This window comes from Mesorhizobium sp. USDA 4413, from assembly GCF_056280365.1.
The window spans coordinates 1799293-1854732 of the sequence record NZ_JBVPRP010000001.1; the positions used below are offsets into that span (position 1 = coordinate 1799293).

At 62.2% G+C, this 55440-nt stretch carries 57 protein-coding genes and 2 pseudogenes (2 of these 59 cut by a window edge); 22 read left to right on the plus strand and 37 right to left on the minus strand.

All coding sequences use genetic code 11. The features are described 5' to 3' along the window. The 16 genes and pseudogenes from ACVMIM_RS08745 to ACVMIM_RS08820 all read right to left on the minus strand — a co-directional run. Positions 1-6 carry the start of a thiamine pyrophosphate-dependent enzyme gene (locus ACVMIM_RS08745; protein ID WP_476111608.1) on the minus strand. It extends 1665 nt beyond the left edge of the window, so 6 of the gene's 1671 nt are visible here — the first part of the coding sequence; it begins with the start codon at positions 4-6; the stop codon falls past the left edge of the window. A gap of 117 nt (positions 7-123) precedes the next feature. Then, positions 124-1527 (minus strand): FAD-binding oxidoreductase, encoded by a 1404-nt coding sequence (locus ACVMIM_RS08750; RefSeq protein ID WP_476111609.1) that lies wholly within the window; start codon positions 1525-1527, stop codon positions 124-126. A gap of 53 nt (positions 1528-1580) precedes the next feature. After that, positions 1581-2336: an amino acid ABC transporter ATP-binding protein gene (locus ACVMIM_RS08755; RefSeq protein ID WP_476111610.1), complete on the minus strand. Its 756-nt coding sequence runs from the start codon at positions 2334-2336 to the stop codon at positions 1581-1583. 9 nt (positions 2337-2345) lie between these two features. Further along, a complete protein-coding gene (locus ACVMIM_RS08760; RefSeq protein ID WP_476111611.1) occupies positions 2346-3425 on the minus strand; it encodes an amino acid ABC transporter permease in 1080 nt (359 codons plus the stop codon). 5 nt (positions 3426-3430) lie between these two features. Beyond that, a complete protein-coding gene (locus ACVMIM_RS08765; protein WP_476111612.1) occupies positions 3431-4594 on the minus strand; it encodes an ABC transporter permease subunit in 1164 nt (387 codons plus the stop codon). A gap of 96 nt (positions 4595-4690) precedes the next feature. Continuing rightward, positions 4691-5725, minus strand: coding sequence for an amino acid ABC transporter substrate-binding protein (locus ACVMIM_RS08770; RefSeq protein ID WP_476111613.1), 1035 nt, complete (start codon positions 5723-5725; stop codon positions 4691-4693). 83 nt (positions 5726-5808) lie between these two features. Then, positions 5809-6753 (minus strand): LysR substrate-binding domain-containing protein, encoded by a 945-nt coding sequence (locus tag ACVMIM_RS08775; protein WP_476111614.1) that lies wholly within the window; start codon positions 6751-6753, stop codon positions 5809-5811. Between the two features lie 80 nt (positions 6754-6833). After that, positions 6834-7583, minus strand: coding sequence for an SDR family NAD(P)-dependent oxidoreductase (locus ACVMIM_RS08780; protein ID WP_476111615.1), 750 nt, complete (start codon positions 7581-7583; stop codon positions 6834-6836). 11 nt (positions 7584-7594) lie between these two features. Beyond that, positions 7595-7732, minus strand: a complete 138-nt coding sequence (locus tag ACVMIM_RS08785; RefSeq protein ID WP_476111616.1) for a hypothetical protein — start codon at positions 7730-7732, stop codon at positions 7595-7597. A 9-nt stretch (positions 7733-7741) separates the two neighbouring features. Next, positions 7742-7891: pseudogene (locus ACVMIM_RS08790) on the minus strand (SDR family NAD(P)-dependent oxidoreductase); the annotation flags it as partial. A gap of 67 nt (positions 7892-7958) precedes the next feature. Next, positions 7959-8258: pseudogene (locus ACVMIM_RS08795) on the minus strand (SDR family oxidoreductase); the annotation flags it as partial. A gap of 296 nt (positions 8259-8554) precedes the next feature. Continuing rightward, positions 8555-9355 carry a FadR/GntR family transcriptional regulator gene (locus ACVMIM_RS08800; RefSeq protein WP_476111617.1) on the minus strand — a complete coding sequence of 267 codons (801 nt, stop codon included), beginning with the start codon at positions 9353-9355 and terminating at the stop codon, positions 8555-8557. Between the two features lie 56 nt (positions 9356-9411). Next, positions 9412-9759: a RidA family protein gene (locus ACVMIM_RS08805; protein ID WP_476111618.1), complete on the minus strand. Its 348-nt coding sequence runs from the start codon at positions 9757-9759 to the stop codon at positions 9412-9414. A gap of 10 nt (positions 9760-9769) precedes the next feature. Further along, on the minus strand, positions 9770-10576 hold the full coding sequence (locus ACVMIM_RS08810) for an SDR family NAD(P)-dependent oxidoreductase (RefSeq protein ID WP_476111619.1): 807 nt from the start codon (positions 10574-10576) through the stop codon (positions 9770-9772). Continuing rightward, a complete protein-coding gene (locus tag ACVMIM_RS08815; RefSeq protein WP_476111620.1) occupies positions 10569-11381 on the minus strand; it encodes a shikimate dehydrogenase family protein in 813 nt (270 codons plus the stop codon). The genes ACVMIM_RS08810 and ACVMIM_RS08815 overlap by 8 nt, the downstream gene beginning before the upstream one ends. Positions 11382-11384: 3 nt before the next feature. Beyond that, complete coding sequence (locus tag ACVMIM_RS08820; protein ID WP_476111621.1) at positions 11385-12275, minus strand: 2-hydroxy-3-oxopropionate reductase; 891 nt, start codon at positions 12273-12275, stop codon at positions 11385-11387. A 108-nt stretch (positions 12276-12383) separates the two neighbouring features. Here ACVMIM_RS08820 and ACVMIM_RS08825 point away from each other — a divergent pair, with 108 nt between their 5' ends. Next, positions 12384-13148: an HpcH/HpaI aldolase family protein gene (locus ACVMIM_RS08825; protein ID WP_476111622.1), complete on the plus strand. Its 765-nt coding sequence runs from the start codon at positions 12384-12386 to the stop codon at positions 13146-13148. A 15-nt stretch (positions 13149-13163) separates the two neighbouring features. Next, a complete protein-coding gene (locus ACVMIM_RS08830; RefSeq protein ID WP_476111623.1) occupies positions 13164-14381 on the plus strand; it encodes an NAD(P)/FAD-dependent oxidoreductase in 1218 nt (405 codons plus the stop codon). A gap of 228 nt (positions 14382-14609) precedes the next feature. Here the strand turns inward: ACVMIM_RS08830 and ACVMIM_RS08835 are convergent, their stop codons facing one another. From ACVMIM_RS08835 to ACVMIM_RS08845, 3 genes are all read right to left on the minus strand, one after another. Beyond that, positions 14610-15371: a bestrophin-like domain gene (locus ACVMIM_RS08835; protein ID WP_476111624.1), complete on the minus strand. Its 762-nt coding sequence runs from the start codon at positions 15369-15371 to the stop codon at positions 14610-14612. Between the two features lie 52 nt (positions 15372-15423). Beyond that, positions 15424-16620 carry an alpha/beta fold hydrolase gene (locus tag ACVMIM_RS08840; RefSeq protein ID WP_476111625.1) on the minus strand — a complete coding sequence of 399 codons (1197 nt, stop codon included), beginning with the start codon at positions 16618-16620 and terminating at the stop codon, positions 15424-15426. 110 nt (positions 16621-16730) lie between these two features. Next, complete coding sequence (locus tag ACVMIM_RS08845; RefSeq protein ID WP_476111626.1) at positions 16731-17090, minus strand: lysozyme inhibitor LprI family protein; 360 nt, start codon at positions 17088-17090, stop codon at positions 16731-16733. A 311-nt stretch (positions 17091-17401) separates the two neighbouring features. On the opposite strand from ACVMIM_RS08845, the gene ACVMIM_RS08850 reads away from it, so the two are divergent. The 3 genes from ACVMIM_RS08850 (at position 17402) to ACVMIM_RS08860 (ending at position 20823) form a co-directional block, all read left to right on the plus strand. Continuing rightward, positions 17402-17695 carry a hypothetical protein gene (locus tag ACVMIM_RS08850; protein ID WP_476111627.1) on the plus strand — a complete coding sequence of 98 codons (294 nt, stop codon included), beginning with the start codon at positions 17402-17404 and terminating at the stop codon, positions 17693-17695. A gap of 54 nt (positions 17696-17749) precedes the next feature. After that, on the plus strand, positions 17750-19393 hold the full coding sequence (locus ACVMIM_RS08855) for an alpha-keto acid decarboxylase family protein (RefSeq protein ID WP_476111628.1): 1644 nt from the start codon (positions 17750-17752) through the stop codon (positions 19391-19393). Between the two features lie 194 nt (positions 19394-19587). Beyond that, positions 19588-20823, plus strand: a complete 1236-nt coding sequence (locus tag ACVMIM_RS08860) for an MFS transporter (protein ID WP_476111629.1) — start codon at positions 19588-19590, stop codon at positions 20821-20823. 162 nt (positions 20824-20985) lie between these two features. On the opposite strand, the gene ACVMIM_RS08865 is transcribed toward ACVMIM_RS08860, so the two are convergent. Next, entirely contained in the window at positions 20986-22704 is a 1719-nt protein-coding gene (locus tag ACVMIM_RS08865; protein WP_476111630.1) for a di-heme-cytochrome C peroxidase, read from the minus strand. Positions 22705-22859: 155 nt separating this feature from the next. Between ACVMIM_RS08865 and ACVMIM_RS08870 the strand changes: the two genes are divergently transcribed. The 3 genes from ACVMIM_RS08870 (at position 22860) to ACVMIM_RS08880 (ending at position 27018) form a co-directional block, all read left to right on the plus strand. After that, on the plus strand, positions 22860-24374 hold the full coding sequence (locus ACVMIM_RS08870; protein ID WP_476111631.1) for a DUF4331 family protein: 1515 nt from the start codon (positions 22860-22862) through the stop codon (positions 24372-24374). Positions 24375-24389: 15 nt separating this feature from the next. After that, positions 24390-25454, plus strand: coding sequence for a hypothetical protein (locus ACVMIM_RS08875; RefSeq protein ID WP_476111632.1), 1065 nt, complete (start codon positions 24390-24392; stop codon positions 25452-25454). A gap of 316 nt (positions 25455-25770) precedes the next feature. Next, entirely contained in the window at positions 25771-27018 is a 1248-nt protein-coding gene (locus ACVMIM_RS08880) for an alpha/beta hydrolase family protein (RefSeq protein WP_476111633.1), read from the plus strand. A gap of 179 nt (positions 27019-27197) precedes the next feature. On the opposite strand, the gene ACVMIM_RS08885 is transcribed toward ACVMIM_RS08880, so the two are convergent. Next, positions 27198-27956, minus strand: a complete 759-nt coding sequence (locus tag ACVMIM_RS08885; protein WP_476117150.1) for a bestrophin-like domain — start codon at positions 27954-27956, stop codon at positions 27198-27200. 320 nt (positions 27957-28276) lie between these two features. Then, on the minus strand, positions 28277-28552 hold the full coding sequence (locus ACVMIM_RS08890) for a hypothetical protein (protein ID WP_476111634.1): 276 nt from the start codon (positions 28550-28552) through the stop codon (positions 28277-28279). On the opposite strand from ACVMIM_RS08890, the gene ACVMIM_RS08895 reads away from it, so the two are divergent. Together ACVMIM_RS08895 and ACVMIM_RS08900 are read left to right on the plus strand one after the other, a co-directional pair. After that, positions 28532-29422 (plus strand): ABC transporter ATP-binding protein, encoded by an 891-nt coding sequence (locus tag ACVMIM_RS08895; RefSeq protein WP_476111635.1) that lies wholly within the window; start codon positions 28532-28534, stop codon positions 29420-29422. The genes ACVMIM_RS08890 and ACVMIM_RS08895 overlap by 21 nt on opposite strands. Beyond that, positions 29419-30186, plus strand: a complete 768-nt coding sequence (locus tag ACVMIM_RS08900; protein ID WP_476111636.1) for an ABC transporter ATP-binding protein — start codon at positions 29419-29421, stop codon at positions 30184-30186. Before ACVMIM_RS08895 ends, ACVMIM_RS08900 begins: the two co-directional genes overlap by 4 nt. Positions 30187-30833: 647 nt before the next feature. Here the strand turns inward: ACVMIM_RS08900 and ACVMIM_RS08905 are convergent. The 3 genes from ACVMIM_RS08905 to ACVMIM_RS08915 all read right to left on the minus strand — a co-directional run bounded on the left by ACVMIM_RS08905 (position 30834) and on the right by ACVMIM_RS08915 (position 34058). Beyond that, positions 30834-31205 carry a cytochrome d ubiquinol oxidase subunit II gene (locus ACVMIM_RS08905; protein WP_476111637.1) on the minus strand — a complete coding sequence of 124 codons (372 nt, stop codon included), beginning with the start codon at positions 31203-31205 and terminating at the stop codon, positions 30834-30836. A gap of 691 nt (positions 31206-31896) precedes the next feature. Continuing rightward, positions 31897-32166, minus strand: a complete 270-nt coding sequence (locus tag ACVMIM_RS08910; RefSeq protein ID WP_476111638.1) for a hypothetical protein — start codon at positions 32164-32166, stop codon at positions 31897-31899. Between the two features lie 377 nt (positions 32167-32543). Continuing rightward, entirely contained in the window at positions 32544-34058 is a 1515-nt protein-coding gene (locus ACVMIM_RS08915) for a sensor histidine kinase (protein WP_476111639.1), read from the minus strand. A gap of 815 nt (positions 34059-34873) precedes the next feature. On the opposite strand from ACVMIM_RS08915, the gene ACVMIM_RS08920 reads away from it, so the two are divergent. Next, the gene (locus tag ACVMIM_RS08920) at positions 34874-35419 is read left to right on the plus strand and encodes a hypothetical protein (RefSeq protein WP_476111640.1); all 546 of its coding nucleotides are present in this window, start codon (positions 34874-34876) and stop codon (positions 35417-35419) included. 539 nt (positions 35420-35958) lie between these two features. After that, positions 35959-36864 carry a LysR family transcriptional regulator gene (locus ACVMIM_RS08925; RefSeq protein ID WP_476111641.1) on the plus strand — a complete coding sequence of 302 codons (906 nt, stop codon included), beginning with the start codon at positions 35959-35961 and terminating at the stop codon, positions 36862-36864. Here the strand turns inward: ACVMIM_RS08925 and ACVMIM_RS08930 are convergent. From ACVMIM_RS08930 to ACVMIM_RS08955, 6 genes are all read right to left on the minus strand, one after another. Then, positions 36848-37552 (minus strand): peroxiredoxin-like family protein, encoded by a 705-nt coding sequence (locus tag ACVMIM_RS08930; RefSeq protein WP_476111642.1) that lies wholly within the window; start codon positions 37550-37552, stop codon positions 36848-36850. The genes ACVMIM_RS08925 and ACVMIM_RS08930 overlap by 17 nt on opposite strands. 192 nt (positions 37553-37744) lie before the next feature. After that, positions 37745-38239 (minus strand): FAD-dependent oxidoreductase, encoded by a 495-nt coding sequence (locus tag ACVMIM_RS08935; protein ID WP_476111643.1) that lies wholly within the window; start codon positions 38237-38239, stop codon positions 37745-37747. Between the two features lie 34 nt (positions 38240-38273). Next, complete coding sequence (locus ACVMIM_RS08940) at positions 38274-39029, minus strand: FAD-dependent oxidoreductase (RefSeq protein ID WP_476111644.1); 756 nt, start codon at positions 39027-39029, stop codon at positions 38274-38276. A gap of 19 nt (positions 39030-39048) precedes the next feature. Then, positions 39049-40443: an NAD(P)/FAD-dependent oxidoreductase gene (locus tag ACVMIM_RS08945; protein ID WP_476111645.1), complete on the minus strand. Its 1395-nt coding sequence runs from the start codon at positions 40441-40443 to the stop codon at positions 39049-39051. Positions 40444-40475: 32 nt separating this feature from the next. After that, positions 40476-41627: a patatin-like phospholipase family protein gene (locus tag ACVMIM_RS08950; RefSeq protein WP_476111646.1), complete on the minus strand. Its 1152-nt coding sequence runs from the start codon at positions 41625-41627 to the stop codon at positions 40476-40478. Between the two features lie 22 nt (positions 41628-41649). Continuing rightward, entirely contained in the window at positions 41650-42432 is a 783-nt protein-coding gene (locus ACVMIM_RS08955) for a 3-hydroxybutyrate dehydrogenase (RefSeq protein WP_041002662.1), read from the minus strand. A 252-nt stretch (positions 42433-42684) separates the two neighbouring features. Here ACVMIM_RS08955 and ACVMIM_RS08960 point away from each other — a divergent pair, with 252 nt between their 5' ends. After that, positions 42685-43596: a LysR family transcriptional regulator gene (locus ACVMIM_RS08960; protein ID WP_041002664.1), complete on the plus strand. Its 912-nt coding sequence runs from the start codon at positions 42685-42687 to the stop codon at positions 43594-43596. Positions 43597-43652: 56 nt separating this feature from the next. Here the strand turns inward: ACVMIM_RS08960 and ACVMIM_RS08965 are convergent, their stop codons facing one another. The 6 genes from ACVMIM_RS08965 to ACVMIM_RS08990 form a co-directional block, all read right to left on the minus strand. Continuing rightward, positions 43653-44117, minus strand: coding sequence for a DUF302 domain-containing protein (locus ACVMIM_RS08965; protein WP_041002666.1), 465 nt, complete (start codon positions 44115-44117; stop codon positions 43653-43655). Between the two features lie 42 nt (positions 44118-44159). Next, complete coding sequence (locus ACVMIM_RS08970) at positions 44160-45362, minus strand: MFS transporter (RefSeq protein WP_476111647.1); 1203 nt, start codon at positions 45360-45362, stop codon at positions 44160-44162. An 89-nt stretch (positions 45363-45451) separates the two neighbouring features. Beyond that, positions 45452-45934, minus strand: a complete 483-nt coding sequence (locus tag ACVMIM_RS08975) for a cupin domain-containing protein (RefSeq protein WP_476111648.1) — start codon at positions 45932-45934, stop codon at positions 45452-45454. Positions 45935-46125: 191 nt separating this feature from the next. Beyond that, positions 46126-47040 (minus strand): LysR family transcriptional regulator, encoded by a 915-nt coding sequence (locus tag ACVMIM_RS08980; protein WP_476111649.1) that lies wholly within the window; start codon positions 47038-47040, stop codon positions 46126-46128. A gap of 216 nt (positions 47041-47256) precedes the next feature. Continuing rightward, on the minus strand, positions 47257-47568 hold the full coding sequence (locus tag ACVMIM_RS08985) for a hypothetical protein (RefSeq protein WP_476111650.1): 312 nt from the start codon (positions 47566-47568) through the stop codon (positions 47257-47259). Positions 47569-47806: 238 nt separating this feature from the next. Further along, positions 47807-47998, minus strand: a complete 192-nt coding sequence (locus ACVMIM_RS08990) for a hypothetical protein (RefSeq protein WP_476111651.1) — start codon at positions 47996-47998, stop codon at positions 47807-47809. Positions 47999-48028: 30 nt separating this feature from the next. Here ACVMIM_RS08990 and ACVMIM_RS08995 point away from each other — a divergent pair, with 30 nt between their 5' ends. From ACVMIM_RS08995 to ACVMIM_RS09035, 9 genes are all read left to right on the plus strand, one after another. Beyond that, positions 48029-49057 carry a patatin-like phospholipase family protein gene (locus ACVMIM_RS08995; protein WP_476111652.1) on the plus strand — a complete coding sequence of 343 codons (1029 nt, stop codon included), beginning with the start codon at positions 48029-48031 and terminating at the stop codon, positions 49055-49057. 232 nt (positions 49058-49289) lie between these two features. Further along, complete coding sequence (locus tag ACVMIM_RS09000; protein ID WP_476111653.1) at positions 49290-49559, plus strand: BufA1 family periplasmic bufferin-type metallophore; 270 nt, start codon at positions 49290-49292, stop codon at positions 49557-49559. Positions 49560-49604: 45 nt separating this feature from the next. Further along, positions 49605-50639: an MNIO family bufferin maturase gene (gene bufB, locus ACVMIM_RS09005; protein ID WP_476111654.1), complete on the plus strand. Its 1035-nt coding sequence runs from the start codon at positions 49605-49607 to the stop codon at positions 50637-50639. Beyond that, entirely contained in the window at positions 50626-51423 is a 798-nt protein-coding gene (locus tag ACVMIM_RS09010) for an HvfC/BufC family peptide modification chaperone (protein ID WP_476111655.1), read from the plus strand. The genes bufB and ACVMIM_RS09010 overlap by 14 nt, the downstream gene beginning before the upstream one ends. Further along, positions 51420-51896 (plus strand): DoxX family protein, encoded by a 477-nt coding sequence (locus ACVMIM_RS09015; RefSeq protein ID WP_476111656.1) that lies wholly within the window; start codon positions 51420-51422, stop codon positions 51894-51896. The genes ACVMIM_RS09010 and ACVMIM_RS09015 overlap by 4 nt, the downstream gene beginning before the upstream one ends. 26 nt (positions 51897-51922) lie before the next feature. Next, entirely contained in the window at positions 51923-52798 is an 876-nt protein-coding gene (locus ACVMIM_RS09020; RefSeq protein ID WP_476111657.1) for an NAD(P)H-dependent oxidoreductase, read from the plus strand. A 34-nt stretch (positions 52799-52832) separates the two neighbouring features. Continuing rightward, positions 52833-53855 (plus strand): LacI family DNA-binding transcriptional regulator, encoded by a 1023-nt coding sequence (locus ACVMIM_RS09025; protein ID WP_476117152.1) that lies wholly within the window; start codon positions 52833-52835, stop codon positions 53853-53855. Between the two features lie 39 nt (positions 53856-53894). Continuing rightward, entirely contained in the window at positions 53895-54854 is a 960-nt protein-coding gene (locus tag ACVMIM_RS09030) for a substrate-binding domain-containing protein (protein WP_476111658.1), read from the plus strand. Continuing rightward, positions 54851-55440: the 5' portion of an ATP-binding cassette domain-containing protein gene (locus tag ACVMIM_RS09035; protein WP_476111659.1), read on the plus strand. It continues 223 nt past the right edge of the window; 590 of the gene's 813 nt are visible here — the first part of the coding sequence; it begins with the start codon at positions 54851-54853; its stop codon lies beyond the right edge, outside the window. Before ACVMIM_RS09030 ends, ACVMIM_RS09035 begins: the two co-directional genes overlap by 4 nt.

Below are 55440 nucleotides of genomic sequence, written 5' to 3' on the forward strand. Positions count from 1 at the left end.
GACCATGCTTCGACATCCTCTTAAGCGGCGGCAAGCAGACCAGCCCGCCTTTCGGATTATACCTGCACTGTGGCCGGCCGGCGCGAAATCAAGAAATGCGGTCCATTCGAAAGTTTTTCTTTGCTATGAAATCCGCACCAAAACACCGGGGTTCATCGTGCCTTGCGGATCGAATGCGCGCTTGAGCTGCGCCATGAGAGTGCGCTCGGCGGAACTGCGATTGCGGTCGGCCATGGCGATCTTGGCGCGGCCGAGCCCATGCTCGGCAGCAAAGCTGCCGCCCATGTCGGTGGCCAAAGCGGCCAGCGTCTCAGCGAATGCTCCGGCCTTGCCGTCAAAATCGGCGCGGCCCTCCGGCGGCGACAGATTGTAGTGGATATTGCCGTCGCCGAGATGGCCGAACGGGTTGATCCGCACGCCCGGAACAATGTCTTGGCATAGTTTCGCGCCCGCCTCGATGAAACGCGCGATCGCGCCCGGCGGCACGGAGATGTCGTGCTTGAGCTGCTCGCCCTCCAGCCGCTGTCCCTCCGGCTGCTCCTCGCGCAGGCGCCAGAACTGCGCCCGCTGCGCGCCCGAACTGGCCAGCGCGCCATCCACGACCAGGCCTTGCTCCATGCCACATTCCAGCGCCGAAGCCAGGATGTCGTCGAGGGGAACGCGCGTCGAGCCCGACGCCATCTCGACGAGCAGATAGGCCTCGCCGCGCGGCTCCAACGGATAGGCGAGGTCTGGAAGATGCTTGAGCGCGAGCGTCAGGCCGACATCCGAAAAGAATTCAAGGCCCGCCAGGAATTCTCCGGCCTCGCCGCGCAGGAAGGCACCGAACGACACGGCGGCGGCGAAGTCGGACATCACCAGCAGCGCGCTCGCCTGCTGCTTTGGCGTTGGATGGAGGCTGAGGATTGCCCGCGTCACGATGCCGAGCGTGCCTTCCGAACCGCAGAACAGCTTGCGCAGCTGATAGCCGGCATTGTCCTTCTGCACCGCGCGCATTCCGTCCCACACCGTGCCGTCCGCCATAACGACCTCGAGGCCGAGGACCAGATCCTGCATCATGCCGTACCGGAATGCTTGGCTGCCGCCGGCATTGGTGCCGATCAGGCCGCCAATCCTGGCGCTGCCTTCGGCTCCCAGATGCATCGGGAACATCAGGCCGTGCGGCTCCAGCGCCTCGTGCAGGGAGGCGAGGACGACGCCTGCCTCGACCGCGATCGAGCCGCTCTCCGGATCCGGCTCGCCGATTGCCGTCATGCGCGACAGCGAAACGATCACCGCGTTTGCCTGCTCGGCGACGGCGCCGCCGCACAGGCCGGTGTTGCCGCCTTGCGGTACGACTGCCAATCCTGCCTGCCGGCAAGCCTTGACGACCGCCGCAACTTCGGCCGTGTTCGCGGGCCTGGCAACGCCCAAAGGCGCGACGCCATAGCGGTTCAGCCAGTCGCGATGATAAGGCTCGGCATCGGCGCCCGAAGGCCAGCCTTTCGGTCCGAGAATCTCGCGCAAAGCGGTGACGGGGTCGGTCATTGCGATACCTGCGATATGTGGCACGCCGCGTATAGACAGCAGCGGCGCCTGGCTCAATGACCCAGCACCTGTGACAGGAATTGCCGCGTGCGCTCGTTCCGGCAAGAGGTGAAGAACGCCTCCGGCGGCGCCTCCTCGACGATCTCGCCGGCATCCATGAAGATGACCCGGTCGGCGACGCGGCGGGCGAAGCCCATTTCGTGGGTCACGCAGATCATCGTCATGCCTTCGGAAGCGAGCGTCACCATGACGTCCAGCACCTCCGCGATCATCTCCGGGTCGAGCGCCGAGGTCGGCTCGTCGAACAGCATGATCTGCGGCTGCATGCAAAGCGCGCGGGCGATCGCGACTCGCTGCTGCTGGCCGCCGGAAAGCTGGCTCGGGAACTTCATCGCCTGCTCAGGGATTCGGACCTTCTCCAGAAAGCGCCTGGCCGTCGTCTCGGCTTCCGCGCGCGGCCGCTTGCGCACGATCATCGGCGCGATCATGCAGTTCTCAAGCACCGTCATGTGCGGGAACAGGTTGAAATGCTGGAACACCATGCCGACCTCGCGCCGGATCCCGTCGATGTTGGCGACATCGTCGTCGAGCTCGGCGCCAAGTACCGTTATGCGGCCGCCGTCATGCTGTTCGAGCCGGTTGATGCAGCGGATCAGCGTGGATTTGCCGGAGCCGGACGGACCGCAGATGACGATCTTTTCGCCGCGCTCGACGGAGAGGTTTATCTTCCGCAACGCGTGGAACGACCCGTAATGTTTGTCGAGGCCTTCGATGCGGACGGCCGGGCCGGATGAGAGCGTCGAATCCATGCGCGTCTCCTACCGTTCGCTGACCGACATGCGGCGCTCGAGGTAAGCGCCGTAGCGGGACAGGCTGAAGACGAAGACGAAATAGATGAAGGCGATGAAGGCATAGACCTCGACATAGGCGAAGCGCCATTCGCCGGTGCCGTAGGCGGCGTTGCCGGAGGCCAGGATTTCGAAGAAGCCGACGATCACCACCAGCGAGGTTTCCTTGAATGAGATGACGAACTGGTTGATCGTCGCCGGCAATGCGTTGCGCATGGCCTGCGGCAGCACGATGCGTCCGATGCGCCGCCAGTAGCTCATGCCGAGCGCCATGGCGGCTTCCTCCTGTCCTGCCGGAACACCCTGCATGCCGCCGCGCACGATCTCGGCCTGATAGGCGGAGAAGAAGAGGGCGGAACCCAGGATCACCCGGTAGAGCTTGTCGCCCTGCAGCCATTGCGGCAGGGCGAAAGGCAGAACGACAGCAAATGTGAAGAGGATCGAGATCAGCGGAAGCGAGCGGACGCCATCGATGATGAAACCGGTGGTGCGCGAAATCCAAGGCAGGTCCGAGCGGCGCAAGAGAGCCAGGCAGATCGCCAGCGGGAAGCCGATCAGGCAGGTGGTGACGAAGATGAAGAGGGTGAGCGCCAGCCCGCCCCAGGCCTCCTCGCCGACATAGGGCAGGCCGAGCACGCCGCCCTTCATCAGCACATAGTAGAGGCCTGTCCCTACGCTCCAGACGAGGGCGATGCGGCGGCCGGTCCAGAAGGCCGGCATGCAGCTCAGCACCGTCATGACCACCACGCTGACGCAGGCAAGTGCGGAGCGCCATTGCTCCTCGAAGGGATAGAGGCCGAACAGGATGATGCGCCACCGGGCGGTGATGACCGACCAGCAGGCGCCGGCCGCCGCCTGGCAGGCCTCGGGCCCGCCGCCGGTCGTGAACACGGCTGAGAAGACGGCCCAGTCGAGCAATTTCCAGACGATGAAGGCCATGATCGTCAGGGATACCAGCGACAGCAGCGCCTGAAGCGGCGTCGCGAAGAAGCGGCGCTTCAGGTCTTCGAGCCTGCCCGGGGCAGGGGGAGCGACAACGATCATCTCCATCTCTGTCATCCCCTCAGTTGATTGCCCTTGAGGGCGATGGCCTTGTTGATGCGGTTGAACACCGCGGCGAGGCTGAGATTGATGGCGAGGAAGCCGGCCATCAGAATGCCGATCACCTCGAGCGTCTGGCCCGAGTGGTTGATCGTCAGCGCCACGATCATGAAGAAATCGGTGAAGCCCACTGCAATGCCCATCGTGGTTGCCTTCATCAGCCAGACATACTGGTTGGCGAGGATCGGCAGCATGGCGCGCAGCGCCAGCGGCAGCCTGACCAGCGTGAAGACGCGCCAAGGGCTCAGGCCCAACGAAAGCGCCGCTTCCATCTGACCCTTGCCGACCGCCTTGAAGCCGCCGCGCACGATCTCGGCGATGTAGGAGCCCCCATAGATGGCAATGGCGATGGCCAGCGCGGAAAATTCCGGCGGAATGCGCATGCCTCCCTTGAGATTGAGGCCCTGCAAGGCGGGGAAGTCGAGTAGCGGCAGATCCGGCAGGCGGCCGACCGCGAGAATGACGGCGGCGCAAGCCAGTGCCGCCGTCGCGCCGGCGAGCTGGATGGTGGAGCGTTCGCCAAACGGCTGATTGAGGCGGGGTGTCCGGCCAAGCCAGACCGGCAGGGCGATTGCCGCGATGACGGCAAGCATCGCTGCGGCCAGCGCCGCTCCGCCGACATTGGGAATAGGCACATAGAGACCACGGCTGGTCAGCAGCATGCCGAAAGCCTCATGCGCGGCTCGCGGCGTCGGCAGATGCGTGATGACCGCATACCAGAAGAAGACCTGCAGGATCAGCGGGATGTTGCGGAAGATGTCGACATAGGTGCGGCCGAGCAACCGCGCCAGCTCGTTGGACGAGGTCCGCGCCAGGCCCACGATCGTGCCGACGATCGTTGCCAGGACAAGGCCAGTGGTTCCGAGGAACAGGGTGTTGATGATGCCGATCAGGAAGAACCACCAATAGGGATCGTTGGCGTTGGCCGGCAGCAGCGAGAAGTTCACGTCCCAGCCCGTCGACTTGAACAGGAAGTCGAAGCCGGAGGTGATGCCTTGGTCGGCGAGGTTGCGCCTGGCGATCATCACGCAGGCAAGGACCATTGCGGCAAGTGAGCCGACGAAAAGGACCTGCAACAGCGTGTTGCGGACCTTCTGATTTCTCAGCAGGCTGACCATCAGGATCTTCCCGAATTGGCGCCGGCTCCGCCGGGCAGGCAGCCGGGGGAGCTCAAAGCGGATGCGTTAGGAACGGATCAGTCGATCACCAGGGGGTCAATCGATCACCAGCGGGAACAGGACGCCGCCATTGCTCCACAAATTGGTCAGCTCGCGATCCATCTTGTAGGGCGAGTCCTTGCCGAGATCACGATCGAAGATCTCGCCGTAATTGCCGACCTTCTTGATGACGTTGTAGGCCCAGTCGTCGGAAAGCCCGAGGCCCTTGCCCATGCCGGGCGTGACGCCGAGGAATTTCGCCACCTGCGGCGAGGTCGGCTTGGCCTTGATCTCGTCGACATTCTTGGAGGTGATGCCTTCCTGCTCGGCGAAGATCAAGGTGCTCAGCGTCCAGTTGGCGATGTCGACCCAGTTGTCGTCGCCCTGGCGCATGATCATGACCTCGGGCTCGACGGCGAGCACGTCGGGAAGGATCACATGGTCCTCGACCTTGCTCTTGGCGATGCGGGCGATGGCGAGTGTCGGCCCCCACTGCGCATAGAGATCGCAGCGGCCGGAGAAATAGGCCTGCTCGAGCTCCTCGGTCTTTTCGATCAGCACCGGCTCAAGCTTGATGCCGAGCTTCTGGGCATAGGCGGCGACCTGCTGCTCCTGCGAGGTGCCGGCGGGAATGCAGATCGTGCCGCCATTGGCATCCTTGAGCGATTTCAGGTTGAGCTCCTTGTGCGCCATCACCTTGGTCGTGCCGAGATAGTAGGACATCGAGAATTGCAGGCCGAGCTCGGTGTCGCGGCTGAGCGTGCCGCCGGACGCCTTGATGATGATGTCGACGTCGCCCGACTGGAGCGATGGCCAGCGCTGCGCCCAACTGATCGGCACGACCTTCAGCTTCGCCGGATCGCCGAACACGGCGGTCGCTACCGCCCTGCAAAGGTCGATGTCCATGCCCTTCCAGTTGCCCTTGTCGTCCACTTCGGCAAAGCCGAGATAGGAGCCGTCATGGCCGGTGCAGTTCAGAACGCCGCGTGCCTTCACGGTCTCCAGCGTCTTGCCGCCGGCGGCCTCGGCCGGCGCAGCCATATGAACGAGGCCCAGGGCCATGGCTGCGGCCCCCCATTTGATCATTTTCATGTCAGTTGTCTCCACTGTTGAGGTTCGTTTGTTCTTGTTGTTGGAGGCCCGAACAGGTTCGGACCCCGGTTGCCAACCCGCTCCTAGTCGGTAAGCGGGATCGGTTTCGGCAAAAGCTTGAGGTCGCTTCCCCAATCCTGCTGGACCAGCCAGCGATGCAGGGCGGCCACCGCCTTCACGCGCAGATGCCCGCGCGGCATGACAAGGTAGAAGCCCGGGACCTCCTCGGGCTTCATGTCGGAAAGAGCGGCGCGCCCAAGCGGCGCAACCAGCGCACCCGACTTCAGGTCTTCCTCGGCGTCGATGACGGAGACGAGGCCGATGCCGATGCCCTGCAGGGTCGCGCGGCGCATGGTCGCCGCATCGTCGAAGCCGATGCTCCGATCACCTTCCGTGAGCTCGACGGCGAGATGGCGCAAGATGTCCGGCCAGAGACGCTTCGACTTGACGGTATCGAGCAGCGTGAACCGCGTCAGATCCTGCGCCGACTTGATCTTTTCGCCGATTGCCGGCGTGCAGCAGATGATCTTCGGGTCCGGAACAAGCAGCGTGGTCTCGTAGTCGGGCCAGTTGCCGTAGCCCCACTGCACGGTCATATCGATGTCGTCGCGCCCGAAGTCGGGCAGGTCCACCATCGTGGTCAGGCGAAGGTCCGCGCCCGGCAGGATCTCGCGGAAGAGCGAAAGCCTCGGCAGCAGATAATGCGTGGCGAAATAGGGGCTGGCATTGAGGTTGATGCGATCGCGGTAGTTGGACTTGGTGACGCGGCGCACGCCTTCGGAGAATTCGTCGAAACCGGCCTTGACGTAGTGCGAGAGCAGGATCGCCGACTCCGTCAATTCGATCGAACGCCCCTTACGCTCGAATAAAGTGACCTGCAGCGTGTCTTCCAGGAGCTTGATCTGCTGGCCGACGGCCTGCGGCGTCACCAGCAGCTCATCCGCGGCCTGGCGGAAGCTCTTGTGCTGCACGACCGCGTGGAAGACGCGCAGAGCGTTGAGCGAGGGAAGGCGAAGCTTGCCGGTCATGGTGAATTCCGCCTCCTTTCGTTCGAGACTCCGTCGGTCATGCACTGCTGGCCATCAGCCGCGCCCGGCTGGCGATGTGGTCAGGCGTAGATGTAACCGCCTGAAACGATGACGTTTTCGCCGGTCATGTAGGTGTTCTTGGGTCCACCGGTCATCAGCACCCATTCGGCGATTTCCGTCGGCTCGGCGCCGCGGCCCAGGGGGCTTGCCTTGGCCAGTTCCTCGAGGAAGCCGAGCGCCTTCGCTTTCTCGGTGGCCATGCCGGCAGGGGCGACGGAATTCACCAGGATCGCGTCCTTGGCGACGTAATGGGCGAAGGAGCGCGTCAGGCTGACGACGGCGGCCTTGGTGGCCGCGTAATGCGCGTTCTGCGGATGCGCCTTGAAGGCGTCGACGGATGTCAGGTTGACGATCCGCCCGCGCACCTGGGCTTTCGGCTCTTGAGCCTGCATGTGGCGAACGGCCGCCACCATCATATGGTAGGTGCCCTTGATGTTGATGCCGTTGGAGGCGTCCCACTCGGCGTCGGTGATTTCGAGCAGCGGCCGGCGCGGATAGATCGCGGCGCAATTGATCAGCGTGTCGACGCGCCCGAGCTTCGCGGCGATGGTGTCGAAGGCGGCGTGGCACTGCGGGCCGACCTGGATGTCGCAAGTGGCAGCCGCCGCCGGCAGGCCCTTGGCCTTTGCCGGCTCGAGCGCGCTGTCGGCGGCTTCCTTGTTGATGTCGATGATGCCGATCTTCGCCGCCCCGGCCTCCACGGCCATGCGGGCGAGAAGGGCGCCGAGGCCGGCGCCGCCGCCAACGATCAGAACGGAAAGGTCTTTCATTCCAGTGTTCCCTACTTGGTGCCACTCGGCGAGGTCGGCCAGGTCGGCATGATGTCGAAACGGGTAACGTCGGCCCATGCGGGGAGCGCGAGCACGCCGACGACCATCCTGGCCACGTCATCCGGCTGCACCACTTTGCTGGCGTACATGGCTTCGCGCGCCTTGGTGTCGAGGATGTCGTTGTAGAGCTGCGTCTCGACACGGCCGGGGACGATCTCGGTGACCCGGATACCGGATGGGGAGAGGTCCGCGCGCAGCGCGCCGGCAAAACCGGAGATGGCCGCCTTGGTGGCGGCATAGACGGCAATGTTGGAGAATGCGGCGTGGCCCCGCGACCGAACCGGTGAACAATATGTGGCCGGACTGCCTCTCGCGCATCTGCGGCACGACGAGCCGGGTGAGCAGGATCGCCGCGCTGAGGTTCACCTCGAGCGTGGTGTCGATGTCGGCGATTTTCATGTCGGCGAAATTGCCGAGCGGCGGCATGATGCCGGCATTGTTGATCAAGACGTCGATGGTGAGGCCCGCCAGCACCGATTCCAGTGCTTCGCGATCGGTGACATCGACGGCGATCGGCACGATGCCCGGGCGCTCGGCCTGCAGTTCTTTAAGCGCCGCCTTGCTGCGCCCGACCGCATAGACCTCGTAGCCGGCATCGCTCAAGGCGACCGCCATGGCGCGCCCTATGCCGCTCGTCGCACCTGTGATGAAGGCTGTCGTCACGTAGGGCTTCCCCGGTTGCTTGATGCTCAGTTTGCGGCTTGGGCCGATGCCGCGAAACCAAGAAAAGCAGCAAAAAGGAAAGATAAACTTTCGAAACGGTTTTCGCCGCCCGAAACGTTCCGTGCTGCACGCGTGATCCGCGAGGCCGCAAACCGAAGAAAAACAGTGCCTTTAACGGCGAGAGAGCAGAATCCGGCCGCCAGGCGAAGCAAAACATGGCTTTCGCAACCGCGTGACGGTTTGCTTGTTCAGGATCGAGGCCTATCCCCTGTCGGCGGTGGCCTTTTCATCCGCGTGAACAGCGAAGCCGCGGCGGCCTTTTGCTCGGCGTCCGTCGCCTCGATCCCCGACGCCTTCGCCAGCGCGCGCACGCGACCCAAGCTGTTTTGCAGATGCTTGCGCATGGCTTGCCGGGCCTTGCCGCCGTCCTGCCTTTCGATGGCGTCGACGATGGCTTTGTGCTCGCTGTGGATGCGCGCGTAGTAGCTGTCCTTGAGCGCCTGCTCGACGACATAGCCGAGCTGGAAACGCGGCACGATCATCGGCCCGAGATAGGCGAGGAAGCCGTGGATGAACTCGTTGCGCGCCGCCTTGGCGATCGCGAGGTGGAAATCATAGTCGTAGTGAATCTGGACGGCGGCGGGATCCGCCTGCTGCGCGTCGATCTGCTCCATCATTGATCGGATATTGCTGGCCTCCTTGTCGGTCCGCCGTTCGGCACAGAGCCCTGCCGATTCCACTTCCACGCTCAGCCTGAGCTCGAGCAAAGCGATGGTCTCCGGCAGGGTGCGCAGCGCCTCGTCGGGGATCGAAAAATTGCGCGGGGTCGGCGTTTCGCTGACGAACATGCCGCGTCCCTGCTGCGGCACCACCATACCCTCCGAACGCAGGCGCGCCACCGCCTCGCGCACCACGGTGCGGCTGACATCATATTCGGCGCAAAGCTCCGCTTCGGTCGGCAATTGCGCCCCGGGCTGCAATTCACCGGAGCGGATCTTTTCGGCCAGGCTCTCCGCCACCACGGTGGAAAGCGGCTTGCGCTTCGTCATTGAGGTCCTTCCGTTCAGGTTCAGATTCGGGATGATGCCCGAACCGGCAAGACGGTTCAAACCGCCGCGGTGACGATCAGTTCGACCAGCATGCCGGGCTTGGCCATCCGTCCTTCGCCGGAAGAGCGCGCCGGCGCATGCTCCTTCGGCATCCAGGCGTCCCACACCGTGTTCACTTCATCGAAATCCCGCACGTCGTCCAGCCACATCTGGACGTGCAGGATACGGGTCTTGTCGGTGCCGGCCTTGGCGAGCAGAGCGTCGATCTTGCCGAGCACCTCGCGCATCTGGTCGGCCGCGGACTGGCCCGGCCTCGCCACCTGGCCGGTGAGGTAGGGCGTGCCGTTGTGGATGACGCCGTGATGGATGCGGGTGTCGAAGTCGAAACGCTGGATATCGCTCACGGTATGCCTTTCAGATTGCCGGCGTCTGCCGGATGGGATTGCCTTGCAAATATTGCGCGTAAGGCGCCTGGACGAGCCAGCCGGCATCGACCGGAAGCGTGACGCCGGTGATCGAGGCCGCGCGATCCGAGCAGAGGAACAAGGCCGCCTCGGCGACATCGCGTGGCTCGACGAAGCGGCGCAGCGCAGTCGTGGCCTGGATCGCTTCCGGGTTGCGTTCACCCTTGGCGATCTTCGCCTTCAGTCCGTCCGACAGCGTGTAGCCGGGCGCCACGGCGTTGACGCGAACCCCATGCGGGCCGAGCTCCGCGGCCAGGATCTGGGTGAGGGCCAGCACCGCATGCTTGCCAGGCGTGTAAGCAGGAAGCGACAGCGGCGCGAAAGAGGCGAGCGACCCGACATTGAGGATCGCGCCGCGCCCGGCGGCCGACATCAGCCGCCCAAATACCTGACAGCCAAGCAGCGTGCCGCGATAGTTGATGCGCCACATCTGCTCGTCTTCGGCGAGGTCCTGGTCGAGCACATGCTTGCCGCTCTGCAGGATGCCGGCGCAATTGACCAAGACATGCGGCGTGCCAAAGGCATCGCCGACGGCCTGCGCCAGCGCTTCTACCGAGGCGGGATCGCCGATATCGGTCTGGACGAAGGGCGCGCGTGGCGCGCCTATGCTCTCGCACGCGCTCGCCGCTTCCTTGCCGCGAACAGTGTCTCGGCCGGCGACGACCACGTGATATCCATCCTCGGCGAAGCGCTCGGCGATCGCGCGGCCGATGCCGGACGTGCCGCCGATGACGACGGCGGTCGACACGTCAGCCATTGCGGCGGTCCTTCCGTTCGATGTCGAAGAATGCGGCCATGGCCTCGACCTGGAAATCCATCATCGGCCGGCCCGGCTGGATGCGGCAGCCGATCGCCTTCGCCGCCTTGAGCAGCGGCGTCTCGGCCGGCTCCATGATGATATCGACGATCGTCATCTGCGGCGTCAGCTTGCTCACATCCATCGGCAATGGATCGCCGGCCTTCAGCCCGGACGGCGTGGCGTTGATCGCCATGTCCATGCCGGATGGATCGGGCTCTCCCACCTCGATGCGGCAGTTGGGAAAAGCCTCATTGACCAGCGCAGCGAGTTTTTGCGCGCGTTCCCTGTCGATATCGGTCAAACGGATTTCGGCCGCGCCTTCTTCGGCAAGACAGTAGGTCAGCGAGGCGCCCGCGCCGCCGGCGCCGACCTGGAGAATACGCTTGCCGGCGATCTGGTGCCCGCCCGCCTTCAATCCGTCGATGAAGCCGACGCCGTCGAAATTGTCGGCATACCAGCTGCCGTCAGCCTGCCGGCGCACGGAATTCGCGCTCCGCACGCGCGCGGCGCGGTCATGGGCGGCCGCGCATTTGTGGTAGACCGCGACCTTGTACGGCACCGAAACGATCACGCCGCGGATGTTTTCCGCCGCCGTGATGCCGGCCCAAAAAGTATCGAAGTCCTCCGGACGGCAGCTCAACGGCACCATCAGGCTGTCGAGCCCCTTCTGCTCGAAGATTTCGTTGAAGATACCGGGGCTCTTCGCATGGCCCACGGGATGGGCCAGCATGACGAAGACGTCGGCCTTGCCGGTTCCGCGCATCGGTTATTCCTTTCCGTTTGAGAGTTCGTGGTCGCTCAGAATCTCGAGAGCCCGCACGAGCGACGAATGGTCGGCTTCCGCCCCGCCCGCCCGGGCCGAACAGGTATTCATCAGCTGCTGCGCCGTTGCCGTGCCTGGCAGGGCGACGCCGAGCGCCCGCGCGCTTTCCAGCGCGAGATTGAGGTCCTTCTGGTGCAGCCGGATACGAAAACCCGGCGCGAAGCTGCGGGCGATCATGCGCTCGCCATGCACCTCGAGCACGCGCGAGGAGGCAAAGCCGCCCATCAGCGCACTGCGGACCCTGGCCGGGTCGCAACCGGCCTTGCCGGCAAAGACCAGCGCTTCGGCGACGGCCTCGATGTTGAGAGCGACGATGATCTGGTTGGCGATCTTGCAGGTCTGGCCCGCGCCGTTCTGCTCACCGATCAGCGTGATGTTCTTGCCGAGCTTTTCGAAGATCGGCAGCGCCCGCTCGAACTCCGCAACCGGCCCGCCGACCATGATGGTCAGGCTCGCCGCCTTGGCGCCGACCTCGCCGCCGGAGACCGGCGCATCGAGATAGCCGGCGCCTGCTTCCCTGATCTTTGCCGCGAGCTCGGCCGTGGCGATCGGGCTGATCGAGCTCATGTCGATCACCAGCTTGCCGGCTGACAGCCCTTCCAGAACGCCGTTCTGCCCGAGCAGGACGCGTTCCACGTCGGGCGTGTCGGGCAGCATGGTGATGACGATCTCGGACATCCGCGCCACCTCGGCGGGGGAGGCGACGACCGTTGCTTTCAGGTCCTCTGGAAGAGGGGAGCGGTTCAGGACAGTGACGGTCTCATGCCCGGCATCGGCGAGATGCCGCGCCATCGGCGCGCCCATGACGCCAAGCCCGATGAAGCCGATTTGCATGTGCAACTCCTGTACGACGTCAGAGCGCCTTGCGGTCCAATCGAGGCATATGATATAGGACATCATACAAATTTCAATCCACCTTCTTCTCGTGGGAGACCGACCGAAATGCAGGAGCGCGTCAATTCGCTGAAGGCGGCCGTCAAGGCCGGCCAAGCTCATATAGGCATCTGGTGCTCGCTGGCTTCGGCACTCACCACCGAGGTCGTCGCGGGTTCCGGAGCGGGCTGGCTGCTGGTCGACGGCGAGCACAGCCCGAACGATCTGCGCAGCATCATGGCGCAGCTTCAGGTCGCGGCGGCGTTCCCCTGTGAGGCGGTGGTACGGTTGCCGTCGGACGATGCGAATCTCATGAAACAAGCGCTGGATGTCGGCGCTCGCAGCCTGATGATCCCGAATGTGCGGACGGCCGACCAGGCGCGCTCCATCGTCGCGGCCATGACCTATGCTCCCGGCGGCTTCCGCGGCTTTTCGGTCGGCCACCGCGCCAACGCCTTCGGCCGCATCGCCGGCTATCATGCAAAAGCGCGCGAACAGCAGCTGCTTGCCGTGCAGATCGAGGACGAGACTGGTGTCGCCAACGCCTTCGAGATCGCGGCGGTCGACGGGGTAGATGTTCTCTTCGTCGGGCCGGGCGACCTTTCCACCAATATGGGCGCGATGGGCAATCCCGGCGCGGCGCACGTGCAGCAGGCGATATCGTCCGTTCGCAAAGCCGCTGCGTCGGCAGGCAAGGCCAGCGGCATCCTGGCTCCGGTGAAGGCCGATGCCGACCGCTATCTCGCCGACGGCTTCACGATGGTTGCGGTGGGCTCCGACCTCGGTCTGCTGGCGCGGGGTTCGGATGCTCTGATCGCCTCGTTCAACCAGTAGAGCGGAGTGACAGCCTTGGCGATCCCCCCTTACAAAGCACCGTCGCGCAGCGCCTACGACATCGTCATCGTCGGCGGCGCCGTCATCGGCTCGTCGACGGCCTACTGGCTGAGCCAGGCGCTGGGCAGCGGCGCCTCGATCCTCGTGGTGGAGCGTGACTCAAGCTATGAGTTCTCCTCGACGGCGCTCTCCACCAGCGCCATCCGCCAGCAATACTCCAACCCGATCAATGTGAAGATCAGCCAGTTCGGCATCGAGATCATCCGCGGCTTCCAGGAGCGGATGGCGCCTTTCTACAAAAACGAACCGGCGCCCGACCTCGGCTTTCGCGAGCACGGATATCTCTATTGCTGCTCGCCTGAAGGCGTGGAAGCGGCCAAGGAGCGGGTCGAGCTGCAGCGCAGCCTCGGCGCTCATACGGTCTTTCTCGAACCGGGTCCGCTGAAGGAGCGTTTTCCGTGGCTCAATGTCGACGATCTCGGCGGCGGCTCGTGGGGGTCCCGGGAAGAGGGCTGGTTCGATTCCATGGGCCTGCTCAACGGCTTCCGCCGCGCTGCCCGCGCGAGCGGCGTCGAATATATCGACAATGCCGTGACAGGACTGGATGTGGTCGATGGGCGGGTCGTCTCGGCTCGCGTCGCAACCGGCGAAACGGTCGCTTGCGGAACCTTGGTCAACGCCGCCGGCCCCAGAGCGCAGCAGGTCGCCGCCATGGCCGGGCTTTCCATCCCCGTCGCGCCCTACAAGCGCTACAGCTTCGTCTTTGCCAGCGCCAATCCGATTCCCGGTAGGATGCCGAACGTCATCGACCTTTCCGGCACATTCGTGCGTCCGGAAGGCGAGCTCTTCCTCACCGGCAACACGCCGCAGGGCGATGGGCCGGCCGACTACGACGACTTCGAGATGCACTTTGAAGAGTTCGACGACTATATCTGGCCGGCGCTGTGGCACCGCATTCCGGCCTTCGACGCCTTGAAAGTCCAGACCAGTTGGACTGGCCACTATGAATACAACATGCTCGACCACAACGGCATCGTCGGCTTCCACCCCGAGGTGAAGAACTTCATGTTCGCCAACGGTTTTTCGGGCCACGGCCTGCAGCAGTCGCCGGCGGTGGGCCGGGCGGTCTCGGAGCTGATCGTCCACGGCGCCTTTCAGACGCTCGACCTGTCGCCGTTCTGCTATGAAAGAATCCCGCGCAACGAGCCGTTCCTTGAGGAAGCGGTGATCTAGGGCAATTCCAGGAAAGCGGTCAGGCTCGGCGCCCTCGCCGCGGCCTCTGGAACTGGACGCAAACCGTGCAGCATTTCACGTCGGAGAGAGCCGTTTATAGGACCTCCTGTTGGTGCTTCGATATCAACAGGTTCTCCGATACCAACAAAATACCTCGCCCCGTTGGACGAAATCTAGGCGGATCAGGTTCATATTGCGAGGTGGGTTCCGCCCGATCTTCGCGGTGCACTACCGTCCGAGCTGCACCAAGGCACTTCGCAGAGGAGCGTCGCCAATATAGATCAATCCGAGATAAGGATTCGCCATATCGACGATCAGAAAAACCGCCCCTGCAACCGACAGCGCGCAGATGAACAAGGTGAGCCCGACCGTCATGTTGCGTGGCGCCAAAAGACCGAATGTGGCGAACAGGACGGCCAACCAGAACACCAATATCGTTACGAAGGGCCATGGTAGCCCTTCGCTCCCGGCGTCCATGTGCATCCAGTGAGCCTCGGCAATTTGACCGCTGACTTCGAGTGCCCGCGATTGCAGCCAGCGCTGGCCATCGGTTCCCGGCGACAGTGCCCGGAGCAGGTCCTGCACGGGCTCGACCCCGGCATCGAAAACCGACGCGTCGTCGGCTGAACCCTGGTTGTCCGTGTTGGTCCAGGTTTGGTTGAGCCGCGCCACGACGAGCTTGCGAAGCAAGCGACGCGCTTCCTGGGTCTCGGGGCCATAATGCGCCATGACACGGTCAAGCAGCACAACGTGGCCGACCGACGTACGAAGTTCCGCGTCGGCATCGTCGTAATCGGACTTTGCCGAAGCGATCAGCAGGCCGAGAGCGAGCGCCGAAAGCGTTCCTACGATCGCGGTGGCGAGCCTGATCGTATCCTTGGAGTCGGTGCTTAGATGGTGCTCCGGAAGGCGGGGCCTAAGCAACATGCCAAACAATGCGGCTCCGAACAGGCAAAGGAAAACGATTCCCCCGAGGACGACAGAGCTCAATGGAGTGCTCCTATTTGCTTACACGAGTTTGTGCAAACCAGTTGGACTGCGGTCAGCTCCCGCAGTTGTTCGGCGGGGGGCCGCCCGTGAATCGCTCGGATATCCATTGGACCGCCGCTTTCGCACTTCTATCGGCAGCGAGTGCGTGTCCGACTTTCGGCATCATCACCAATTGGACCGGGCTGCCGGCTGCACAAAGCCGCTTTGCGTAGTGTTGGGTCACCGCGGGATCGACGGTGGTGTCGGCCTCACCCTGTGCCAGGAAAATCGGGATGTTGCTGGGCAGAATGCCGATTGTGTTCTGGGCAAGCAGCGACCGCCACGGTTGCAGGCTGGTTAGATTCTTGACCCGCAGAAAGCGCTGCTGAAGCTCTTTGCCGATCTCGGCCCGCGGCTTGATGTCGATGGGCGACTCTATGCAATCCTCAGCGAGGCGGTTGACCACGGGCCGAGCTGCTGGAAGAACGACCTTGTCGATGGGCGCGCCGAAGACACGTGCCCAGGACCACAACGTCATGGCGAGAAGGTTCTTGCCGCCCGGCGTCGCGAAATCATCGCGCAGCAGGGTTCCGAGATCAGTCGCCGGCGCAGCCGCGGCAACCCCGACCAGGCGCAGCTCGGGCGCATATCGCTTGGCCAAAAGGCCGGCGTAGAGGACGGCTTGGCCGCCTTGCGAGTGACCCCAGACTGCAACCTGCGATCCGGCCTCCGCGTCCGATAGGTTTCGAGCCGCACGCAGAGAATCGAGCACCGCGCGGCCTTCGCTCATTCCAACGAGATAAGGATGGGGACCGGGCGTGCCGAGCCCGGGATAGTCGGTCGCCGTGACGATGTAGCCGTGCCTTACCATGTCCCGGAGACCTTGGATCTGCTGGAACTTGAACAACGCGAGCGACGGCGCGCAGCGCGGAACAATGCCCGATGTCGGATGCGCCCAGGCCACAATCGGCCTTCCGCCGGCGGGCGCTGCTCCCGTCGGAACCACGATCGTGCCGGAGACTGCGATCGGTTCGCCCTTGAGCCCGGTCGATCTGTAGAGTACGCGGTAGGCTTTCGCCGAAAGGAAAAGGCCAACGAACAGCCGCTCTTGCCGGATAATGGTTCCAGGGGGGGCCAGGACCTCTTGCGGCGAAGCCTCATAAAACGCGTCCTGCGCTCGCGCAGCGAGATTGCCAGCCAGCAACAGACACAAGGCAAGGACGATAACGGCTGGCCGCCTATTGGCCATGGAAATGAAAAGCAGCTTCATCTCGCAATCCTCATTTTCCGTTCCGGTGAATCGAAGTCGCGCAACGATTTTGAACATCCGTCCTGCTCGGCCCGAAGCCTTTCTGCTCGGCCCCTGGTCCCGCCGCGACGCTAAAGTCCCAGATTGCTCTTGACGTTCTTGAGGTACATCATCTGGTCCGTGTAGGCGCCGACGAGGCAGTCCACATTCGCACCGCAGGCGTTGCGACGGCGGAGGAACTGGCTTTGCGCAGCCTTCGCCTGCGAGACAGTTGCCGCCGGCGCGCCGCTTCCCGTGATGATGAAGTACATGCCGGCGGTCTGTTCATCGAGTCTGCTGAGATTGGCATTGGAGCAGATAGTCTGTTCAGCCGGCAGAAGCGCGTGTTGACAGTTGAAGGAGGCGGCATTCGCCCCTGCCGTCGAGATCAGTCCGGTTGAGAAGAGAAAAGTGTAGCGAAAGGCTATGAGCAACATATCGAGTCTTTGCACGGCTAATCTCCATTGTTAGAATTGTAGTGATCACGCACTTCGCGCCGGGTGAATGTCCTTCCGACGCCGTTTGTTTACAGAGCGTGGAAGGTCCGCTCGACCGTTGCATCTGAAGATAGATAGCGTTGTTGCTCTTGATCCATAACTCAAAATGCTTATCGGCGTATTGCCCATGATCGCAGACATGACTTGCGGTGGGAAGATAGTATTGTGTAATCCTACCAGGATCAGAACAAACCTGGCCTAGCGCTCCGCCATCTGTGAAAAGATTGCAGTGAGCTGGTCCACTGCTGGAGGCGCTGGCGGTGGGAATGCATCGCAAGCGCAGCGTACGGAATCTTACTGATGATGATGACAAGTCTCTGTTCGATTCATCTGTCGACGTGCCTTTGCGCCTGTCGTCAGCAGGATGGACGAGGCTGCGGCAGCAGCCTCGCTCATCCATTGCGGCGCATCGGCTCTATGAGGAGTGCCATCCGCAGCTTCAGTTCTATCCGACGGGCATCCTGGTCATGGGAGACGGAATTCTTCGCCAGGGACAGCAGCCAGTTCGTGCGCTCGGAAAGCCCTGGCCATCAGTCGAACGTCCGAACATCTCGGCCTAGGTCGATGAGCAGGACCTGTTCGGGGCCAGCAACATTGCGTCAAAGGAGGCAGCAATGACCCTTACTGTAGTCCAGCACGTGCTCGAGCGTCTCAAGGCGATCGGCATTTGCGATGTCTTCGGTGTTCCGGGCGACTACGCCTTCCCGGTCAACGACGCCATCTGCAACGATCCCGCCATGCGCTGGATCGGCTGCGCCAACGAGCTCAACGCGGCTTACGCCGCTGACGGCTATGCCCGCATCAAGGGCATGGCAGCGCTCTGCACCACCTATGGCGTCGGCGAGCTCAGCGCCATCAATGGCATTGCCGGCGCCTATGCCGAGCACCTGCCGATTTTCCACCTGGTCGGGGCACCGGGCATGGCCGTGCAGACGTCCCGCCGGGCCATGCATCACACGCTGGGCAACGGCGAATATGATCTGTTCCACCGCATGAGCGAGCCGGTGGTCTGCGCCCATGCGGTCATGACTCCGCAAAATGTTGCCTATGAGACCGAGCGGCTGATCGCCGAAGCGCTGTTCCACCGCCGGCCGGTCTACATGGTTTTCCCTGCCGATTATGCCAACCAGCCGGTGCTGGGCTCGGCCGAGCCGATCCGTGCACCTGGAAGCAATGCCGAAGCACTCGAAGCAGCCATCGCAGCGATCGTGGCCGCACTCGACAAGGCCGAGACGGCCTGCGTGCTGCCAGGCATCCTGATTGCGCGCAGCGGCCTCAAGGCTGCGATGCAAGCGGTCATCGACAAGTCTGGCCTGCCCTTCGCCACCATGTTCATGGACAAGTCCGTGCTCGATGAGCAGCAGGCGGGCTTCATGGGCATGTATGACGGAGCGATCATGAGCGAAGAGGTGCGCGGCTTCGTCGAAGGATGCGACCAGGTGCTGGCCATCGGCACGCTGGCGTCCGACTTCAACACCGGCGCCTTCACCGCTCGCCTCGACCCAGCCAGGACTATCTCCATCGGCCATCATCATGTCCATGTCGGCGGCAAGACCTACGCCAATATCGAGCTGGGGGGCGTGCTTGGGGCGCTGTCGAAAAAGCTGACGAAGCGCAACTGGAGGCGCATTCCCGCCGTCTCGCTCGGCGCCAAATCGGGCAAGGGCAATGATCCGATCACCGTGGAGGCGCTTTATCCACGCTGGGCCGAGTTTCTGAAGCCCGACGACATCGTGATCGGCGAGACGGGCACGGCCTCGATGGGTCTTGGTTTCGCGCTGATACCGAAGGGCGCTACCTTTCATAATCAGACGCTCTGGGGCTCGATCGGCTGGGCGACGCCCGCCGCCGTAGGCGCCGCTGCGGCCGCACCCGACCGCCGCGTCGTGCTGGTCACCGGCGACGGTTCGCACCAGCTTACCGCGCAGGAGATCGGCCAGTTCGGCCGGCTGGGGCTGAAGCCGGTCGTCTTCGTGCTCAACAATGACGGCTACCTGATCGAGCGGCTGCTCTGCAAGGATCCGGAGATCGCCTACAACGACATCGCCCCATGGCGCTACACGGAGCTGCCGCATGCGCTTGGCTGCGACGGCTGGTTCACGGCCCGCGTCACCACCTGCGCGCAATTTGACGAAGCGTTGGAGCAAGCCGGCAAGGCAGACAGCGGTGTCTACATCGAGGTCGTCACCGATGCTTACGCCGCCTCGCCGCTCGCCATGAAGCTTCATGAGAGCATGGCGTCGCTCTACAAGGCTTGAGCACCATTGCTGGGTCGAGGACGTAATCGGCCCCGGCGACCGCCGGGCGACCGGCGGCCCATTCAATGGTAGCTTCGGATGGTGCTTTCCTGTCGTCCGGGATGAAAACGAAGGACTAACTTGACGATTTGGGACGAGCGGGCTTTCGAGCCAGTATTCCAAGTGAGCAGCGTGATCACGAGGGGAGAGAGCCAATGAAGCAGGACGTCGAGCTCAAGGCGTTGTTACCGCTCTACCTGGTGACCTTCATCGGGTTCTGCGGCTATTCGCTCATGATCACGCTGTTCATCCCAATGCTGATGGGAGACAACGGCTTTCTCGACCCCGGTACAACATCCGAGCGGCGAAGCATGGTGCTAGGCATGCTCTTGGCGGTTTATCCCCTCGGCCAGTTCCTGGGATCGCCGGTCATCGGCGCCCTGTCTGACCGTTATGGCCGCAGGCCTGTGCTCCTGGTCTCCCTGTTCGTCACGATGGCCGCCTACGTCCTGATCTCCCTTGGCATTGAGTGGCGTTCGCTCGCGATGCTCGCTGCTGGCTGTCTAGTCGGCGGCCTGGCCGAGTCCAACATCGCGGTTGCCCAGAGCGCCATATCGGACGTGACCGGACCGGACGAGCGTCCGCGCCTGTTCGCTTGGGTCTATTCCTCATCAAGTCTAGGCTATATCGCCGGCCCGGTCGCCGGCGGCCAGCTGGCGCTCTACCTCGGCTGGAGCTTGCCTTTCTGGCTAATGGCGCCGTTGCTTGCCGTAACCGTGCTCTGGACCTGGCTCAGTTTCCGCGAGACGCTGCCGCCGGGCACAGACCGGCAGTTCAAGGCGTTCGCGGCTCTCACCAATCTCGGCACGGTTTTCACAGACCGTCCGATCCGGCTGCTCTATCTGATCAACTTTCTGATCTATCTCGGTCTGTTCGGCTATTTCCGCATGGTGCTCGTCTACATGGTGGACCGCTGGCATACCACCGTGGACCAGACGACGCTGATCTATTCCGGCCTGGCAGTTATTTCGGCGATTGCCAGTTTTGGCGCGATGGCTCCCCTTGCAAAATTCTTCGGCCTTCATCGGCTGGCCGTCGCAGCCGCGGTCGCGGCGGGACTGGCTATGATGTCGGTGACCTTGCCGGCCGAGCTCTCGTCCATCTGGATTACCGGCGGGCTGGCAACCTTCATGGGAACGCTTGCGCTTGCTTCCTGCCCCACACTACTCGCCAATGCGGTTTCGGCCGAACGTCAAGGCCGCGTCATGGGCAACAACCAGGCGCTGCAGGTGGGCGCGGAATCGCTGAGTGCGATGATCGGCGGTGCGCTGGCCGGACTGTTTATTCCCCTGCCATTAATCGCATTCGGTCTGCTCCTAATAGCCGCCGGTTTCATGCTGGCAGCCATGCATCGATTGCATATGCTCGGCGTTCCTGAAGCTTCCATCTAATGGAGAGCTAAGCCAAGCCGACGAGCACGATCGTAAAGCGCGCTGACCGAACCAAAGGCGCCGACCCAACCTAAAGCTGACACGCTTGATGCCGGTGTTGGCCCGCATCAGTTCCAGTCAGGTGTTGTATCATTTCAAGAATTACGGGGCGTGCCCGCGGTTCTAAGGCGCAGCAGCCCGCTTGGCCCAATCCTTGTCGTCCTCGCAAGGCAAGCCACGACCCTTGTCGACTTTGGTCCGTGGATAATTCTCGTAGTTCGCCGATTTCAAATACTCGATCAATGCGTATTTATCATCGTCACTGAGCTTTGGACCGATCCGTCCGGCGCGTTGCGTGTCATCCGTCCACCAATGGCCTGTGTTCAGGTTGCCGGCAATCGAAGTCTCCAACATCATCGACCCTGGCGCATCGTCTTCGGTATAGCCCAAGTGGGCCGGGTCGTACTCGCGGCTGCCGAATCGAAAGCGGGCCGGCCGGGTATCGCTCAGAAGATCGAACACCGTCCGTACAGAGCCATTGTGAAGGAAAGGCGGTGTTGCCCATACTCCTATCAGCGGCCTGGCCTTGTAGCCGCAAGGCGCCTGAAATTGGACGTCGGCCTCCTGCTCTTCTTTGGGTGTGTTGAATTCCGCGTAGAGCTGCCGACGTATCGCGTTTATGGCAACGTCGAGCTCGACCGCTGTCGCGTTTTTGCTCATTCCCAGCTTGCTGGCGTCATAAGTGCGCCCGGCCCAATGCGTAGCTTGGTTGGGATCGGTCCCGATCTTGCTAAGTGGCACGACAACGACATCCCATAGCCCGTCCGGGGTTTCCCTGATCTGGTGACACCCGGCGCAATGATCGACGAAAAGGTCGCGCCCTTTCGCAGCCTTCGCTTCGTCGATCGGACCGAGGACTTCCGTTGGCCACGTGGGAGCTGTCAAGCGCTCGAGGGTCTTTTCCATCCAAAGGAGGTTGTCGAGCTGAACGGAGGTCTTCCAGCGCAACGGCTCCGGATTAAGCTCGCCGGTGTGGGGATCGATGATGTTCGTCCTGGCACGCACGCCGAGTGCTTCTCCGATGTTGCGCGAGGTCGAGTTTGGAGGCAGGAAACCGTTGAACTGCAGCCAGCTCAAACGCCATATGTCCCAGAGCTGCGGGTAGGTCACGGGCGCGTCGAGCGGTTGTGAGTTGGACGGTACGCCAAGATCACCTCCGAAAACTTGATTGCTGATGCCTTGCACCGCATCGTATCGCCCGCGGCCGGCTGCAACCGTGTGCAGCTCATAGAAGGAGGGACCGCCGCCGAGCGACTTGAATGCCTCTACGGCTTCTTCGAGGTCTCTGTCGATCCGGTCTGCCGGGTAACCGGACTTCACTGCATCGTTTCGGAATTCTACAAAGCGTGCCTTGTCGTGAGCCAGGGCAGAAACGGCTCCCAGCACGCGCCCGGCAAAGCCTGCCAGATCGATCATGGATTGGCCGCCATCGATCCGGACCGACGTTCCCCGGTATTCAATTTGACCGGTGTGGCAAGCAGCACACGAAAGACCAGCAATGGGGATTCCGCCGGTCCTAGCCGGATCGCTGATTGTGAAACCAATTGGCCAGCCGTAAGGATTTTTGGCGTCGTCCTTAACGCCGTCGTATAAAAAGCCCAAAGCGCTCAGCGCTTCCGGATCCATGATCCGGTCCCCGTTTGCATCTTTGAGCGCGTCGAGCCAGGCTGCAGGAATGAGGCGCGTGCCTTGATCCGTGAAATAGAAGCGATGCAGCGTCGCCTGGTCGATGTTCTGATCGAGACTGACCGACCGGGCTGGCGTGTCGCTCAGCGCGAAGGTGATTGATGAAGCCGACAGTGTGGCCGCCGCGACTAAAAGACATTGGAGCCTGCGTTTCATCTGGCCTCCGCTTTTGATTCCGAAAGTGGCGTTGTCGTGCGCTTCGCGCGAGCGGGTTTCCACGGGATGGCTTTATTCGCTCGAGAGGCATAGTATTTATAGTCTTCCAAGAGTACCTTGTTACTTCTTCGGGCGCAATCGCAGCGGAAACATCTATGTCGGATCATATCGATGGCCCACGGCAGATCGGAGATCCATCTGTTGATCTTACCGATCTATTCGCCTTCACGAGCCCGGAAGATCCGGCCCGTATGGTGTTTGCGGTGAATGCCTTTCCTTCCGCCGGAGCCACAGCTCTATTCTCGAATGCGTGCGATTATACCTTGTCGATCCGCCCCGCTGCCGTTGTGGGACTTGGCGCAGCGTCGAAATTCCGGACGTCGTCCGATGAGTACCGCTTCACTTGCCGATTTGAAGTCCTTGAGCCTGGACCGGATGGCAGACCGGTGCAGCACGGCACCTGCACCTTGCCAGGCGGCCAGCAACTGCGTTTCGCCGTTGATGACGAGGATGGCGCGAAAACAGACGATGGCGTCTTCAGAATTTTTGCCGGCTTGCGGTCGGATCCTTTTCTGCTCGCCTGGGTCGTAGGCAAGGACTCGTTGACGCCATGTCCGAATCTGCTGCAGCACGACAATGTTCTGTCGATTGTCCTCGAGTTCGATACGCAGCGCGTTCTAAACCCGCAGAGCGGCTCATTGTTCGCCGCGGTGGCCGAGACAACTCCGGTGCCGTCACCGCCGGGTCTGCTTAATCTAAACCCCCATCGGTTCGATTGGATCGGCCGGCCGGAACAAACCAATCTGCGGCTGAACAATCCGGGATTAGTCGAAGCAGATGATCTCCGTGACCTGTGGAATCAGCAGACCCCGTTTGCAATCCGCGAAGAATTCAAACCGATTTTCCGACGGCGGCTGAAGGACAGTCTGGAGAATTACGACATGCGTGACGGCAAGGCCGACTGGAGCTCCGAGGAAATAGCGGCAAGCGTCGAGGTGTTCCTCGATGATTTCTTGCTGTTCGATGTGCATAAACCGATTACGGACACGAGCTTTCTCGAAATTGAAAAGAGTACGCTCAATGGCGTCGCTTATGAGACCGGCGGCGGCCGGACTATCGATACGCATGATTTCGATATCTTGCTCACCTGGTTGGTGAACCGAGACCGAGGTCCTTTCATGCAGGGCGGTGCGGCAAGCGCCACCAAAGCTGCGAGCAAATCCTTTCCCTACCTAGCCTCGCCCAATGCGCAACTGCAGACCGCGGTCACCACTGTGAACCTGCTGGCGTCGCCCGAACCGGTATGGGCGTTGATAGGCGACTTCGGTGGCATGTGGCATCCATTGATTGCCCACATAGACACTGCCGGTACCGGCATTGGGCAGGTGCGCACAATCGAAACGGTTGACGGAAAGCGTATCGTGGAGCGCTTGGAATCGATGGATCCTGGTCAAAGATCCTATGGCTACTCCTTGATCAGCGGGATCCCGGCCGCGGACTACACAGGGATGCTCGACGTGAAGCCGCACGGAACTGGCTGTTCGGTGCAGTGGCGTATCCAGTATTGGGCGGATGGGCAGCCGGATGCTGTCGTGAAGGCGATTGTCACCACTTTGGAAAAGGTCGGTCTGGAAGGCTTGAAGGCGCGTTTCGGCTCGGCTGCACCTTGAGCAGACTGTTGGTCCATGATTGATCTTAAGCAAGCGACGCATGGCTCGATAGCCGCGCACAATCTCGAGGGCGCTCGCCTTCATGGCTGGGCCCGGTTCTGGCGAACACCAACCCAGTCTGCCGCGGCCGCTGCGCTCCTGGATCAGGAGTTGCTCACAGCCCAGTTTTGCGGCGACACGAGCGCCTTTGATCGTATGGAGACACTCGCGAATGAACTTCTACGAGTAGACCCCGAGGCGGCGGAGACATGGATGGTGCTTGCACAGGTGGCGAGCGCCACTCACCGATTTGGCGACGCAAGAGCAGCCCTGGCGCGAGGAGAGGCGCTTGGGGCGCTGCCAGAGAGCGTAGAGGGACTCTCCCTGGCGATCGACCAAGCTACCGGTACCGACATGGCGCGGCTTCTGTCGAGGCGGCGCGAGCGCGCCATCCGGCCCGGACTCTGGGAGGAGTTGGTTCCGCTCGGAGCACTGCTTGGCGATTTGGGCGAATTCGATGCGGCTGAACAAACCTTTCTTCGCGCTCTCCGGGAATACGGGGAAATATCGCCTTTTGCGCTTGCCTGGGCTTGCTTCGAACTCGGAGTGCTGTGGGGAGAGCGCCGTACGGAACCCTGCGCCGAACGCGCCGCTCAATGGTACAGGGTCGCTCTCCACTATCTGCCATGTTATGTGAAAGCCAGGGTGCATCTGGCGGAGATCCTGCTGGCCGAAGGGCAGACCAACGAGGCGGAATGTCTGTTGCGCGCCGTGCATTCGAGCAGCGACCCCGAAGTCCTTTGGCGCCTATCGGAAGTGGCGAAGGCAACGGAAGATCCTGCAGGTGCCGAAACCTTTATGACAGCCGCCCGAAGCGGGTTCGAATCGCTTCTAGGGAGACATCTCCTGGCCTTCGCTGATCATGGCGCCGAATTTTATCTGGCGGGTGGGGCGGATCCGGCTCGAGCTTTCGAACTTGCGCTCCTGAACTTTTCCAACCGCCAAACCACCCGTGCCTACAACCTGGTCTTACGGGCGGCTCGGTCGGCCGGGCAACCGGACTTTCACACAAGGCTTCGGCCAAGCCCGGCTGGAATGTGAGATGGGGCATCATATGCTGGACCGTCGAAGCTTTCTGATCATCTCCAGCAGTGCGGTCGTCGCGTTCGGCGCGAGGGCGAAGGCTGACAGTCTTGGGGCGCCACGGAGCAATTCCGCCCCATCACGCCGACCTGCGGGGGAGGTCGTGGAGATCCCGTTCGTTATCGAAGGATGGGGCGGGCAGGCGCCCAGATCCGACAGTCAGAACGTTGTTCGAATTCGGATCAACGCGTCCTGGCGGGCCGCTTGGCGCTAGTCACCTGACCACACCAGCAACGGAACGTGTTCCGGTATGCTGGGCCAAAGGAGCGAAGCCATGACCGAGAGTTCCCAATCTTCTGAAACCTATTCCCCGACCCAGTTTCTTTTCCCCACTGACGCACAGTTCTGGTTCGAAACGGTTCGCATGTTCGGCGCCGACGAATATGGTGCCGCTTCTTTTGGCGAAGTGCTGGCAACCAGCGCTCGAATAAGGGCGGGAGATTATGAGAGCTGGTACGAGCAGTGGAATGGCATCGCTGATCGTATTGCGCTCGAAGCCGACGGACAGCTTCGGCGAAACCACCGCGTCAGTGCCCGCGACAGCTATCTTCGCGCATGCAGCTACTACCGGTCCTCGGAATTCTTCCTGCACGCAAATCCGAAGGACCCGCGTGTTATTAGGGCATATGAATGTTCGGTCGCTTGTTACAAAGCCGCCGCCGCATTGTATGAAGTTCCTATCGAGCCTGTTGAAATTCCCTACGAGAAAACGACCCTTCCTGGTTATTTTCATCGGGTCGACAGTAAGATTCGTCCGCTGCTCATCCTTCATACTGGCTTTGACGGTTCAGCCGAGGAGAAGCATTGGAGCGGTGCGCGTGCGGCGGTCGAGCGCGGCTACCACGTTCTTTGCTTTGATGGACCGGGACAATCCGGGCCGCTGCACCGGGAAGGCCTGACTTTTCGGCCGGACTGGGAGAAGGTCCTAACGCCCGTGGTTGACTTTGTGCTGGGTCTGCCCGGCGTTGACCCAAAGCGAATCGCCCTTCGAGGCGACAGCATGGGCGGGTATCTCGCGCCCCGTGCTGCCGCTTTCGAGCATCGTATCGCAGCCCTAATCGCGAATGACGGCGTGTACGACTACGCCGCGCCTTACTTCGCGGGCCTGCCTGAGGCACAGCGCAATGCTGCGCTCGGCGCGCTGAAATCGGGAGCATCTTCGCGTGTCGATGAGGTCCTGCAGATAGCCATGGAGAAGTCTCCCGTGGCTCGTTGGTCGATCACGCACGGCATGTGGTGCTTCGGTGCATCCAGCCCAAGTGAGTACCTTCACAAGGCGCTCGCCTTCACGCTGGATGGTGGTATTGCCGAGCGGATCCGTTGTCCGACCCTGGTATGCGATGCGGAAGGGGATCTCTTTTTCAAGGGGCAACCGGAACAGCTCTACCAGCATTTGACCTGCGACAAGATGCTGATGAGCTTCAGTATTCATGACGGTGCTGGCGCTCATTGTGAGGCCGGTGCAGGTCGCTTCTCGAATGCACGCATGTACGACTGGCTGGACGAAACGCTCGGTCTATAAGACGTCCTTACTCGACGCCTCCTGACGAAGGCGCATCCACATAATCGTGTTGGAGCTACATAAACGACGGGTCCTGCGGGTCAGGTTCGACTTCTGGTCCACCGCCATCGACTGTCCGTTGGGCTATCACCGGCGTAGAATGGGAGCGCCGAGGACCGCAGGAGACGCTGGCGTGCTAGTCAGCGCAACATGTCGGCGAGTGCAAGGCGCATCGAGGTACTTGGGATTCCAAAAATGCCGCCATACGGCAGGTCAAGGTCGAGAATCACAAACATCACGCTCGCGACAGAGACGACGGCGATTGCCATGACGAAGATCGACAGTGAGTTTCGCGGGGCCTGGAGGCCAAAACTCAGGAACATCAATGTCAGCCAAAACGTCAGTACGCCGGCAAATGGCTCGGAAACCGTTCCCCGGGCGTCTTCGATAACAGCCCAACGCGAAGCCGTGACGTTGGAGAAAATCTCCTTGCACCGAATTGCGACCGACTGATGCAGCGAATCCTGCGGTTGCAATGCCGCTAGCGAAAGCCCGATTCCGCGCATAATCCCTGTGAGCGCTGAAGCCTCGCCGACGAGCGGAAAGTTGGACGTGTCGGGATACGCAACTCCTTCCGGCCTGGGCTCTTGGGGCCATGTGCTGGCAATGACCGCGGCTGTGTAGCCATGCAGCTGTTGGCGTTGCGCGGCAAGCTCGGAGCCGTAGTCTTGCATGCAACCGTCGAGCTGCGTGAGAGCTGCGGCGTAATTGTTTCGGTCACGATAGGCCGAATTGTAGGAGCTGGTTTCCGAGGCCAGAAGCAAGCTCATGACGAGAGCGGCAAAGGTGACCAAGAGCGCTGTCACGTTGCGCAAGAAATCGACCGATTCGCTGCTGCGATGCGGCGCGGGAAGCCTCACTCGCAAGAAAGCGCCCACCATTGCGCTGGCAACCAGCACGGCAAGCAATAGTGATGTCCAAAGGATTTCTCGGCTCATGGCAACCAATTGAACTTAGACGCGACCGGGTTGGCTGAATTGCCACAAATGATCAGGCTAGGTGTTCAGCATGGCTCCAATTCTGGCCCAATGTCGAGAACTTCTCACCGTGTACTACAAGATCTCTTCCGAGCAGCACAAACAGAAGATTGGGAAATTAGTCTCGCCCCCTGAGTGGCAATAGGGGCTGAATGGACAGGATCACATATCGAAGGGTGCCGGTCTTCTGAGGGAAAGTTCGGAGCCTCGCAGGTCCGCTTCTGGGTCGTGTTTAAACGCCCTCAAAGCTCGATGCCGGGTATCTGCAGGCAGACATAGCGCCAGCAGATCCTGCGCGCGCGCTCAAGATCCTCTTCTTCATACTCACCGGCATTCTGCCAGAAGAAGCCGTCGATGAGGGCCGCGATGCCATCGACGATATCGTCGACCTGGTCTGCCGGGACCAGTGGCTGCGCAATCTCTCGGTCGACTACAATCTGCCGATCGGCACGGCGCCCGCATTGCGCAACGTGTCGCTGGACATTCAGAAGGGCGAGATGCTCGGACTTGTCGGCCAATCCGGCAGCGGCAAATCGACGGTCGCCTTCGCGCTGATGGGCCTGCTCGCCAACAATGCCACGGTGACCTCAGGCACCGCCACCATCGAAGGCAGGGAGTTCGACCTGACCAAGCCTAATGCGACGGCGCCCTTGCGCGGTCGGGGCATGGCGATGATCTTCCAGGATCCGATGTTGTCGCTCAACCCGGTTTTCACCATCGGCACGCAACTGATCGAGGTGCTGCGCCGGCGCGCGCCCGACAGCGACCGCAAGACCCGGATCGCGCGGGCCGAGGATGCGCTTGCGAAGGTGAAGCTCAGCAATCCGAAGCAGCGGATGAACCAGTATCCGCATGAACTCTCTGGCGGTATGCGCCAGCGCGTGGTGATCGCCATGGCGCTGCTGTCGGAACCGGCATTGCTGATCGCGGACGAACCGACCACGGCCCTCGATGTCACCGTCGAGGCGCAGATCATGCGCGAGATCATCGGCCTGCGCGACCGCATCGGCTGCGCGGTGCTTCTGATCACGCACAGTCTGGGATTGGTCACCGAGCATTGCGACCGCATTTCGGTGCTTTATGCCGGCGAGCGGCTGGAGAGCGGTTCGGTGCGGGACGTCCAGCGTCGGCCCGGCCATCCCTACACGCGCATGCTGTTCGACTGCGAAATCCCGATCGATCGCGAGCGTCATGCCGATGCCGCGCAGAACCGCTTCACCGTCATTGCCGGGGAATTGCCCGACCCCCGCAGGCGGCCGCCCGGCTGCATCTTCAACGGCCGCTGCGACGTCTCGTTCGCGGATTGCGCGAAGGTGGTTCCCGGCGACTATCCCGTTGCCGGCAACGCGGCGCATGGCGCCCGCTGTCTTCGGCTGGTGACGCCATGACCGACGCGATCACAGTTCTTGACGCGCGGCTGCGCTTCGGCGAGACGGCGGCGCTGGAGAGCGTCTCGGTTTCGATCCCGCAGGGGACATGCTTCGGCATCGTCGGCGAATCCGGATCCGGCAAGACGACACTGATGCGGGCGATGCTCGGCTTGCAGCGACTGGACGCGGGCGAAATCCGCATCCTCGGCACTCCTTTGCAGCAGGGGCGCGCCGCGCTCAGGCAGCGCGCCCGCATCGTCCAGCCGATCTTCCAGGAGCCAGCCGCCTCGTTGTCGCCGCGCAGCCGCATCCGCGCGCTGATGAACGAGGTCGGCACGGTGCTGAAAGAACCGCATGCGGCGACGCATGAGCGCCTGCTCGTCATCCTGAAACGGCTCGGCCTGCCCGACAGTGTCATCGACAAATACCCGCATGAGATCAGTGGCGGGCAGGCGAGGCGGGTGGCGATCGCTCGCGCGCTCTTGATGAAGCCCTCCATCCTCATCGCGGACGAGCCGACCGCGGGCCTAGACGTCTCCGTTCAGGGCGATCTGCTCAACCTTTTGCAGGACATCAGGCGCGCCGAAAACATCACGCTTGTCGTCATCAGCCACAATCTGGCAGTTGTGCGGCTGATCGCGGAAAATGCCATCGTGATGCGCGCAGGCAGGGTGGTTGAGGGCGGCGAGGTTGGACCGTTGTTCGCTTCGCCTCGACAACCTTACACCCGCGAACTGTTCGCAGCCTGGCCGAGCTTGGCTTCGAACAACAAGGGCCGCTGAGCGGAAGGCCATGCGCAAAGAAATTGCAAGAGCAGGCAACGGCGAGAGATTGGCGCGTAGATAGTCGATGAGCTGGCCTTCGCGGCCAGGCACCGCCTTGGGTAAGTCGCCTTCGAACATAAGGAAACAGCAGCGATCCACCACCAGAGATTTGTTTAAGCGAAGTCAGGACGCTTACGGCCTCCCTTGAAAGAGGTACGCGGTACGGCCGTCGCATTTTTCATGCTTGGGGAGAAGAGGGGATGGTGCCAGAGGCGGAATCTAAAGTGAGAAAAAACCTGTTTTTCGCTCAGACACTTAGGACAAGGTCAACCTCAGTTGCGACCAACAGAAATACCAACAAAATATTTCTGTGGATAGGTTCGGTCCCGAATAGGACCTATCAGTTCCGCAACCGTGGCTCTAAGGTCCAGGGACAGCAGCATTCACTCCGGGACCGGCAACGGCGTGTCACTCAAGGTCCGAAGTTCAGCAGCTAGGTTTGCTCGTTGGTTCTCTTCCCCGCAGGCCCGGGCCAATCATGCCTGTCAGGCATGCGGTTTATCGAAGTCGCCAGTTGAGTTCGGTTATCGGCAATCCTTCGAGATGGAAGGCCTCTTGCGGGTTCACTGCCTTCGGCCCCTCGTACGATCCTGTGCGGTGGACCGTCAGTGATAGCCGATGTCCGCCTTCACCTTGCCGCGGCATCCGGTGTACATGAGGATGACCGGCAGAAGAAACAGCGTGCCCACCGCGAGGAACGCCTGCATGCTCGGTGCCGAAGCGGCATCCCATAGCGCGTAGACATGCGGCACGATCATCGGCCAAAGGCTGATCGCGATGCCGAGATAGGAGATCAGGAACAGACCGATGGCGGCGCTGAACGGCGTCATTTCGGAGCTGTTGTTGAGCGAGCGCCATTCCAGCCAGCCTAGTAGGGCTGTCACCAAGGGAATAGGCGAAAGGAAGAACAAATTGGGCCAGGAGAACCATCGCGCGGCAATTCCGGCATTCGCCAGTGGCGTCCATGCGCTCACCATTACGAGGCCGCGAAGACACCGAGGAAGCACCAGCGTCCAGGCCGGCGCGCCCGCGCCTGCAACTCGCCCCCCGTTTCCAGCACCAGCCATCCGGCGCCAACCCGCCGGCTCAAGGGTGACGCCTGGAGACAACCCCGCGACGAGACAAAATGGAGAGGAAGCGGCCAGACCAGTCCAGGCCGGAGCGCGTATAGGCGCGCGCCTCTCCGCCGCCCACCGCGACGAGAATGCGGTAGCCATCGTATTCGTGGATCCAGCGATCGCCGGCAGGAACTGTGTCCACCGGTTTTGCGAGCTGGACCGGCCGGGAGGCAGGTGGCGCGAGATTGGCCGCGCCGCGCGGGGCTGGCTTCGCAGGGCGGTTGGAAGACACTTCGATTGTGGGCCGACGCGACGCTGACTTACTCAACCCTCACCCTCACCAAATACAACTCTCCGATAGGTCATTCGCAATCCGCAGCCTATTCTGGAGTTTCGCTGCGGCGGTATTGAGCTTGTCGCGATCATCGCCACCCGCTTGATCAGGCCTCGGCCTGCTCTCGTATCTTTCACTGCCGACGACCTACCGACGGTCGGTGGCGCCTCGCTTGGATTCCTGTCTGCCACCGTCGTCTCGCTAGTATCGATCGCCCGCGTCGTTTCGTCCTGTAACGCTCTGGTGCCACTTGCGATCCTGAGCCGGGCAAGAAATTCAATTCACCGAAATCCGGGTCTTCACTTTGATGTTGCCGATGTGGAGATCCGGAATGAAGAGGTCGGCGGCTGCGCAGCCCCTTGGGCGGCAGCTCGCGCGGATCGGGTCCTCAGCCGCCATTGCGAAGGACGGGCTTACGAGCAGATAATCTATGCGCAGCCCGGAGCTTCGATCGTAGCCGCCGCGGTAGGAGAAGTTCCAGTAGGTGTTGATGCCTTTGCCCGGGTGAATCCTTCGGTTCGCATCCACCCAGCCAAGGCTCAGCATGCGAGCGTAGGCGTTCCTGCTTTCCGGGAGGAAGACGGCATCGCCCAACCAACGCCGGGGGACCACAGCATCTATATGGCAGGTGCCCTTGGCGTGATTGGCGACGGAACATCAGGTCTTCGGCGGCCCGCAGCGCCCTTTCAGCACGGCGATCTCGCTCTCGTGGTCACCGCCGGACATCGATGCGACCGGCACGCCGATGAGGAAGACGCCTAGCGCGTCTCCGCTCGCTGCCTTGTTCTGCTGGTTTGTCAGAGTGGCAGGCGCTCTTTGTCGGCTTGCCTGCAGCGTCCACCAGGCGGGACCGACGAAGAGTATTTCGTTCGGCGCCTGATGCGGGACACAAGCGTTAGCCAGGGGCTATAAGCCGGTGCCGCTCAACCCGACTCCCTTTCCCGGGCGCGATCGTGCGGTCCTGCCGGCACAACTACGTGTTCCAGCGGCGCCGAGAGCGTCCACCGAAGGAAGCCGGGCTGTCGTTCCAGCGAAGCGCTGCCGGAGAGGCTGGTGGGCACCACCCGCTGGAGCACGATGCTGCCGAAGCCCAGATGCGGTTCGTCCTCGGGCGGCTCCGCGGCCCGCGCCGTGCGTTCTTCCCAGACCAGCTCGAAATCGCTGCGTTCCTCGGCCTGCGTGGGCACCCGCCAGCTCACCCGGATCGTCCCCATATCAGCCGAAAGCGCGCCGTATTTCGTGGCGTTGGTACCGAGCTCATGCAGCGCCATGCCGATATTCTGGACGGCGTTGAGGCGCAGCGTCAGCTCCGGTCCCGATAGCTCCACGCGCTCCTCATGTGCGAAGGGCTTCAGGTGCTCGCGCACCAAGTCGAACATGCCGGCGCCGCGCCAGTCGTTCACCACCAGCAGGTCGTGCGAGCGCGACAGCGCCATGATGCGCTCGCGGAACTGGTGCTCGAACAGGCGCGTGTCGTTCGCCCGCTTAGCCGTCTCACGAAGCATCGACAGGATCACCGCATACTGGTTCTTCACGCGGTGGTTCACCTCGCGCATCAGCAGCTGGATGTGCTGGTCGCTGGCGCGCCTTGCCGTGACGTCCGCGGCCATGCCGAACCATTCGAGGATCGTCCCGTCTTCGTCGAGGATCGGGATCGCCCGCGAAAGCGTCCAGCCGGCGCTGCCGTCGGCGCGCCGCACCCGGTGCTCCAGCTCGAACACCGAGCGCTGCGCGATGGCCCTGTCGATCGCCGCCTGGACGCTGGGTATATCCTCAGGAAAGAGATAGGCCTCGCGCCAGCGGACCGCCGGGCCTTCGGTCGTCGACAGGAACCCGCGGCCGTCCAGCTCACGCATCTCCTGCCAGTCCGCGCTCATGCGGTAGATCACATCGGAGCTCGCATTGACCAGCGCGCGGAACCGCTGCTCGCTCTCGCGTAGCCGAGCCGTCGCCAGCACCCGCGCCGTGGTCTCCGAGACGATGCACAGCACGGCCTCGACCGAGCCATCCTGTGCCCGCACCGCCGAATAGGAGACGTCGAAATACACCGTCTCGCCCACCCTACCCGAGCGTTCGATATAAAAAGGCCGGTCCTTGGCCGAGAACGTCTGACCGGTGGTGAGCACACCTCTGAGCAGCGGCTCGAGGTCGTCCCACAGCTCCGCCCAGTTCTCCCGCGCTGGTCGGCCGAGCGCGCGCGGATGCTTGTCGCCGATGGTCGGCGCATAGGCGTCGTTGTAAAGCGCGACGAAGTCCGGCCCGCAGAACATCACGATCTGTGCTTCGGCCGCGAGCATAAGGTCGACCGTCGTGCGAAGGCTAGGCGTCCACGCCCCCGGCGGCCCGAGCGGGCTGGAATCCCAGCCATAATTGCGGATCAATCCGGCGACCTCGCCATTGCCCAAAGGCCAGGATGCTGTGCTGGAACCCGTCCCCATGGGCCCATCAACGCGCGAAGTTGCTAAAATATCCCCGCTCTTGGACAAAATTTCCTGAGGGCTGGCAACAGGGTAGCCGCCGTGGCTCCTATCGCCGCCATTCGGTCGCAAGCTACTGGCTTTTGCCGGAATGCGCATCCGACAGAACCGCAATTGCCGGGGACGAATGGAAATCGCTTGTCCAGGAGGCGCGCGTTCTTGCTGTCTGCCCATAGCCGATTACAGGGACGGACGTGTTGCGAATTCCTCGGCGCCAGCAGATAGTGCGGCTCCCGACGCGAGCAGCTGAAGGTCGCCGAAGCGGGTGTGAAGGCAATCGCGCGTATGTTTAGGCTCCCTCCGTATCTCCTTTCTTACGCGTTTGTTGTCACCCTGATCGTCAATTTGGCTCGCGCCAACAGTCGCGTCGGCCATGACATACAGGTCAAGGCGGCGCAAGTATCTGGCCCACGCACTCGCGTTCTTGATCATCTTGCTTTCGGTTTCTTCGCTCGTATCCATTTGGGTGCACACGCACCCGATTGAGGATTTTGAGGAGCCGGGGCCTCTGGGAGATCGCCTCATACTGCTCCCGTCTTCTTTGAAGTCGCGCTAATCATGGCTGTGTACGCCATGGTCGTTTCGGTGCGGATGGCATCGCGAGCAAGAACCCGGCTAGTAAGCGGGCAGGCAGAGTTGCCATTCGGGAGGCGGGTGATAGGCCCGCATCCGACACAGCCCCGACCGTCACCGCTTGATCACGCTCAACCTCTGGGAACCCCTCAAAGCACAGACGCCCGACGATCGCGAGATCGCCGAGACGCTTAGGGATCGTGATGTCCAGCCTGCAAAGTCGTCGGACGGCCAAGCGCAACGAAAAGGTGCTTCGCCCGGTCCGACCCAACGCCGGGATTGAGAAGGCCTATAGGCGCCGCCTGACGCGCTTGATCGACGCTATGAGCGACAGCGTGATCTACGAGCTGAAAGCTTCCTACCGGGCCAATACGCCCCGCTTGGCGCAGGGCGAGACGCCGGCGGATGCGCCGCGCCGAGCGATCCGAAAGCTTGCCGCGCAGTGGACAAAGCGCTTTAACGTCGCCGCGGTGAAGCTCGGCGAGTATTTCGCGCTCTCGGTCGCGAAACGGTCGAGCGCGGCGCTGCGCAAGGTCCTGCGCGATGACCATCTCGTCTTCGGCGCCCTTCGCCATCGTAGCGGCCGTCCGCAGGCCTTGCCGTGCTGCGCAAGAATTATGCGGCCGGGCTCCCCAGAGAAGCCGCATCGATGGAAACCGCGGCTGCGCAGCGGAACGACGCAGCCAGCCAGCTCAGGAGCGAATAGCGTCGGTCGACGCAACGAAATTGATTTCAAGCATGCTCGATGAGAACATAAAGATGACCGTTCTGTCCGCCCAATGGTTCATCGCGCGGAGAGCCGTGGATAGGAGCGACGACAGTCCCGGCCGATTGAGAGCGGTGTAGGGAGCGCCGCGCCGAGCCTACAGCAGCTTGTTCTCGTTCGATGACGAATGGTAGCGGGGGCAAGACGATTCTTAAATCGCGTGGCGTCTTTCGAATTGATGCTTAACGTTGGTTTGTTGCACGGGCACGGATGACCGCTTCGCGCCTCAAGCCGGATTTAGACAAAGTTCCCCGCAGCCTGAAACGGACGTGAGCCACAGGGCTCGCAGACTTGCCCAATCCCGACTACGTGGGACTTCCTACCTCTGGTATTGAGGGTGCCTCAATGGGTGGATGATCGCCTCGGGCGGCTTCGGGCACCAACCGCATACGCCGTATCTCAAGCTTAACCCGTCGTTCCTGCGGCGTCGCTGCAGGCGACTTTGCTCAACGCGATCAGTTGAGTTAGTCTCGCAATGTGCGCCGTCGCTGATAAACCATTTCGCTCAGGGGGCGAAATTTCATGGAGATGCAGCAGGTCCGCTATTTTTTGGCCCTGTCGAACACCTTGAATTTCACAAGAGCGGCTGAGGAGTGCAACGTCACTCAGCCGGCTCTGACGCGCGCCATTAAGACGCTCGAAGAGGAATTAGGCGGCGAACTGCTGCGACGCGAGCGCCAGCACTCGCACCTCACGGAACTTGGACGGCGGATGCTGCCGTTGCTGCAACAGTGCTACGACGCGGCCACCTCCGCAAAGTCATTGGCCAAAGCTGTGCAAAGCAGTGACGTAGCGCCGCTCAATGTCACCATTTCGAACAGCATCAACATTGCGCTGCTGGTTTCGCCGTTCACCGAGCTATTTCGAGCCTATCCCGGTGTGCACCTCAAAATCCACCGGGGCTCGCCAGCAGCTGTGATAGAGGCGCTGAAGGGCGGTGAAGTGGAGCTTGCGATTGCCGGTCCGCTCGGACAGGCTTGGGATCGCCTGGACACATGGCCGCTGTTCCAGGAAGGAATCGAGCTCGCCGTCAATTCGGATCATCCGCTCGCCCGTCGAAACGAGGCCGATGTCGCGCTGGCGCAGCTTGCCGCCGAACCTGTGCTCAGCCGGATCGATTGGGAGACGAGCGAGGAACTGGCGAGATCTCTTTCCGCCAAGGGGTATACGCCTAGGACCGCGCATGAGGTCGAGACGGACCAGGATCTGCTCGCGCTGCTCGAGGCCAATGCCGGAGTGGGCTTTGTCACGCTTACGGCACCGCGATCCCCTTCCACCCGCCGGCTGAAACTTCGCGATCTGGACGTCTCGCGGATCGTTTCGGTTTATGCGGTAGCCGGCAGGCATCGCTCGCCGGTCGCGACAACCCTGCTCAACCTTTTGAGGGCCGCCGACTGGTCGTCCTTCGGCGTCAGCGAGCCCGCTTGAGCGTCGCGATCAGGTCGTCAATGTCCATGCGACGGCGGTAGTCCGGATCGACAAAGCGATCCCTGATGATCCCGTCCGTTCCGACGATGAAGGTGGCTGGAATGGGCATAAACCAGCTGCTGTTGCCCTGATAGTTGGGGATGTCGAGCCCCAGGCCCATGAGCCTTTCCATTTCGGCGCCAACCCAGATCGCGAGGTTGAGCGACAATGCATATCCATTGTCCATGTCGATCAGGAATGGGAACTGTGCGCCGACCAGTGCCTTCATGGCCTTCGCGAATTTGCGACGCTCCGGCATGATCGCAACCACCTGTCCCCCCAATTCCGCGATCTCGCGGTGCACCTCGACAATCCCGATGGCGTTCAAGCGGCAATAAGGACACCAGTGACCGCGCTGAAAGGTGATGACGGCTGGCCCCTTGGCCAAAATTTCGGCGAGGCTGACGAGCCTGCCCTGATCGTCAGGCAACAGGAAACCAGGCATGGCTTCGCCGGGAGCCGGCGCCATTGTGCCGGCGCCCTGCTTTTCAAGACGGTCCACCAGTCGCTCGACGGCGTCAGCGAATTCCGAGTTCAGGCGGCGAACCGCCGCCGCAACTACTGCCAGCCGTTCATTGAGGGGCGCATCAAGTTCGATGGCTGCCTGGACGGACTGCTCGAATGTCATTGCCTGGTCGTGGGCGGCCATGTCTGCACTTTCACACGTCCCGCGTAGCCTACCACCGTAACCCCTCGGCAATTGCCATGTTTTTTCTGCATGTTTTTGATGCCCTGCGTGCATCGACACATGCCAGGCTCCGCTCTACTTCGCTGGCCCGGGCCGAAGCGTTACACCATGTTCCTGATATCCGCTGCAAAAGTCGGGAAAGCGCAGACCATCTCAGGACAGGTCTCGCGTCGTGATGCCGTGCTTCATTGCGAGCGCAAAAATGTGGATCAGGTCTTCGCCGGTATGCCCGACCAGGTGAGCTCCGAGGATCCTGCCTGTCGTTTCCTCGACGATGATCTTCGACCATGCGACCGGCTCCGCGTAAGTCCTGGCGGAGAGCCAGCCCTGCATGTCGTTCAGGTGGACGTTGACCATGAGGCCGCGCTCCCTCGCCTGGGCCTCGGTCAAGCCGACGGCCACGGCCGGGATGCTGTGGAGCGACGCGGGTATGTGACTGTAGTCCGGCCGATGCTTCGGTCCGTCGACTATGTTGCGGCCGACGATCGCGCCTTCATACGTCGCTACCGGCGAAAGCTGCGGAGAGTTCTGTACGGCATCGCCGCAGACGTAGATGTCTGGGTTGGAACGCGAGCGCAGATGCTCGTCGATCTCGATCCGGCCTTCGCGATGCACGATGACACCCGCCCCAAGGTCCAGGCCCCCCACGTTGGCCAGGCGTCCCGCGCAATTGACGGCCCGATCAGCGTCGACGCCACGCCATCCTTCGCGAAGCGCACCCGAAGTCGCCCGTCGGCCGATTCGATCTGCTTGATCCGGGCCTTGGTGTGGATGGCGATCCCAGTCGCTCGCTCTCGCTGCGAAGTTGAGCAACGGCATCCGCATCGAAGCCTCCCAGAAGTTGCGGCAGTGCCTCGAGGATAGTCACCTCGACGCCGGCGCGCGCATAGACGTGGCCGAGTTCGAAGGCGATAACGCCGCCGCCAATGAACACCACGGCGCGAGGCAACACAGGATCGCTCAAAACATCGTCGGATGTGGTCAGAAATTCGGATCCCGGGATTGACAGCGGGCGCCGCTTGGAGCCGGTGGCGATGACGATGTTTCTGGCCTCAAGCTGCCGGGTGCCGACGCGGATTGCATTGCTGGCGATGAATACGGCCTCGCCGTGGATGACATCGACGCCTCGCTTTGCCATTAATCCGGACAGCCGGGATGGGAGACTCGCGATGATGTCCTTTTCCCGCTCGATCAAGGCCCGCCAATCGAGCCTCGGCGGATCGACCTTGATTGCATGACTACCGGCTCTTGCGATCTCGTCGAGCGCGTGGGCCGCCGCAACCAGGACCTTCTTCGGCGTGCAGCCGCGATTGGGGCATGTGCCGCCAAGATCACGAGCCTCGATCATGGCGACGGAAAGTCCGGCGGCACGCGTCGCGACCGTGGCACCCATGCCGGCATTGCCACCGCCCAGGATGACGACGTCATACTTTTCCATCGCAGCGCCTCCGCCGACCTCAGTGAAGCTTGATTCGCGGTCTGGCGCGCCTGACGATCATCTCGCCGATCGAAGCAAGCGTTGTCTTGGCGAGCCCGTGCACCGCCTTGAGATGCATCTTGTGCAGCGAGCGATAGACGAACCTCGCAACAAGACCTTCGATCTTCAGTCCGCCGATCAGGCTGCCGAACGCACCGTAGTCGGCGAGTGAAACGAGCGAGCCGTAGTCACGGTAGCGATACACTGGCGTGGCACGCCCTGCGAGACGTGCTGCAATCACCTTGGCCATGTGATCTGCCTGCTGATGAGCCGTTTGGGCACGCGGCGGCAAGGCGCTTTCCTCGCCCGGAATCACGCAGTTCGCGCAGTCACCGATCGCGAACACATTCTCGTCGCCCACCGCGCGCAACGTTTCATCGACAATCAGGCGATTGATGCGATCGGTTTCGAGCCCATCGAGGCCTTTCAGGAATTCCGGCGCCTTGATTCCGGCCGCCCAGACGACCAGTTCGGCAGGCACAAAGAGCTTGTCGCCAAGCCGAATACCGTCTTCGGTCGCTTCGGTGACCTTGATCCCGCATCGTATCTGGACGCCCAGCTTGATCAGCAAGCGTGCCGTTGCGCTCGCCATTTGCTCAGGCAGCGCGGGCAGGATCCGCGGCCCTGCTTCGACGATGGTGATGCGGATCAGCCTTTCAAAATCGATATTGTCGAGATTGTGCGACGCAATTTCGCGCATCGACTTGTGCAGTTCCGCCGCCAGTTCCACGCCGGTTGCGCCGGCGCCGACGATGACGCAATGGAGTTGGCCCGGCGACAGCTGCTCATATTGCGCGTTGGCGCGCAGGCATGCGTCGATCATGCGCTTGTTGAACCGGACGGCCTGCTCGGCGGTGTCAAGCGAGATGGCGTGGCGCGCGGCACCCGGTGTGCCGAAATCGTTGCTGACGCTGCCCACGGCCATGACCAGCGTGTCGTAACCCAGAACACGTGGCGGTATGACTTGGCGGCCGTCATCGTCGAAACTGGGCGCGACGAAAACCTGGCGCTTGGCACGATCGATGCCGACGATCTCGCCAATGCGGTATCGATACCCATGGCGGCTGGCATGGGCGATGTATTCAACCGCGTCGTGCGACGCGCTCAAGGCACCGGATGCCACCTCATGCAGAAGCGGTTTCCAGATATGAGTGCGGTTACGGTCGACAAGCGTGACGGAAAGCCGCCGGTTGCCGAACTTGCGGCCAAGGCGTGTCGCCAGCTCCAGGCCGCCGGCGCCGCCGCCCACAATGACGACGCGGTGCAGTGACTTGTCCGCGTGCGAAGGGGTCTCCGGGATCGTGCGGAAGAGCGCCGCGTCGTTGGCGAGCACGGCTTCCGGAATCAACCGCATGCCGGGGGTGATGATCTGCATCGGTATCTCCGTATCTTCCTCGGCGTGGCGCATCACTCTTGGGATTCGTGGATCACGATGCCCTGAAGCATGTCGACCTCGCATTCCCAAGGCTTGTCGGTGAGGACGCGCTGCCCGTGCTCGTATCCTGCTTGCCAGCGCGTGCGGATTCCCGAGCGGGTGAAATCGATGTCCTTGGTGTGGTCCTCGCCGTCCAGTCGCGGGGAAAGCAGGCGGACGAGGTGCATGACCGACGGACAACCATAGGAGGCGAGTTCCTTGAACATCGGATCCTCGCGACGCTCCTCGGGCACGAGCCTGCCCATTTCCCGCACGACATGCCGCAACCGATGCAACTGCTCCTGCCGCGCAACGTGGCTCCGGCCGCGGCTGGCGTATTGGAGATCCTTCTGCCGCCCCATGACCTGCCAGATCGATTTCGGCTCGGTGGCACGGGGCTGCCACATGTTGACGGCAAAGATCAGCGCGTCTCGCCTGGGTCGCGCATCGAGCACCACCTCGATCGGCGTGTTTGAATAGATGCCGCCGTCCCAATAGGGCTCGCCGTTGATGCAGACCGCCGGAAACGCCGGCGGCAAGGCGCCTGACGCCATGATATGCGCCGCCGACAGGATCATCTCGCGCGTATCGAAGTATTTGAGCTCGCTGGTATTGACGTTGACCGCCCCGACCGTCAGCCGCGTGTGGCGACCGTTGAGGTAGTCGAAGTCGACCAGGGTGTTCAGGGTCCTTTTGAGCGGATCCGTCGTGTAATAGGAGGCATTCTCGACACCGACCTCGCGGTTCACTCCGAACATGGCGCTCGGGTTCGGTTCGAAGAATCCCGGAATGCCGCGCATGACCGTGCCCATATTGGCAAAGATGTTGCTCGGCACCATCATCCGGAAAAACTGGTCGAATGGACTACTGCGGCTGACGCTGTCCCAGAATTCCTGAAGCCTGGGCAGGCGATCGCCGGGCTTGTTCCCGGCAATCAGCGCAGCGTTAATGGCGCCGATGGACGTGCCTATGACCCAGTCCGGTTCGATGCCGCCCTCGACCAGCGCCTGATAGACTCCGGCCTGATAAGCGCCGAGCGCGCCGCCGCCTTGAAGGACAAGGACGGTCTGACGTTTGACGTCGCCCTGGTGCCCAGTCGCCGGTTCTGGTAGCGGGGCGGATAGGTTTTGCGTGATCTTGTTCATGGCCTTCGCTCCTCGTGCAGGTCTAGTGAGCGGTCCAACCGCCTTCGATCGGCATCACGGCGCCGGTGATCGAGGCCGCCTCGTCCGACGCCAGGAACAGACACAGCGCGGCAACCTGCTCGACAGTGACGAATTGCTTGGTGGGCTGCGCGGCCAACAGGACATCCTTGATCACCTGCTGCTCGGTGATCCCACGGGCCTTCGCCGTGTCGGGTATCTGCTTCTCGACAAGCGGGGTGAGCACGTAGCCTGGGCAAACGGCGTTGACCGTGATGCCTTGTTCGGCGACCTCCAGCGCGACGGTTTTGGTCAGGCCGGCGACGCCATGCTTGGCCGCGACATAGGCAGACTTGTAGGGAGAGGCGACGAGCGCGTGCGCCGAGGCCACGTTGATGATGCGACCCCATTTGCGCGCCTTCATCGCCTGCAACGCACGCCGGATCGTGTAGAACGAAGACATGAGATCGATCGCCACGACCGCTTCCCATTTCTCGACCGGGAAGTCATCGATCGGAGCGACATGCTGAATGCCGGCATTGTTGACCAGTATGTCAATGGCGCCGAACTCGGCGATGGCCTTGTCCATCATCGAGGTGATCGCGTCGCCCTTGCTCATGTCGGCATTGTCGTATCGAACGGCGACCCGATGATCGGCGGCGAGCTTTGCCCGAAGCCGTTCGATCTCGGCGGCGTCGCCAAAGCCGTTCAGAACGATGTTGCAGCCCTTGGCCGCGAAGGCTTCGGCGATACCTTGCCCGATGCCGCTGGTCGAACCGGTGATGAGCGCTGTCTTGCCTTTGAACATCGTCTTTTCCTTCTGGTTGCGCGGCCACGAGCCACGGCGCGGGCTCGCTCTGGATCTGAGGATTAGTATGGTGAACCGCCGCAAGCTGCGGAAATGCCGTTGAGACATGGATTCGATAGGTGACGGTCAGATCGTTGGCTCCGAGCCCGGACGCCGATCGACCGGTCGGGTTGTTTGACGTAAGGGCAGCTAGTAAGATTGCGCCGCAATGCGGGCGGTGCCGTATGCGCGTCCAGTGAGGGGGAGCGTGCAGTGGAGATCAGCCAGGTCCGATACTTCTTGGCCGTCGCCAAGGAGCTCAATTTCACCAGGGCAGCCGAGCAGTGCAATGTCACGCAGCCCGCGCTGTCGCGCGCGATCAAGCTCTTGGAAGATGAATTCGGCGGGCCGCTTTTCCACCGTGAGCGCCGCTTCACACATCTTACCGAGCTCGGCCGCATGGTCGAGAGCTATCTCGAAGGCGTCTTCGAGAACTCACGCCAGGCAAAGCAGATTGCCGAGCAATATGTGACGCTGAAGAAGATGCCGCTCAAGGTCGGCATCATGAGCACGATCGCTCCGGACGAGATCGTCGAGCTCATCGCAGCCGTGCGCGAGCACCATCCCGGCGTCGAGTTGCATCTTTGCGATGCGGACGCGGTGAGCCTCAGGAAAAGGTTGATCGAGGGTGAGCTCGAGGCTGCCATATACGCGTTGCCCTCAGACGTTCCCGATGAAGAAGTGCACTCCCTGCCGCTGTTCCAGGAGCAGATGGTGATGGCTGTGCACCTGGCCCATCGTCTAGCCAACCAGCGCGTTGTGCGGGTGAAGGATATGAGCAACGAAAGCTATATCCACCGCAACAACTGCGAGTTCGCGGGCTACGCCGATGCCATCCTTGCCGAGCAGGGCGTTACGGTCAGCCCGGTCTATTGGAGCGATCGCGACGACTGGACATTGGCGATGATCGCTGCGGGGCTGGGGTTCGGGTTCATGCCCGAACATACCGCCAAGCATCCCGGCGTGGTGCCTCTGCCGATCACCGAGCCGGAGTTCTGGCGCGAGGTCAATCTCGTCACGGTGCGCGGCCGCAGGCATTCGCCCGCGGTCGGCGCATTGGTGCGCGAGGCCACGCAGAAGAAATGGTTCGGTGAGCGGGTGAAGGCGCTGTCCGCCGCCGAGTAGGTTTGTCGGGCAGCATCGTCGCATGCCTACGCGATACCCGGCTACGTGCCCGTCCGTCAGTTCTTCTTGACCGTTGAGGTGACCGACTGAATGACCTCGGTCGCCATCTTGAACTGTGCGGGACGATCCGTGATGCCATGCCGCTTGGCGATCCAGTCGAAATCGCTGTAGGCGGCGTAAACCGAACCGTCGGCAGTCTGGTAGACCAGCACGCGCACGGGCCAGTCGAGCCCGGCCTCGGGGTTGGATGTGATGAAGGTCGTGCCGAGCGCCGGATTGCCGAACATGACGAGCCGTGACGGCCTGACGTCGTTGCCCGCATTCTTGCCAAGCTGTGCCTGGTCGATGACGCCGAAGAACTTGATGCCTTTCTTGAGCACATCCTTCTTAATCCGGGCGACGGTTTCAGCGACGGAATAGTCGCTCTTCACCGTGACGACGCCGTCCGAAGCGGCAGCCGGCAGGGCAACAGCCATCAGCATGGCGGCGCCTGCAAGCAGAGTTTTGAGATGGTTGCTCATGTCGGTCTCCTTGGTTGAATAACTGAGTTGCGGTTTTTGGTTTCAGGGCTTGGGCGTTCGCAGCACGCGCGCGATCGCGATCGCACCGGCGAGAACCGCGGCAAGGACGGCCACGCATGCAGTCCAGCCGACACGGTCGTAGATCTGTCCGATGAGGAAGCTGCCAGCGAGCCCGCCCCCATAGTAGGAAGCCAGATAGATGCCGCTGGCAGCGGCGCGATCGCGCGATGCGGTCCGGCTGACATGTCCCGTGGCTATCGCCTGAGCCAGGAAGGTGCCGACGGCAACGAGCGCCATCCCGACGAGAACGATCGGAAGATTTGGCACAAGCAGTAGAAGCAAACCGATGATCGCCACCGCAAGCGTCGCTCCGATCCCTCCCCTGGGGCCAAGGCTCGCTGCGACTCGGCCGGCAAGCGGAGTGGTCAGCATCGATGGCAGGAAAACGAAATAGACTGCGCCCAGGGCCATCGGCGTGAGCGAAAGCGGGACCGCGACGAGCTGGAAATTCACGTAAGTGAACGTGCCGATAAAGACGAACAGGATCAGAAAGCCGATCGCGAAACAGGCGCGCAGCTCCACATTCCGCAACGGGGCTTTCCAGGCCGTGCGGGCAGGCTGGCCGTCCAGGTCGGCGCGCATCATTGCCGAGGTCTTTTGCAACGTGAACCAGACAAGAGCGGCGCCGAGCAGATTCAGTGCGGCGAAGGTCAGGAAGTTGGTGGAGATGCCGAACGTGTCGGCGACCGCCGCCGACATCAACCGGCCGAAAAAGTTGCTGGCCACGTTGCCGGTCACGTAGGCCGCAAGCGCGCTCGTGGTCTGCCGCGCTGAAAAATGCTCGGCCAGATAGGCCATCGTCAGCGTGAAGGCTGTCGACATGCAAAGGCCCTGCGCCACGCGCAGCAAGGCGAAAACAACGATATTGTCTGTCTGCGACAGCAGTGTCGTCGGGATCGCCAGGACGGCTAGGCTGATCCAGATGCCGTTGCGGCGATCAATGCCGCGCCCAAAGAGCGCGACGGCGATACCAGCCACCGCCATGCCGAACGTGCTGGCGTTTACGGCGAAGCCCATAGTGGCGCGGCTGACGCCGAATTTCACCACCAGCGACGGCAGGATGGCCTGGGTGGCAAACAGGTCAACGAGCGTCAGGAACGCAATCAGCGCGATCAGGCCGAAGCGCCAGCTGTCTGCCGCAACAATGCGAACCTTTGTCGGTTCTGTCCGTTCACTCGTCGTCATGACAGGCTCCGTAGCCACGTCCTCGAGCAACCGCCCGAGGACGGGCCTTTGGCTTCCGATGTCGGGATCACTTCAGCGCTGCGGGCGGCTCACATCATGTGGTCTTCGTGCATCGCGGGCGGCAGCACGTCGGCCGAATAGAGCACGGCCGGAACCTTGCCGTTGTTCTTCCACCAATGGGCGAGCTGGCCGAACTCGGCGGTCACGTCGCCGGCCGGATGTTCGATGCCGACCTTGCAGGTGCTACGGTATTCGGTGATCGAGCCCTCGACGACCAGAATGTTGGCCGGGCGGACATTGTGCTCATGCCACGGCACGACGCCGCCGGGCTGAACGACGAGCTTGCGAAGGCGCAACATGTTGCCTTTCCAGGCCTCACCCTTGCTGCTCAAGTCGATTGCGGAAAGCACCGTGTCGGTGACGCCGACCGGCGTGCTGGGATGTTGCTGGATGTCGGTGGTGGCGGCCTGACCGGCCGGGCAGTCGCCTGCGAAGGCAGGGGCCGCGGAAAACGCTGCGGTCGCGGACAGCATGCCCAGGGCGAATGCGAGGTTGAGTTTCTTGGTAGCCATCTCGTATTTCTCCTTTGTCGGTGCCCAATCGCGGGAGGCGGGGCATGACGAGAAGAGTGACCGGAGCCTCGTCGAAAGAGAAATGCTGACTGGCTCTTAAATCGATACCCGAAAACTATCGTGGATCATCTATCGGCGCGAGATTCCGAGCCACGACATAAGGCGTGGCCGCGGTTCTTTTCTTCCATTTGCTATGCAGCCGTTTTCCTTACCGACAGATCGATGCCGCTTTCGGGCCAGCTGTGTGCCTTGACGCTGTTGACGAAGGTTGATGTAGCTGGCGAAAACCGGCGCCCGGCAACAACGACAAGCGATACCTCTCGCCAAACCTCCGGATCGATAACGGGCCTGATCTGCAAGCCCGGGATGACGGCGCTGAATTCCGGGATGAAGCAGATACCCAGCCCGCCCGAAACCATGTTTTGAATCCAGTCTTCGCGCTCGCTGGCGTAAGAGATCCTGAGCTTCACACCGCGTTCATTGCAAAGGCCCGCGAGGTAGTCGCGATATTCGCAGTTCAGGCGCCTGAGATAGTTTTCGCCGTCGAGCTCCGAAATGGCGACATTGTCGTTGCGGGCCAGCCGATGCCCGCTGGGAAACGCAAGCACGAACCGCTCGCGATAGAGAGGCGTGACATCGAACCGCTCCGGGAAACTATCGCTCGAGGCCATGATGGCGACATCGATCTCACCCGCTTCCAGCAGCTGCGACAGGGATGCCGGCACGCCCTCGACAAGCTGCAGCTGGATGCCTTGCTGGCGCCGGTTGAAATCCGCCAACAGACCGGTAAATCGTCGCGGACCGATTGTGCACATCACCCCAACCTTGAGATTTGCATTCTCCAGGCAGAGGAATCTCGACGCCTCCTGGCGCACGCCGGTCACCTCGTCCAGGATTTGCTGAAATCGGGGGCGGAGCAAAGCGCCCAGATCGGTGAGGTGCGTCAGGTTCCGCTCGCGGCGAAACAACAGGCCGCCGACCTCGTCCTCGAGCTGCTGGATCGCGCGCGACAGCGCCGGCTGCGTGACGTTGCATCTTTCCCCAGCGCGCGTGAAATTCCGGGTCTCGCAAACGGCCAGGAAGTAGCGGATGTGATGGATGTCCATGTCGGTTTGTCCCAATGTCCGGGGCTCTTGCAGGTTGGAGCCTGCCGTACCGCTTGTCTCGGCGCCAATGCACTGCGGCTATAAAGTCAATAGCGGTCCGTCATGGTACGTAGATCCCGAATTGCGGACATCGTGCGCAGCGTGGCACGGCGACGCCCAAAGCATGATGGCGGGCACCAAGACCCGCCATCCGTTGGCTTTGGGTAGGGCAGCGTGCTACTTGTTCGCGCCGCCGAGCGTATTCAAATTGCCGCAGAATTCGGCGTGAGCCTTGCTCATCGCGGCATCCTGGCATTCCTTCATCATCGCGTCCTGCTTGTCCTTCGACATAGCGTTCCAGGCGGCCTTGAACTCGGCCGCGGGCTTCATCGTCTTCATGCTGGCGTCAGTGAAGAAGGGCCGCATGCTGTCCGGCTCGTCGAGGATGCCGGCGATGGAAACGCCACTCACAACGGAAAGTGCAAAAGCGCCAAGGCAGATAGCTTTGATATTCATTTTAAAGTCCTTCTCTGGTTGGTAGTCGTCCAATCGACAACTGTTTGGTTGATTGACAGCAATTCAGAATTAACTGGCTTCCTCCTTGCTGGCTCGAACCTTGCCGCAATTACCTACCTACTCGCCAATGCCATCTACGTATGAAGACTATGCCGGTTCTGCATCCACAGGTTTTTCCCGGCACACTCAATGTTTGGTGCCGCCAAAGCGAGGACATTGGCACAGAATTGGGCATGCGGCTCGCGCATCGCCGGGTCTTCGCATGCCTTCGTCATCTTTGCCCAGTCATGCTTCGACCGGGTGAACCAGGCTTTCTTGAATCCAGCCATCGTTTCATCGTCTTAATCGTGGGGCCCGTGTAGAACGTCGGCAGTGCAGCGAGGTCGGTGAACGGGTTGGCGGACGCCGGGTTCCCGCCAAAGGCGACGGCAAACACAGCCACGCAGGCAAGTTTTTTTCTCATCGTTGATCTCCTGTGCACTTCAGACGCGGCTTGGGTGAACGGCGCCAGCCTGATCGGGAACAGAGTGCGGCGCGTGAGGACGGGCAGCCAATGCAATCTGCCTATGGACTTCATGCCACCTTGGCATTTCGGCTGAACAAGGAGATGCGGCAGTCTCTCTCCAGTAGCCCTTTCGGCGACCTTGGGGGTGGAGACCAAATCATGCTTGCCCAGTCCGCAGTGAGAACAGTCGCAACCGCCACGCCGACAGCGCATCTTGTTGTCGAAGACCGGACGATCGACATCGTGCTGGCAAACGACGCGCATGCTGCTTTCGTTTGGGGTGTGCTCGATCGGCTGCTGGACGAGCCGAACTGCAACGTGAGCGGAGTTACCGCGTCGGGCTTCGCGGCGATGCAAGCGGCGGTTTTTGCCTATGGGCTGAGCGTCGGCGGCAGGCGCGGCGCGCGGACGGCGCTCGCCAATTTCTGGCGGCGCGTCAGCCACGCCTCGATGTTCGCCATCGACAGAACGAGCCTGCTGCGCTCGATGCTGGAACAATCGATCGACCTCAAGCGGATCCGCGACGAAGACTGCCCGGTGAAACTGGACGTCGTAGCCGTCAACGCCCGCAGCGACGCTTTGAAGACATTCTCGGGCAGGCAGTTGTCGATCGACGCGATCGTGGCGGCAGCCACTGTTCCGTTCCTCTCCGCAGCCGTTGAAATCGACGGCGCCTTCTATTGGGGCGATGGCGGCATCTCGCAATTGCCGACCGCGTTATCGACCGGCGCTCCCCATGGCCTGATAGTCACCGGCAAGCCGTCGATATCCATGGCGCGGTGTCCAGATCGCAGCCTCGCCTCTACCCATTGCGCAACCGGATGCGCTGCGGTTCACACAATCTTCGACAGCCAATGTCGAGCTTCATCTCCACTGCTTCTGAGACCCTGGATCGACTGGGGCGAGCTGACCGACATTCGCGACAGGGGACGGCAATCTGCCGAAAACTGGCTTGCGGCCGATCTTTCACGCGCCGACGAGCGCCCCGCTGTCGACTGCAGAACCCAATACATCTAGGCGCTTCCCTCCCGCCTAGCCGCGCCTGCTTCGCATACTCCCGAATGCAGGCGCTAGGCCCTCCGGTTCCCCGGCCGGAGGGCCTTTCGCGCCGCTCTCCAGAACATAGTGGCCGGCTATCAATTCCATGCCGAGACAGCATTTCAGCTCGGCACAACGATCGGAGAGACTGATCTGCAGACGGGCCTTGAGGCCGGTCTTTCTTTCGAAACGCCAACCAGGAGACAAGCCTGTGATCAACACCAAGACCCTCATCGGATCGGCCCTCGCGGCTGCCAACACGCTCGCCGCGACAGCGGCATACAGCGGCCCGGCCGCCAAGCCCGGCTTCGCCTTCGAGAAATGCTACGGCGTCGTCAAGGCCGGCCAGAACGACTGCCAGACCGCGACACATTCCTGCGCCGGCACCGCGACCGCCGACAACCAGCCGGATTCCTGGCTCTACGTGCCGGCAGGCAGCTGCGCCAAGATCACTGGCGGCAGCGACAAGCCGAAGGCCTGACCGACCTTCCACCTCGAGTCAACCAGATCAGAATGGAGGAGACCGATGTCCGGCATGTTTTCACCTCTCGCAATCCCCGCATCGGCGGGCATCGGTCTTCGCTCGCCTCACATCGCGGAGATGCTCACGCGGCGCCCTTCGGCTGGCTGGCTCGAGGTCCACGCCGAGAACTACATGGGTGACGGCGCTGGCGTCGAGGCGCTGGAAAGGCTGCGCCAGATCTACCCGCTGTCCGTGCACGGCGTCGGCCTGTCGCTCGGCAGCGCGCAAGGCCTGGATCGCGATCATCTGGAGCGACTGCGCAAGGTCTGCGAGCGCTTCGAGCCCGATCTGGTCTCCGAGCATCTCGCCTGGAGCGTCGCGGACGGGGCCTATCTCAATGACCTCTTACCGCTGCGCTATGACGATGAGGCGCTTGCGATCGTTGCCCGCAATGTCGGGACGCTGCAGGACACGCTGAAGCGGCGCGTGCTGATCGAGAACCTATCGGCATACCTGGCATTCGCGGACTCCTCGATGAGCGAGGCGGAGTTCCTGGCAGCGCTCGTGGCACGGACCGGCTGTGGCCTGCTGCTCGACGTCAACAACGTCCATGTTTCCGCGCACAACTTGCAATATGACGCCGAGGCTTTCATCGACGCGTTGCCTGCGGACGCTATTGGCGAAATCCACCTCGCCGGTCATGCGACCAACCAGGTCGGGACCGACACCGTGCTGATCGACGATCACGGCTCGCGCGTGCCGCCAGTGGTCTGGGCCCTCTACCGGCATGCCATAGACCGGCTCGGGCCGCGCCCGACTTTGATCGAGTGGGACACCGACGTTCCCGTTCTCGATGTGCTGCTCGGCGAGGCGATGTGGGCCGACATGCTGACCGCCTCGATCATGTTCAACCGCAAGCAAGCCGCGCGACGTGACCAATTAACCGAAGCGCGCGCTAGCCCGATCTCAGTTTCTTTCGAACGCGAAACGACGACCAGCATGCCCGTCCTTGCGGCGTTTGCCGCCGCCAGGGCCGCGAAGCCATCCGTCTCCTTGGCGCCGCCCCCGCTTGAGGAGGTATACCATGCTGCCGCTTGAGCACCTGCAGACCACCATGGCGCGCGCCGTGCTGGCCATGGAACCCTCAATTGGCGCGAAAGCGCTTACCGCCGGCAAGGCCGATCCGCTGGCACGCCTGCGCATCTACCAGAACAACACCCGCAGCTCGCTGACCGCCGTGCTGATGGCGGTCTTTCCGGTTACGGTTCACCTGGTCGACGAGCGTTTCTTCCGCTACGTAGCAAGTGAGTTCATTCGACGCCATCCACCCGCGGAATCGCGACTGGCGCGCTATAGCGCCGGCTTCCCGCGCTTCCTCAAGTCGATCGACACGCTATCCGACATGCCGATTGTCGCTGAAACGGCGCGGCTCGAATGGGCCATCGCCGAAGCACTCGATGCGGCTTCCTTGCCACCCCGTAGTCTCGCAGACTTCGAGAATACGGACCTGGGCACTTCTCCCGACATCCTGGTGCAGCCATCGCTCAGGCTTATCGTTTCGCATTGGTCGATCCTGTCCGTATGGAGGGCGCACCAGCAGGACGCCGCCGACCGGCATGGCGGCTGGACAAGACACGCCGAACGCGTGGCGCTGTGGCGAGCGGGAGACAGCATCCGGCTCGTTCAGCTCGATCGCGCAAACTTCGCTTTCCTGCACTCCTTGAAGCATGGCCTCGGCCTTGAACATGCCGCCGACCGCGCTCTCGCGCTCGATCCGGGCTTCGATCTCGTATCCGCGCTCGTTCGCCTTTTCGGCAACGGGCTCGTCACCGCTGTGCGGGCCGCCGCGACCTCCCACTCAAACTCATGGAGCCAGTCATGACCGCAGTATCAGATCATCCTTCATCCAGCCCGGCCGGCCTTGCCGGCCTCTACAGGCGCATCATCAAGCTGCCCGAACATATACCGTTTTCGCTCGTCCAACTCGCCGCTCGCGTGGCAGTGGCGCATGTCTTCTGGCAGTCGGCCCAGAGCAAGCTTGCGTCCTGGCCAGTGACGCTGCAGCTCTTCGTCAACGAATACAATTTGCCGTTCATCGACCCGTCGACTGCGGCGCCTCTGGCGACGGCGGCGGAAATCACAGGTTCGGTGTTGATCTTCTTTGGACTGTTCTCGCGCATTGCGGCCCTGATGCTACTCGGCGTCCTCTCCGTCATCCAGATCTTCGTCTATCCGGAGAACTGGGCCGAGCATCTGCTCTGGGCTTCGTTGCTGCTTCTGGTGCTGACACGCGGCGCCGGCGTCATTTCGCTCGACCAGGCCGCCGAGCGAATCCTCTCGGCACCCAGAAAATAGATATTCCCGCCAGGTGGAACCGCACGGTGCGCATCTTCATCGTTCACGCTCACCCTGAGCCCAACAGCTTCAACGGCGCCCTGACCCGCGCGGCCGAGCAAGCGCTGGCTGCGGCTGGGCACGAGGTCGTTATCTCCGACCTTTATGCAATGGGCTTCAATCCGGTGTCGGATCGCCGCAACTTCACGACCGTGCTCGATGCGCACTACTGTCGCCAGCAGGCTGAGGAGGCGAATGCCGCCGTCCACGGCGGATTTGCTCCCGACATCCAGGCGGAGATGGACAAGCTCTTCTGGTGCGATGCCCTGATCCTTCAATTCCCGCTCTGGTGGTTCGGGCTGCCGGCGATCCTCAAGGGCTCTGATCGGGTATTCACATCAGGCGGCCGCATCTATGGCGGCGGCAAATGGTATGATCGAGGCGTCTTCTCCGGAAAGCGGGCGATGTGTTCCGTCACGATCGGCGGGCCGCCGCCGATCTATTCCGACCGAGGGCTGAACGGCCCGATCGATTCGATACTTTTTTCCGATCAACCACGGTATGCTCTACTTTGTCGGCTTCACTGTCATCGAGCCTTTCTTGTGCACGCGCCGGCGCGCATCGGCGACGGTGAACGTAAGCTTTTCCTCAGTCGTTACCGTGAACAGGTTCTTAGCATCGCGCGTGCTCGAACCGTCGATTATCCAAAGCTCGCGGACTTCGACGCCACACGTGTTCTGAAATACAGATTCCGGTTCAGCAAGACAGAACGCCCGTTGATCTCGGTTCTAAATTGGCGCGTTAGCTCTCCTACGCCAGTGGGCCGTAACGGTGGGCGAGGCGGCCGAGCGTGCCGTGCTCATCCTGCCATCGCGAGGCTTGACACCACTCCTCTTTCGATTGATTGTAAAGCGCTTTACTAAAGCGCTTTACAAGACGCGGCCGACCAGGGAACGGATGAGCGACAAAACCGCCAGCTTGAAGGACGTCGCCGGGGCGGCCGGCGTCTCCGTTGCGACTGTCTCGCGCCTGCTCAACGGCTCGCTCTCTCTTCCTGCAGAGACCCGCAAGCGCATCGAGGACGCAATCCGCGACCTCAATTACAGGCCAAACCCGCATGCGCGTCGCCTCAGCCGCGGCCGCTCGGACACGATCGGTCTGGTGGTGCCCGACATCGCCAATCCATTCTTCGCCACCTTCGTGGCCGCGGTCGAGGCGGAAGCCGACAGCCGCAACCTTGCAGTCTCGCTCTTTGCTACGCTCAACCGAACCGGCCGCGAGGTAGCTTATCTGGAGCTGATCGAGCGCAAGCATGTGGACGGGCTTATCTTCGTCACCAACCATGCCGACGACGGCCAACTTGCAACGCACATCAACCAGGTTGGCAAGGTGGTCATCGCCGACGAGGATGTGCCTGGTGCGGATGTGCCAAAACTGTTCTGCGACAACGAGCAGGGCGGTTACCTCGCTGGTCGCCACCTCGCCGCGCACGGCCATCGCGAAGTGCTGTTCGTCGGCAGCGAGCAGGAGATGATCAGCGGTCGCCGACGCTTCGACGGCTTGCGCCGCGCGCTGCGCGAGCATTGGGGCGAAGATATCGTGCCGGCGAACTATCGCGGAAACTACACGGTCGAGTTCGGCCGTGAGGCCGCGCACCGCTTCATCGCCAACGGCATGCCTGGCACCGCGATCTTTGCCACCTCGGACGAGATCACCATCGGCATCATCGAGGTTTTCCGAGCGCAAGGCATCTCGGTTCCAGGCGACGTGTCCATTGTTGGGTTCGACGACGTCGCGCCCTTTCATCTCTTCGCGCCGTCAGTGACAGCCATACGCCAGCCCGTGCGGGAAATCGGCAGACGGTCGCTGGCGCTGCTTCTCGAAACGAATTGGCAAGATCTCGCGTCGCCGGCGCCGCAGGAACTGATGCCAGTCGAGCTCGTGGTGCGGGAATCCGTTGCCCCGCCCGCGAAACGTTAAGCCGGCAATGGAAGAAAACTTCACAGAGGAGAATCGAATATGAGCTTGACTACTACTCGCAGAACCTTCGCCGCAGCCATCGGCTTGACGGCACTCGGCCTCTTGGCCGGCGCGGTTTCGCCTGCCGTCGCGCAAGACCAGAAGACCTACGCTCTGGTCCAGATCAACCAGCAGGCCCTGTTCTTCAACCAGATCAACCAAGGTGCCCAGAAGGCTGCGGACGCCGTCGGCGCAAAGCTTGTCATCTTCAACGCCAACAACGACGCCGCCGCCCAAAACAGCGCGATCGAAACCTACATCCAGCAGAAGGTGAACGGCCTGATCGTCGTGGCGATCGACGTCAACGGCATCATGGCGGCTGTCAACCAGGCGGCGGACGCCAAAATTCCGGTGGTGGCGATCGACGCCATCCTGCCCAAGGGTCCGCAAAAAGCGCAGATAGGTGTCGACAATGCGAAAGCCGGCGCCGACATGGGGGCGCATTTCCTCGACTATGTTAAGGCCAATATGGGCGGCAAGGCCAAGGTCGGCATTGTTGGCGCCCTAAACTCCTATATCCAGAACGTGCGTCAGAAAGGCTTTGAGGACGCCATAAAGGGCAAGGACGGCATCGAAACGATCGCGGTGGTCGATGGCCAAAACGTGCAAGACACCGCACTTGCCGCTGCTGAAAATCTGATCACCGGCAATCCCGACATGAACGCCATCTACGCCACCGGCGAGCCGGCGCTGCTGGGAGCCATCGCTGCCGTGGAGAGCCAAGGCAAGCAGAACCAGATCAAGATCTTCGGCTGGGATCTGACCGCGCAGGCGATCGCAGGCATCGACAAGGGCTATGTCGCGGCCGTCGTCCAGCAGGATCCTGCCGGGATGGGCGAGGCCGCCGTAAAAGCGCTCGACACCATCACCAAGGGCGGTAGCGTCGACAAGAACGTCGCAGTGCCGGTGACCATCGTCACCAAGGACAATGTCGAGCCATACCGGGCCGTCTTCAAATGACCGATCACCAGGCCACAGTGTATGCCGCCGCCGGGGGGGCTTCCCCCCGGCCTGCCGGCGGGATCGCCGACGGTGCCGCGCCGCGGGTCTCATTGCGCGGCATCGTCAAGACCTTCGGCTCGCACCAGGCGCTCCGGGGTGTCGACCTCGACCTCTATCCGGGCGAGTGTCTTGGTCTGGTCGGCGACAACGCCGCCGGCAAGTCGACGCTGACCAAGATCATATCCGGCACCTACATTCCCGATGGCGGCACCATCACAATAGAAGGTCAGCGGGTGGTGCTCTCTGGCCCCGCAGACGCGCGGGCGCGCAACATCGAGATGGTGTTCCAGGACCTTTCCCTGTGCGATCATATCGACGTGGTGGGCAATCTCTTCCTTGGGCGAGAGCGAACCAAGGGACCATTCCTCGATCACCAGGCCATGCTCGAAGGAGCACGCGGCATGCTGGAGGCGCTTGAGATCCGCATTCCTCGCCTCACCGCCAAGGTGGAAAAGCTATCCGGCGGTCAGCGGCAGGCCATCGCCATCGCCCGCGCCGCGGCCTTCAACCCGAAGGTGCTGATCATGGACGAGCCCACCTCGGC

What these genes read in the sequence shown, in the direction of transcription:
- ACVMIM_RS08750 (WP_476111609.1), bottom strand. Translation starts at nt 1,527, where the DNA reads ATGACCGACCCCGTCACCGCTTTGCGCGAGATTCTCGGACCGAAAGGC.
- ACVMIM_RS08755 (WP_476111610.1), bottom strand. Translation starts at nt 2,336, where the DNA reads ATGGATTCGACGCTCTCATCCGGCCCGGCCGTCCGCATCGAAGGCCTC.
- ACVMIM_RS08760 (WP_476111611.1), bottom strand. Translation starts at nt 3,425, where the DNA reads ATGGAGATGATCGTTGTCGCTCCCCCTGCCCCGGGCAGGCTCGAAGAC.
- ACVMIM_RS08765 (WP_476111612.1), bottom strand. Translation starts at nt 4,594, where the DNA reads ATGGTCAGCCTGCTGAGAAATCAGAAGGTCCGCAACACGCTGTTGCAG.
- ACVMIM_RS08770 (WP_476111613.1), bottom strand. Translation starts at nt 5,725, where the DNA reads ATGAAAATGATCAAATGGGGGGCCGCAGCCATGGCCCTGGGCCTCGTT.
- ACVMIM_RS08775 (WP_476111614.1), bottom strand. Translation starts at nt 6,753, where the DNA reads ATGACCGGCAAGCTTCGCCTTCCCTCGCTCAACGCTCTGCGCGTCTTC.
- ACVMIM_RS08780 (WP_476111615.1), bottom strand. Translation starts at nt 7,583, where the DNA reads ATGAAAGACCTTTCCGTTCTGATCGTTGGCGGCGGCGCCGGCCTCGGC.
- ACVMIM_RS08785 (WP_476111616.1), bottom strand. Translation starts at nt 7,732, where the DNA reads ATGTACGCCAGCAAAGTGGTGCAGCCGGATGACGTGGCCAGGATGGTC.
- ACVMIM_RS08800 (WP_476111617.1), bottom strand. Translation starts at nt 9,355, where the DNA reads ATGACGAAGCGCAAGCCGCTTTCCACCGTGGTGGCGGAGAGCCTGGCC.
- ACVMIM_RS08810 (WP_476111619.1), bottom strand. Translation starts at nt 10,576, where the DNA reads ATGGCTGACGTGTCGACCGCCGTCGTCATCGGCGGCACGTCCGGCATC.
- ACVMIM_RS08815 (WP_476111620.1), bottom strand. Translation starts at nt 11,381, where the DNA reads ATGCGCGGAACCGGCAAGGCCGACGTCTTCGTCATGCTGGCCCATCCC.
- ACVMIM_RS08820 (WP_476111621.1), bottom strand. Translation starts at nt 12,275, where the DNA reads ATGCAAATCGGCTTCATCGGGCTTGGCGTCATGGGCGCGCCGATGGCG.
- ACVMIM_RS08825 (WP_476111622.1), top strand. Translation starts at nt 12,384, where the DNA reads ATGCAGGAGCGCGTCAATTCGCTGAAGGCGGCCGTCAAGGCCGGCCAA.
- ACVMIM_RS08840 (WP_476111625.1), bottom strand. Translation starts at nt 16,620, where the DNA reads ATGAAGCTGCTTTTCATTTCCATGGCCAATAGGCGGCCAGCCGTTATC.
- ACVMIM_RS08850 (WP_476111627.1), top strand. Translation starts at nt 17,402, where the DNA reads ATGCATCGCAAGCGCAGCGTACGGAATCTTACTGATGATGATGACAAG.
- ACVMIM_RS08855 (WP_476111628.1), top strand. Translation starts at nt 17,750, where the DNA reads ATGACCCTTACTGTAGTCCAGCACGTGCTCGAGCGTCTCAAGGCGATC.
- ACVMIM_RS08860 (WP_476111629.1), top strand. Translation starts at nt 19,588, where the DNA reads ATGAAGCAGGACGTCGAGCTCAAGGCGTTGTTACCGCTCTACCTGGTG.
- ACVMIM_RS08865 (WP_476111630.1), bottom strand. Translation starts at nt 22,704, where the DNA reads ATGAAACGCAGGCTCCAATGTCTTTTAGTCGCGGCGGCCACACTGTCG.
- ACVMIM_RS08870 (WP_476111631.1), top strand. Translation starts at nt 22,860, where the DNA reads ATGTCGGATCATATCGATGGCCCACGGCAGATCGGAGATCCATCTGTT.
- ACVMIM_RS08875 (WP_476111632.1), top strand. Translation starts at nt 24,390, where the DNA reads ATGATTGATCTTAAGCAAGCGACGCATGGCTCGATAGCCGCGCACAAT.
- ACVMIM_RS08880 (WP_476111633.1), top strand. Translation starts at nt 25,771, where the DNA reads ATGACCGAGAGTTCCCAATCTTCTGAAACCTATTCCCCGACCCAGTTT.
- ACVMIM_RS08895 (WP_476111635.1), top strand. Translation starts at nt 28,532, where the DNA reads ATGCTCGGACTTGTCGGCCAATCCGGCAGCGGCAAATCGACGGTCGCC.
- ACVMIM_RS08900 (WP_476111636.1), top strand. Translation starts at nt 29,419, where the DNA reads ATGACCGACGCGATCACAGTTCTTGACGCGCGGCTGCGCTTCGGCGAG.
- ACVMIM_RS08905 (WP_476111637.1), bottom strand. Translation starts at nt 31,205, where the DNA reads ATGGTGAGCGCATGGACGCCACTGGCGAATGCCGGAATTGCCGCGCGA.
- ACVMIM_RS08910 (WP_476111638.1), bottom strand. Translation starts at nt 32,166, where the DNA reads ATGCTGAGCCTTGGCTGGGTGGATGCGAACCGAAGGATTCACCCGGGC.
- ACVMIM_RS08915 (WP_476111639.1), bottom strand. Translation starts at nt 34,058, where the DNA reads ATGGGGACGGGTTCCAGCACAGCATCCTGGCCTTTGGGCAATGGCGAG.
- ACVMIM_RS08920 (WP_476111640.1), top strand. Translation starts at nt 34,874, where the DNA reads ATGTCCAGCCTGCAAAGTCGTCGGACGGCCAAGCGCAACGAAAAGGTG.
- ACVMIM_RS08925 (WP_476111641.1), top strand. Translation starts at nt 35,959, where the DNA reads ATGGAGATGCAGCAGGTCCGCTATTTTTTGGCCCTGTCGAACACCTTG.
- ACVMIM_RS08930 (WP_476111642.1), bottom strand. Translation starts at nt 37,552, where the DNA reads ATGGCCGCCCACGACCAGGCAATGACATTCGAGCAGTCCGTCCAGGCA.
- ACVMIM_RS08940 (WP_476111644.1), bottom strand. Translation starts at nt 39,029, where the DNA reads ATGGAAAAGTATGACGTCGTCATCCTGGGCGGTGGCAATGCCGGCATG.
- ACVMIM_RS08945 (WP_476111645.1), bottom strand. Translation starts at nt 40,443, where the DNA reads ATGCAGATCATCACCCCCGGCATGCGGTTGATTCCGGAAGCCGTGCTC.
- ACVMIM_RS08950 (WP_476111646.1), bottom strand. Translation starts at nt 41,627, where the DNA reads ATGAACAAGATCACGCAAAACCTATCCGCCCCGCTACCAGAACCGGCG.
- ACVMIM_RS08955 (WP_041002662.1), bottom strand. Translation starts at nt 42,432, where the DNA reads ATGTTCAAAGGCAAGACAGCGCTCATCACCGGTTCGACCAGCGGCATC.
- ACVMIM_RS08965 (WP_041002666.1), bottom strand. Translation starts at nt 44,117, where the DNA reads ATGAGCAACCATCTCAAAACTCTGCTTGCAGGCGCCGCCATGCTGATG.
- ACVMIM_RS08970 (WP_476111647.1), bottom strand. Translation starts at nt 45,362, where the DNA reads ATGACGACGAGTGAACGGACAGAACCGACAAAGGTTCGCATTGTTGCG.
- ACVMIM_RS08975 (WP_476111648.1), bottom strand. Translation starts at nt 45,934, where the DNA reads ATGGCTACCAAGAAACTCAACCTCGCATTCGCCCTGGGCATGCTGTCC.
- ACVMIM_RS08980 (WP_476111649.1), bottom strand. Translation starts at nt 47,040, where the DNA reads ATGGACATCCATCACATCCGCTACTTCCTGGCCGTTTGCGAGACCCGG.
- ACVMIM_RS08990 (WP_476111651.1), bottom strand. Translation starts at nt 47,998, where the DNA reads ATGAGAAAAAAACTTGCCTGCGTGGCTGTGTTTGCCGTCGCCTTTGGC.
- bufB (WP_476111654.1), top strand. Translation starts at nt 49,605, where the DNA reads ATGTCCGGCATGTTTTCACCTCTCGCAATCCCCGCATCGGCGGGCATC.
- ACVMIM_RS09010 (WP_476111655.1), top strand. Translation starts at nt 50,626, where the DNA reads ATGCTGCCGCTTGAGCACCTGCAGACCACCATGGCGCGCGCCGTGCTG.
- ACVMIM_RS09015 (WP_476111656.1), top strand. Translation starts at nt 51,420, where the DNA reads ATGACCGCAGTATCAGATCATCCTTCATCCAGCCCGGCCGGCCTTGCC.
- ACVMIM_RS09025 (WP_476117152.1), top strand. Translation starts at nt 52,833, where the DNA reads ATGAGCGACAAAACCGCCAGCTTGAAGGACGTCGCCGGGGCGGCCGGC.
- ACVMIM_RS09030 (WP_476111658.1), top strand. Translation starts at nt 53,895, where the DNA reads ATGAGCTTGACTACTACTCGCAGAACCTTCGCCGCAGCCATCGGCTTG.